This is a genomic window from Natrinema sp. CRL1, assembly GCF_059162405.1.
The window spans coordinates 489,960-545,768 of record NZ_JBLVOY010000001.1 but is presented as its reverse complement, the minus strand read 5'-3'; the positions used below and the strand labels follow the sequence as shown (position 1 = coordinate 545,768).

The 55,809-nt window shown below is 67.1% G+C and carries 54 protein-coding genes (1 of these 54 cut by a window edge); 35 read left to right on the top strand and 19 right to left on the bottom strand.

Annotated elements, in window-relative coordinates:
- The 3 genes from ACJYUO_RS02950 to ACJYUO_RS02940 all read left to right on the top strand — a co-directional run.
- On the top strand, positions 1–588 hold the 3' portion of the coding sequence (locus tag ACJYUO_RS02950) for a DUF420 domain-containing protein (protein WP_494343916.1). It extends 18 nt beyond the left edge of the window; the window shows 588 of its 606 coding nt (coding positions 19–606); its start codon lies beyond the left edge, outside the window; its stop codon occupies positions 586–588.
- Between the two features lie 101 nt (positions 589–689).
- Positions 690–1,589, top strand: coding sequence for a thiamine-phosphate synthase family protein (locus tag ACJYUO_RS02945; protein WP_494343915.1), 900 nt, complete (start codon positions 690–692; stop codon positions 1,587–1,589).
- 26 nt (positions 1,590–1,615) lie between these two features.
- Complete coding sequence (locus ACJYUO_RS02940) at positions 1,616–2,329, top strand: class I SAM-dependent methyltransferase (protein ID WP_494343914.1); 714 nt, start codon at positions 1,616–1,618, stop codon at positions 2,327–2,329.
- Between the two features lie 45 nt (positions 2,330–2,374).
- On the opposite strand, the gene ACJYUO_RS02935 is transcribed toward ACJYUO_RS02940, so the two are convergent.
- Positions 2,375–2,785 (bottom strand): acyl-CoA thioesterase, encoded by a 411-nt coding sequence (locus tag ACJYUO_RS02935; protein ID WP_494343913.1) that lies wholly within the window; start codon positions 2,783–2,785, stop codon positions 2,375–2,377.
- Between the two features lie 161 nt (positions 2,786–2,946).
- On the opposite strand from ACJYUO_RS02935, the gene ACJYUO_RS02930 reads away from it, so the two are divergent.
- A complete protein-coding gene (locus ACJYUO_RS02930; protein WP_494343912.1) occupies positions 2,947–4,665 on the top strand; it encodes a sensor histidine kinase in 1,719 nt (572 codons plus the stop codon).
- A gap of 85 nt (positions 4,666–4,750) precedes the next feature.
- Here ACJYUO_RS02930 and ACJYUO_RS02925 read toward each other — a convergent pair whose 3' ends face one another.
- The gene (locus ACJYUO_RS02925) at positions 4,751–5,680 is read right to left on the bottom strand and encodes a sulfide-dependent adenosine diphosphate thiazole synthase (protein WP_494343911.1); all 930 of its coding nucleotides are present in this window, start codon (positions 5,678–5,680) and stop codon (positions 4,751–4,753) included.
- A 382-nt stretch (positions 5,681–6,062) separates the two neighbouring features.
- On the opposite strand from ACJYUO_RS02925, the gene ACJYUO_RS02920 reads away from it, so the two are divergent.
- Positions 6,063–8,543, top strand: coding sequence for a DNA topoisomerase I (locus tag ACJYUO_RS02920; protein WP_494343910.1), 2,481 nt, complete (start codon positions 6,063–6,065; stop codon positions 8,541–8,543).
- A gap of 147 nt (positions 8,544–8,690) precedes the next feature.
- Positions 8,691–12,890, top strand: coding sequence for a sister chromatid cohesion protein PDS5 (locus ACJYUO_RS02915; RefSeq protein ID WP_494343909.1), 4,200 nt, complete (start codon positions 8,691–8,693; stop codon positions 12,888–12,890).
- Positions 12,891–12,924: 34 nt separating this feature from the next.
- Here ACJYUO_RS02915 and ACJYUO_RS02910 read toward each other — a convergent pair whose 3' ends face one another.
- Positions 12,925–13,548 carry a TlpA disulfide reductase family protein gene (locus ACJYUO_RS02910; RefSeq protein WP_494343908.1) on the bottom strand — a complete coding sequence of 208 codons (624 nt, stop codon included), beginning with the start codon at positions 13,546–13,548 and terminating at the stop codon, positions 12,925–12,927.
- A gap of 172 nt (positions 13,549–13,720) precedes the next feature.
- On the opposite strand from ACJYUO_RS02910, the gene ACJYUO_RS02905 reads away from it, so the two are divergent.
- Positions 13,721–14,380, top strand: coding sequence for a class I SAM-dependent methyltransferase (locus tag ACJYUO_RS02905; RefSeq protein WP_494343907.1), 660 nt, complete (start codon positions 13,721–13,723; stop codon positions 14,378–14,380).
- A gap of 32 nt (positions 14,381–14,412) precedes the next feature.
- On the opposite strand, the gene ACJYUO_RS02900 is transcribed toward ACJYUO_RS02905, so the two are convergent.
- Positions 14,413–15,042: a peroxiredoxin family protein gene (locus ACJYUO_RS02900; protein WP_494343906.1), complete on the bottom strand. Its 630-nt coding sequence runs from the start codon at positions 15,040–15,042 to the stop codon at positions 14,413–14,415.
- A gap of 367 nt (positions 15,043–15,409) precedes the next feature.
- Between ACJYUO_RS02900 and ACJYUO_RS02895 the strand changes: the two genes are divergently transcribed.
- Complete coding sequence (locus tag ACJYUO_RS02895; protein ID WP_494343905.1) at positions 15,410–16,090, top strand: LysE family translocator; 681 nt, start codon at positions 15,410–15,412, stop codon at positions 16,088–16,090.
- Positions 16,091–16,152: 62 nt separating this feature from the next.
- Here the strand turns inward: ACJYUO_RS02895 and ACJYUO_RS02890 are convergent, their stop codons facing one another.
- Together ACJYUO_RS02890 and ACJYUO_RS02885 are read right to left on the bottom strand one after the other, a co-directional pair.
- Positions 16,153–16,695, bottom strand: a complete 543-nt coding sequence (locus ACJYUO_RS02890) for a DUF7332 family protein (RefSeq protein WP_494343904.1) — start codon at positions 16,693–16,695, stop codon at positions 16,153–16,155.
- Positions 16,696–16,843: 148 nt separating this feature from the next.
- Complete coding sequence (locus ACJYUO_RS02885) at positions 16,844–17,518, bottom strand: HD domain-containing protein (RefSeq protein WP_083902750.1); 675 nt, start codon at positions 17,516–17,518, stop codon at positions 16,844–16,846.
- Between the two features lie 234 nt (positions 17,519–17,752).
- Between ACJYUO_RS02885 and ACJYUO_RS02880 the strand changes: the two genes are divergently transcribed.
- The 3 genes from ACJYUO_RS02880 (at position 17,753) to ACJYUO_RS02870 (ending at position 20,303) form a co-directional block, all read left to right on the top strand.
- Complete coding sequence (locus tag ACJYUO_RS02880) at positions 17,753–18,169, top strand: cobalamin B12-binding domain-containing protein (RefSeq protein ID WP_006429595.1); 417 nt, start codon at positions 17,753–17,755, stop codon at positions 18,167–18,169.
- Positions 18,166–19,269: a methylmalonyl Co-A mutase-associated GTPase MeaB gene (gene meaB / locus ACJYUO_RS02875; protein ID WP_494343903.1), complete on the top strand. Its 1,104-nt coding sequence runs from the start codon at positions 18,166–18,168 to the stop codon at positions 19,267–19,269. Before ACJYUO_RS02880 ends, meaB begins: the two co-directional genes overlap by 4 nt.
- Positions 19,270–19,358: 89 nt before the next feature.
- Complete coding sequence (locus ACJYUO_RS02870; RefSeq protein WP_494343902.1) at positions 19,359–20,303, top strand: alpha/beta fold hydrolase; 945 nt, start codon at positions 19,359–19,361, stop codon at positions 20,301–20,303.
- Positions 20,304–20,380: 77 nt separating this feature from the next.
- Here the strand turns inward: ACJYUO_RS02870 and ACJYUO_RS02865 are convergent, their stop codons facing one another.
- Entirely contained in the window at positions 20,381–20,770 is a 390-nt protein-coding gene (locus ACJYUO_RS02865; RefSeq protein ID WP_494343901.1) for a Zn-ribbon domain-containing OB-fold protein, read from the bottom strand.
- Positions 20,770–21,936: a thiolase C-terminal domain-containing protein gene (locus tag ACJYUO_RS02860; RefSeq protein WP_494343900.1), complete on the bottom strand. Its 1,167-nt coding sequence runs from the start codon at positions 21,934–21,936 to the stop codon at positions 20,770–20,772. The genes ACJYUO_RS02865 and ACJYUO_RS02860 overlap by 1 nt, the downstream gene beginning before the upstream one ends.
- 156 nt (positions 21,937–22,092) lie before the next feature.
- On the opposite strand from ACJYUO_RS02860, the gene ACJYUO_RS02855 reads away from it, so the two are divergent.
- From ACJYUO_RS02855 to ACJYUO_RS02845, 3 genes are all read left to right on the top strand, one after another.
- Positions 22,093–23,160 carry a M42 family metallopeptidase gene (locus ACJYUO_RS02855; protein ID WP_494343899.1) on the top strand — a complete coding sequence of 356 codons (1,068 nt, stop codon included), beginning with the start codon at positions 22,093–22,095 and terminating at the stop codon, positions 23,158–23,160.
- Between the two features lie 95 nt (positions 23,161–23,255).
- Positions 23,256–23,501, top strand: a complete 246-nt coding sequence (locus ACJYUO_RS02850; protein ID WP_494343898.1) for a DUF8599 family protein — start codon at positions 23,256–23,258, stop codon at positions 23,499–23,501.
- 149 nt (positions 23,502–23,650) lie between these two features.
- Positions 23,651–25,273, top strand: coding sequence for an SLC13 family permease (locus ACJYUO_RS02845; RefSeq protein WP_494343897.1), 1,623 nt, complete (start codon positions 23,651–23,653; stop codon positions 25,271–25,273).
- A gap of 367 nt (positions 25,274–25,640) precedes the next feature.
- Here ACJYUO_RS02845 and ACJYUO_RS02840 read toward each other — a convergent pair whose 3' ends face one another.
- Entirely contained in the window at positions 25,641–27,071 is a 1,431-nt protein-coding gene (locus ACJYUO_RS02840) for a heme o synthase (protein ID WP_494343896.1), read from the bottom strand.
- Positions 27,072–27,223: 152 nt separating this feature from the next.
- On the opposite strand from ACJYUO_RS02840, the gene ACJYUO_RS02835 reads away from it, so the two are divergent.
- Positions 27,224–27,550 carry a DUF7410 domain-containing protein gene (locus tag ACJYUO_RS02835; RefSeq protein ID WP_494343895.1) on the top strand — a complete coding sequence of 109 codons (327 nt, stop codon included), beginning with the start codon at positions 27,224–27,226 and terminating at the stop codon, positions 27,548–27,550.
- Position 27,551: 1 nt separating this feature from the next.
- Here ACJYUO_RS02835 and ACJYUO_RS02830 read toward each other — a convergent pair whose 3' ends face one another.
- Positions 27,552–27,833: a DUF7111 family protein gene (locus tag ACJYUO_RS02830; protein ID WP_494343894.1), complete on the bottom strand. Its 282-nt coding sequence runs from the start codon at positions 27,831–27,833 to the stop codon at positions 27,552–27,554.
- Between the two features lie 101 nt (positions 27,834–27,934).
- Between ACJYUO_RS02830 and ACJYUO_RS02825 the strand changes: the two genes are divergently transcribed.
- Together ACJYUO_RS02825 and ACJYUO_RS02820 are read left to right on the top strand one after the other, a co-directional pair.
- On the top strand, positions 27,935–28,840 hold the full coding sequence (locus ACJYUO_RS02825; RefSeq protein WP_494343893.1) for a DUF3267 domain-containing protein: 906 nt from the start codon (positions 27,935–27,937) through the stop codon (positions 28,838–28,840).
- A gap of 69 nt (positions 28,841–28,909) precedes the next feature.
- The gene (locus ACJYUO_RS02820; protein ID WP_494343892.1) at positions 28,910–29,200 is read left to right on the top strand and encodes a helix-turn-helix transcriptional regulator; all 291 of its coding nucleotides are present in this window, start codon (positions 28,910–28,912) and stop codon (positions 29,198–29,200) included.
- A 38-nt stretch (positions 29,201–29,238) separates the two neighbouring features.
- On the opposite strand, the gene ACJYUO_RS02815 is transcribed toward ACJYUO_RS02820, so the two are convergent.
- From ACJYUO_RS02815 to ACJYUO_RS02805, 3 genes are all read right to left on the bottom strand, one after another.
- Positions 29,239–29,400 (bottom strand): hypothetical protein, encoded by a 162-nt coding sequence (locus ACJYUO_RS02815; protein WP_494343891.1) that lies wholly within the window; start codon positions 29,398–29,400, stop codon positions 29,239–29,241.
- A 124-nt stretch (positions 29,401–29,524) separates the two neighbouring features.
- A complete protein-coding gene (locus tag ACJYUO_RS02810; RefSeq protein ID WP_494343890.1) occupies positions 29,525–30,718 on the bottom strand; it encodes an acyl-CoA dehydrogenase family protein in 1,194 nt (397 codons plus the stop codon).
- Between the two features lie 181 nt (positions 30,719–30,899).
- Complete coding sequence (locus tag ACJYUO_RS02805; RefSeq protein WP_494343889.1) at positions 30,900–31,541, bottom strand: SDR family oxidoreductase; 642 nt, start codon at positions 31,539–31,541, stop codon at positions 30,900–30,902.
- A gap of 159 nt (positions 31,542–31,700) precedes the next feature.
- On the opposite strand from ACJYUO_RS02805, the gene ACJYUO_RS02800 reads away from it, so the two are divergent.
- Positions 31,701–32,747: a phytoene/squalene synthase family protein gene (locus ACJYUO_RS02800; protein WP_494343888.1), complete on the top strand. Its 1,047-nt coding sequence runs from the start codon at positions 31,701–31,703 to the stop codon at positions 32,745–32,747.
- A gap of 55 nt (positions 32,748–32,802) precedes the next feature.
- Positions 32,803–33,222, top strand: a complete 420-nt coding sequence (locus ACJYUO_RS02795) for a thiol-disulfide oxidoreductase DCC family protein (protein WP_494343887.1) — start codon at positions 32,803–32,805, stop codon at positions 33,220–33,222.
- A gap of 50 nt (positions 33,223–33,272) precedes the next feature.
- Here ACJYUO_RS02795 and ACJYUO_RS02790 read toward each other — a convergent pair whose 3' ends face one another.
- Complete coding sequence (locus ACJYUO_RS02790; protein WP_494343886.1) at positions 33,273–34,562, bottom strand: hypothetical protein; 1,290 nt, start codon at positions 34,560–34,562, stop codon at positions 33,273–33,275.
- Positions 34,563–34,714: 152 nt separating this feature from the next.
- Positions 34,715–35,569: a 3-hydroxyacyl-CoA dehydrogenase family protein gene (locus ACJYUO_RS02785; protein WP_494343885.1), complete on the bottom strand. Its 855-nt coding sequence runs from the start codon at positions 35,567–35,569 to the stop codon at positions 34,715–34,717.
- A 137-nt stretch (positions 35,570–35,706) separates the two neighbouring features.
- On the opposite strand from ACJYUO_RS02785, the gene ACJYUO_RS02780 reads away from it, so the two are divergent.
- The gene (locus tag ACJYUO_RS02780; protein ID WP_494343884.1) at positions 35,707–36,000 is read left to right on the top strand and encodes a hypothetical protein; all 294 of its coding nucleotides are present in this window, start codon (positions 35,707–35,709) and stop codon (positions 35,998–36,000) included.
- 58 nt (positions 36,001–36,058) lie between these two features.
- Entirely contained in the window at positions 36,059–36,211 is a 153-nt protein-coding gene (locus tag ACJYUO_RS02775; RefSeq protein WP_494343883.1) for an AbrB/MazE/SpoVT family DNA-binding domain-containing protein, read from the top strand.
- A gap of 11 nt (positions 36,212–36,222) precedes the next feature.
- Here ACJYUO_RS02775 and ACJYUO_RS02770 read toward each other — a convergent pair whose 3' ends face one another.
- Both ACJYUO_RS02770 and ACJYUO_RS02765 read right to left on the bottom strand, forming a co-directional pair.
- Positions 36,223–36,987: a nucleotidyltransferase family protein gene (locus tag ACJYUO_RS02770; protein WP_494343882.1), complete on the bottom strand. Its 765-nt coding sequence runs from the start codon at positions 36,985–36,987 to the stop codon at positions 36,223–36,225.
- Positions 36,984–38,213 carry a molybdopterin molybdotransferase MoeA gene (locus tag ACJYUO_RS02765; protein ID WP_494344425.1) on the bottom strand — a complete coding sequence of 410 codons (1,230 nt, stop codon included), beginning with the start codon at positions 38,211–38,213 and terminating at the stop codon, positions 36,984–36,986. The genes ACJYUO_RS02770 and ACJYUO_RS02765 overlap by 4 nt, the downstream gene beginning before the upstream one ends.
- 164 nt (positions 38,214–38,377) lie before the next feature.
- Here ACJYUO_RS02765 and ACJYUO_RS02760 point away from each other — a divergent pair, with 164 nt between their 5' ends.
- From ACJYUO_RS02760 to ACJYUO_RS02700, 13 genes are all read left to right on the top strand, one after another.
- Positions 38,378–38,971, top strand: a complete 594-nt coding sequence (locus ACJYUO_RS02760; RefSeq protein ID WP_494343881.1) for an SRPBCC family protein — start codon at positions 38,378–38,380, stop codon at positions 38,969–38,971.
- Positions 38,968–39,855, top strand: coding sequence for an FAD binding domain-containing protein (locus ACJYUO_RS02755; protein WP_494343880.1), 888 nt, complete (start codon positions 38,968–38,970; stop codon positions 39,853–39,855). The genes ACJYUO_RS02760 and ACJYUO_RS02755 overlap by 4 nt, the downstream gene beginning before the upstream one ends.
- A complete protein-coding gene (locus ACJYUO_RS02750) occupies positions 39,852–40,511 on the top strand; it encodes a (2Fe-2S)-binding protein (RefSeq protein WP_494343879.1) in 660 nt (219 codons plus the stop codon). The genes ACJYUO_RS02755 and ACJYUO_RS02750 overlap by 4 nt, the downstream gene beginning before the upstream one ends.
- Positions 40,508–42,991: an aerobic carbon-monoxide dehydrogenase large subunit gene (locus ACJYUO_RS02745; RefSeq protein ID WP_494343878.1), complete on the top strand. Its 2,484-nt coding sequence runs from the start codon at positions 40,508–40,510 to the stop codon at positions 42,989–42,991. The genes ACJYUO_RS02750 and ACJYUO_RS02745 overlap by 4 nt, the downstream gene beginning before the upstream one ends.
- A gap of 129 nt (positions 42,992–43,120) precedes the next feature.
- The gene (locus tag ACJYUO_RS02740) at positions 43,121–44,290 is read left to right on the top strand and encodes an XdhC family protein (RefSeq protein ID WP_494343877.1); all 1,170 of its coding nucleotides are present in this window, start codon (positions 43,121–43,123) and stop codon (positions 44,288–44,290) included.
- Entirely contained in the window at positions 44,287–45,246 is a 960-nt protein-coding gene (locus tag ACJYUO_RS02735; protein ID WP_494343876.1) for an AAA family ATPase, read from the top strand. The genes ACJYUO_RS02740 and ACJYUO_RS02735 overlap by 4 nt, the downstream gene beginning before the upstream one ends.
- Positions 45,246–46,664 (top strand): VWA domain-containing protein, encoded by a 1,419-nt coding sequence (locus ACJYUO_RS02730; protein WP_494343875.1) that lies wholly within the window; start codon positions 45,246–45,248, stop codon positions 46,662–46,664. Before ACJYUO_RS02735 ends, ACJYUO_RS02730 begins: the two co-directional genes overlap by 1 nt.
- Positions 46,661–47,569: a Rossmann-like domain-containing protein gene (locus ACJYUO_RS02725; RefSeq protein WP_494343874.1), complete on the top strand. Its 909-nt coding sequence runs from the start codon at positions 46,661–46,663 to the stop codon at positions 47,567–47,569. The genes ACJYUO_RS02730 and ACJYUO_RS02725 overlap by 4 nt, the downstream gene beginning before the upstream one ends.
- Positions 47,566–48,732: an XdhC family protein gene (locus tag ACJYUO_RS02720; RefSeq protein ID WP_494343873.1), complete on the top strand. Its 1,167-nt coding sequence runs from the start codon at positions 47,566–47,568 to the stop codon at positions 48,730–48,732. The genes ACJYUO_RS02725 and ACJYUO_RS02720 overlap by 4 nt, the downstream gene beginning before the upstream one ends.
- A 77-nt stretch (positions 48,733–48,809) precedes the next feature.
- Positions 48,810–49,145 (top strand): hypothetical protein, encoded by a 336-nt coding sequence (locus tag ACJYUO_RS02715; protein WP_494343872.1) that lies wholly within the window; start codon positions 48,810–48,812, stop codon positions 49,143–49,145.
- A gap of 98 nt (positions 49,146–49,243) precedes the next feature.
- The gene (locus ACJYUO_RS02710) at positions 49,244–49,981 is read left to right on the top strand and encodes a DUF7409 domain-containing protein (protein WP_494343871.1); all 738 of its coding nucleotides are present in this window, start codon (positions 49,244–49,246) and stop codon (positions 49,979–49,981) included.
- A gap of 177 nt (positions 49,982–50,158) precedes the next feature.
- Positions 50,159–50,953, top strand: coding sequence for a class I fructose-bisphosphate aldolase (locus tag ACJYUO_RS02705; protein ID WP_494343870.1), 795 nt, complete (start codon positions 50,159–50,161; stop codon positions 50,951–50,953).
- 1 nt (position 50,954) lies between these two features.
- Entirely contained in the window at positions 50,955–51,824 is an 870-nt protein-coding gene (locus tag ACJYUO_RS02700; protein ID WP_494343869.1) for a class 1 fructose-bisphosphatase, read from the top strand.
- Between the two features lie 4 nt (positions 51,825–51,828).
- On the opposite strand, the gene ACJYUO_RS02695 is transcribed toward ACJYUO_RS02700, so the two are convergent.
- Both ACJYUO_RS02695 and ACJYUO_RS02690 read right to left on the bottom strand, forming a co-directional pair.
- Positions 51,829–52,086 (bottom strand): DUF8119 family protein, encoded by a 258-nt coding sequence (locus ACJYUO_RS02695; protein WP_494343868.1) that lies wholly within the window; start codon positions 52,084–52,086, stop codon positions 51,829–51,831.
- A gap of 80 nt (positions 52,087–52,166) precedes the next feature.
- Complete coding sequence (locus ACJYUO_RS02690) at positions 52,167–53,270, bottom strand: hypothetical protein (protein ID WP_494343867.1); 1,104 nt, start codon at positions 53,268–53,270, stop codon at positions 52,167–52,169.
- A 597-nt stretch (positions 53,271–53,867) separates the two neighbouring features.
- Here ACJYUO_RS02690 and ACJYUO_RS02685 point away from each other — a divergent pair.
- On the top strand, positions 53,868–55,670 hold the full coding sequence (locus ACJYUO_RS02685) for an acyl-CoA carboxylase subunit beta (protein WP_494343866.1): 1,803 nt from the start codon (positions 53,868–53,870) through the stop codon (positions 55,668–55,670).
- The last annotated feature ends 139 nt before the right edge of the window (positions 55,671–55,809 follow it).

Sequence of the window (55,809 nt, the reverse complement as noted above, 5' to 3'; positions counted from 1 at the left end):
AGACGGCGGCTCCGTGAGCAGCCGATGGGCGTAACGATCCTCCTAACGATCGTCGGGTACGCGCTGGTACTCGGGACGTTCCTCCTCGATATCCCGATCTATCCAGACCTGACGAATGCGCAGGTCGACCTGCTGTCCCACGTGATCGCGGTCATCAACACGACCGCGACGGTGGTGCTGACACTCGGCTGGTACTGGATCCGCGCCGGCGAGGTCGAGAAACACCGGCTCGCGATGATCAGCGGGTTCGTGTTGATCCTCGGCTTTCTGGTCGTCTACCTGCTCAAGGTCGGCGGCGGCGGGACGAAAGAGTTCGTCGGGCCCCAGGGGGTCTACTACGCGTACCTCGTGATGCTGGCGATCCACATCATCCTCTCGATCGTCTCGGTCCCGGTCGTCCTCTACGCCTTAGTTCTCGGCCTGAGCCACACGCCCGCCGAACTCCGACAGACGCCACACGCCCGCGTCGGCCGGGTCGCCGCCGGCGCGTGGATCCTGAGCCTCGTTCTCGGGGTCGTCACGTATGCCCTGCTCAACCACGTCTTCACCTACGAGTTCGCGTCGCTCGTCGCGCCGGTCGTCTTCTAGGCTCGACGCATCAGGTTCGCGTTCCGCCACTCCGCTCGAGTCGGCCCCGCCGGTCGGACCGATAGGTTATCCTGTCGGCCGCCCGTAGCCTCCGGCAACGAATGCAATTCGCCGAAGAAATCGTCGTGGACGAGTTTCTCCCGACTATCCGGTCGCTGCTCGCCGGCGATCTGCGGGATCGGGGGCTCACACAGAGCGAGGTCGCCGACGTGCTCGGGATCAGCCAGAGTGCCGTTTCGAAATACGCCCACGGCGACGTGACCGTCAACGATCGCATCGCCGAGGACGACCGAGTTCGAGACCTCGTCGATGAACTCGGAAGCGGGCTGGCGACCGGCGATATATCGCCCGTCCAGGCGCTGATCGAGATCGAGGTCCTGATCCGCGAACTCGAGTCCGGCGGGGACTTACTCGCCCAACTCCACGAGGAGGCCGTGCCGGAACTCGCCGATCACGGCTCGGGATTCCGTGTGCACGACCCCGAAAGCGACCTCCGGACCAGCGAGCGGGTCCTCTCCTCGCTCCGGCGCGGACTCGGCATGCTCGAGACCGCGAGCGGCTTTACCGGCCTGATTCCCGCGGTCGGCTCGAACCTGGTGGCCTGTACGCCGGATGCGGAGACCGTCGACGACGTTGCGGGCGTCCCCGGCCGAATCTTTGACGTGAAAGGGCAGGCGACGGTTCCCGCAGACCCCGAGTTCGGCGTCTCCGAACACGTCGCGCGGGTGCTGCTGGCCGCGCGCCGCCACGGCGCGGACGCCTCGGCGGCGATCAACATCACGTACGACCCCGAACTGGTCGACGAACTGACCGAGCGGGGCCACCTCGCCGCCGAGTTCGACGAATCCGGCGACGTGGCCTCGAGCGTCGGCGCGGCGATCGAAGAGGCCCCCGACGCGACGGTACTCTACCAGACCGGCGGCATGGGAATCGAGCCGCTGATCTACGTCCTCGACACCGACGCCGAGTCGATCGCGGACACGGTCCGGTCGCTCATCTGACCGTCCGAACCCCGAATTACTCGTTCATGACGACCGAATCAGCACAGGAGTTCTACGGCCGCTGGGCGCGTCTCTACGACCTCATCGCGCGCCGAACGCCGGGAATCGCTACACTCCGAAAGCGCGCGGCCGCCGCCTGCTGCCTCGAGCCCGGCGACACCGTCGTCGAGATGGGCTGTGGCACCGGCGCGAACCTGCCGTTCCTCCGCGAGCGGGTCGGTCCCGAGGGGACCGTCATCGGGATCGATTTTACGCGGCCCGTCCTCGAGCGGGCCCGCGCGGCCACCGCGGCGTACGACAACGTCCACGTTCTGCAGGGGGACGCGACGCAGCCGCCGATCGGGAGCACCGAGGGCGGCGAGAGCGGGGTGCTGAACGGGGTCGCGGAGGGCGACGCGATCGACGCCGTCCTCGCAACGTTCGTTGTCGGCATGCTCGCGGACCCGGCCGGCGCGGTCGACGACTGGTGCGATCTCGTCGGTCCCGACGGCACGGTCGTCCTCGCCAACGCGGCCCGGAGCCGGAAGTGGTACGCGCCGCCGGTCAACGCCGTCTTCCGGGCGATCGTCGTCCTCTCGACGCCGCCAACGACGCGGCTCCGGTACGAGAACGACCCTCACCGCCGACTCGATGAGAAGATTGAGACCGCACACGCCCGGCTCCACGACCGGTCGGTCGCCGTCGCGGACGAAACGCACGTTTTCGGCGTCGTTCGACTCACTGCCGGTCGACTCGAGTGAGTCGAGCGAAGCGAACGGCCGCGGCCGCTGACCGCCGTCGGGCGATCAGGCCGCCGCATCGAGTTCCTCGCGGTTCCGGATGCGCTGGGCCATCGGGTCCGGGATCGAACTCGGTCGCTTCGTCTCGGAATCGATGTGGACCATCGTGGTCTCGGCGGTCGCCGCGACATCGCCGTCAACGCGGATCTCGTAGGTCATGGTGCAACTCGAGTCGCCGAGCCGCGAGATAGAGAGCGCAACCGTGGGGTCGTCGCCCATTGTAATCGGCCGCTCGTAGGAGATCTCGAGGTTCGCGAGGACGAAGGAGATGTCCTCGGAGGCGACATCGACGACCTCGTCGAGGTAGGCGGTTCGGGCAACCTCGAGGTAGCTCGCATAGACGGCGTGGTTGACGTGATTCAGCGGATCGAGATCGCGATAGCGCACTGGAACGTCGACGGTAAACTCAGCACTCATTGTAGGTTGGCGAAGTGGACTGAGACAAAAGTACGAACCGGTTCCGCACAGGGGTTCGGCTCGAGGAGTGCAAGGGTACTCGACGGAGGCCGATCGACGATACGCTACTCGAGAGACAGGAAGCCACAAACCGTTTTGTAGTCGGATCCAAAGCCACCGATATGTTCTACGCGGTTCACCTGTTTTTGCTTCTGGTAACGGCCCTCGTCTCGGCGGTTACCCTCCGGTGGGTGTCCCGTCAGACCCGGGACCGAGCCGGGCAAGTCATGATCGCGATTCTCGCAACTCACGTCGTCATGCCAGTGCTGGTCGTCGCGCAACTGCTGAGTACGACCCTCCAGTGGGCAGTCGTCTGGCAGTCGCTCTGGTACCTGATCGTCCTCGTCAATCCGGTGCTCTGGCTGTTGCTCGCGATCTACTATACGGGACGTGAATCGTGGCTGACGAAGCCCGTTCGGGCGGGGTTAGTCGCCTGCGCGCTCGTCCCGGCAGTACTCGTCGTCACGAACCCGGTCACCGGCCTCCTGGCCGTCGACTATCGGTTCGAACCCGAACCGTTCGTCCACCTGTTCGCTACCATGACTCCGCTGAACGAGTTGCTTCTGGTGAGCGTTAACCTCAACGTGCTTCTCGCGGTCGGACTGTTTCTCCGAATGTTTCTGTTTTCCCGTCGAACGGCGCGGACACAGATCGCCACGATCCTCCTCGGTATGCTCGCGGTCTTCGTCCCGGCAGCGGCGACGGCCGCCGGGCGAGTCCCGGTACGAGCCTTCCCGTACGGCGTCCTCGGCGCAGGCGTTTTCGGCGTCCTCGTCGCCATCGGACTCTTCCGAACGCGGTTGTTCGCCGTTGCGCCGTTGGCCCGCGATACGCTTTTCGAGTCGATCGATGACGCTATCATCGTCGTCGACGCCAATCGAGCGATCGTCGACTACAACGAACGCGCGGTCGACCTGTTACCCGCGCTCGACGGCCACCTCAGTGAGCGACGCGACGACGCGTACCCGGCGTTCGTCACCGTCGACGAACCGTCGGCCGACGGCGGCGGCATCGAAGCCATGGTCGAACAGCTCGATGGAACCAGCGATTCACCGTTCGCCGGGAAAGTCCGACTCTCGACCGGTCACGAGCCTCGGACACTTCGACTCAGCGTCTCCGAGATCTCGAGCGGCGGTCAATCTCACGGATACGCACTGGTGGTGCGAGACGTTACGGAATTGGAAAGCTACGCGATCGAACTCGAGCACAAGACGACGCAGTTAGAACGGTTCGCCAGCACGCTCTCGCACGATCTCCGAAATCCGGTCGCGGTCGCGATGGGATACGTCGAGCTCGAACGGGAAACGAACGATTCGGAGGGGCTTCGACACGCATACACCGCCCTCGAACGTATCGATCAGACGATCGACGATCTGCTGACACTCTCTCGAGACGGCAATCGGATACACGAGCGCGAGCCGGTCTCGCTGTCGTCGATCGCCACCGAGGCGTGGAAGACGAGCGATACGGCAGATGCCTCGCTCGTACCCGATACCGACGACGTTCGCCTCCACGCGGATCCCTCCCGCTTCCAAACACTGCTCGAAAACCTGTTTCGAAACGCGGTCGACCACGGCGGAACCACCGTTCGGATCGGCCCGCTCGCGGACGAGGCGCGAACGGGATTCTACGTGGCGGACGACGGTCCCGGAATTCCCGAGGGTGACCGCGACCGGATCTTCGAGTACGGATACAGTTCGGCGTCCGAGGGAACGGGACTCGGGTTGGCGATCGTCGCGTCCATCGTCGACGGTCACGGCTGGGAGATCGCCGTGGCAGAAGGCGAGGACGGTGGGGCCCGGTTCGATGTGACGACCATCGAACGCCGTCAAGCCAAGTAATGGGTACGTAGCGCGTTCCGGAGAACCGTCGAACGGCACGCGAAAACGAGGGTCGCCGAGGGCCGCGGTGTGTCGCCAATCCGTCTCAGTCGTCGGCCGAGGCGACGCGCGAATCGAGTTCGACAGGGTCGGCGTCGACCTCGAGTTCGTCGAGCGCTTCCTGGGCGGCCCGTTTCCCGGAGACGAGCATGGCTCCGAAAGTCGGCCCCATCCGCGGGAGGCCGTAGGTCGTCGCGGTTGCCATCCCGGTCGCGATGAGCCCGTCGTGGACGAGGCCGGTGTGCTCGACGACGGCGTCCTCGCTCTCGCCGACCCACATCGAGTCGTGGCCGGGTGAGTCGTGGCCGGGCGCGCCGTAGGTGTCGTCGTCGGTGCTGTCCATGCCGGTCGCGTTCGCCTCGGCGTCGGCGATGCCGGGCGCGTCGAGGACGCCGCGCTCGTCGAGTTTCTTGACCGCCATCGCGTCGTGGCCGGTCGCGTCGATGACCAGATCGGCCTCGACCGCGATCGGGTCGACGCAGGTGATCTCGCGGGGCAAGGCGTGGACCGGCGTCCAGTTCATGACGATACCGCCGACGCGGTGGTCCTCGCGGATGACGATGTCCGTGAACTCGGTCATGTTCTGCATCTTCGCGCCCGCGTCGCAGGCAGCCTTGATCAGCCCGGAGCAGGCCTCGGGACCGTTCGCGACGTAGAGCCCCTCGCTGTCCTGGGATCGTTTATACGAGACCTCGAGTTCGTCGAGGACCTGCTGGGCCGGGTCCCGGACGGTGACCTTGTTCATCAGGAAGCCGCCGAGCCAGAAGCCCCCGCCGAGGTAGTTGTTCTTCTCGACGACCATCACCTTGACACCGCGCTCTGCGAGTTCCTTCGCCGCGGTCAGCCCCGAGGGGCCGCCACCGACGATGATGACGTCCGAGTCCGAGAAGTCCATGAACTCCTCGGTCCACTCCTGTCCGATCGCGCGGGTGACATCGGCTTCGCCTACCTGACTGAACTGCTCGAATTGGCTCATACAACCTAGTGGTAACACTAGGTGGTGTTAAGTCTGTCGTCGCTGTGATCAGCCGTCGACACCCTCTGTAAAAGGCTCTCGAGACGAGAGAGTCGTCGCGAGACTGCGTCGTCATGGCTGTTTACCAGCAGCGATCGGCTCGCGACCAGTGCAAGCAGACGAGTCGTGACCAGTCTGATCAGCCGGCGATTGATCAGCCAGCGGTCGTACACTGGTCCACGCGCACGCGACGCGGCACGCACGCAACGCGACCGCACGCACACCCGCGCTGTCGGTCGGTTTCGGCGAAAACGTTATCAGATGCTCACTCGTACCGAGCCACAATGACCGACACTCGCCCGCGAGGACGGCGACCCGCTCGAGGATCGGGAGGTGATCCCCGGTGGAGCTGATAATCACCGAGAAGGACAACGCTGCCCGCCGGATCGCCGACATTCTGAGCGGCGGAACCTACGACTCGAGTCGCGAGAACGGCGTCAACGTCTACGAGTGGGGCGGCAAGCGCTGCGTGGGGCTGTCGGGCCACGTCGTCGGCGTGGACTTCCCCTCGGAATACTCCGACTGGCGGGACGTCGAGCCGGTCGAACTGATCGACGCAAGCGTCGAGAAGACGGCGACGAAGGAGAACATCGTTGCGACGCTGCGACTGCTCTCACGTCGTGCCAACCGCGTGACGATCGCGACTGACTACGACCGCGAGGGCGAACTGATCGGCAAGGAGGCCTACGACATCGTCCGGAACGTCGACGAGGACGTACCGATTCGCCGGGTGCGGTTCTCCTCGATCACGGAAAACGAGGTCCAGAGCGCGTTCGACGAACCCGACGAACTCGACTTCGATCTCGCGGCAGCCGGCGAGGCCCGCCAGATCATCGACCTCGTCTGGGGGGCCGCGCTCACCCGCTATCTCTCGCTGTCCGCGGGCCAACTGGGCAACGACTTTATCTCCGTCGGACGGGTGCAGTCGCCGACGCTGAAGCTGATCGTCGACCGCGAGCGCGAGATCGAAGCCTTCGATCCCGAGGACTACTGGGAACTCTTTGCGGACCTCCAAAAGGACGAGACGTCCTTCGAAGCGCAGTACTTCTACCGCGACGAGGACGGCAACGAGGCCGAACGTATCTGGGAAGAGGCTACGGCGGACGAGGTTTACGAGACGCTCGCTGACCGCGACGCAGCGACCGTCGTCGACGTCAACCGGCGGACCCGTACCGATACGCCGCCGGAGCCGTTCAACACCACCCAGTTCATCCGCGCGGCGGGTGCCATCGGCTACTCGGCCAAGCGGGCGATGTCGATCGCCGAGGACCTCTACACCGCCGGCTACATCACCTATCCGCGGACCGACAACACCGTCTATCCCGACGACTTAGAGCCCGAAGACCTCTTGGACGAGTTCGTCGGCCACCCCACGCTCGGCGATTCCGCCGAGTCGCTGCTCGAGGCCGACGAGATCCTGCCGACGGAAGGCGACGAGGAGACGACCGACCACCCGCCGATCCATCCCACGGGCGAGATTCCGACCCGCGGCGACGTAAGCGACGACGAGTGGGAGGTCTTCGAACTCGTCGTGCGCCGCTTCTACGCGACCGTCGCCGACGCCGCGGAGTGGGAACACCTCAAGGTCGTCGCGGAGGTCGAGGACCACCGGCTCAAGTCGAACGGCAAGCGACTGGTCGAACCCGGCTACCACGACGTCTACCCGTACTTCTCCACCACGGAGAACTTCGTCCCCGACGTCGACGAGGGCGAGGAATTGGGGCTCTCCGACGTCGAACTCGAGGACAAACAGACCCAACCGCCGCGTCGATACGGCCAGTCGCGGCTCATCGAGACCATGGAAGATATGGGGATTGGTACCAAATCGACTCGGCATAACACCTTAGAGAAGCTCTACGACCGGGGCTACATCGAGAGCGATCCGCCACGGCCGACGAAGCTCGCGATGGCCGTGGTGGACGCGGCCGAGAACTACGCCGATCGGATCGTCAGCGAGGAGATGACGGCCCAGCTCGAGGCCGATATGGATGCCATCGCCAACGGCGAGGCGACCTTGGACGACGTGACCGACGAGTCCCGCGAGATGTTAGCGGAGATCTTCGAGAACCTCGCGGAGTCCAGAGACGAGGTCGGCGAACACCTCCGCAAGTCGCTCAAAGACGACAAGCGCCTCGGCCCGTGTCCCGAGTGCGGCGAAGACCTGCTCGTCCGGCGGAGCCGCCACGGCTCCTATTTCATCGGCTGTGACGGTTATCCCGACTGCGAGAACACGCTCCCGCTGCCTTCGACCGGCAAGCCGCTCATTCTCGAAGACGAGTGCGAGGAACACGGCTTGAACGAGGTCAAGATGCTCGCGGGCCGCCAGACGTTCGTCCACGGCTGCCCGCTCTGTAAGGCCGAAGACGCCGGCGAGGGACCGGTGCTGGGCGACTGTCCCGACTGCGGCGAGGAACACGGCGGCGAATTGGCCGTCAAAACCCTCGAGAGCGGTTCCCGACTGGTCGGCTGTACGCGCTACCCCGACTGCGAGTACTCGCTGCCGCTGCCCCGCCGGGGCGATATCGAAGTCACCGACGAGCGTTGCGAGGACCACGATCTGCCGGAACTGGTCGTCCACAGCGGCGACGAGCCGTGGGAACTGGGCTGTCCGATCTGTAACTATCAGGAGTTCCAGGCCCGCGAGAGCGACTCCGGCTCGGACCTCGAGGCGATCGACGGCGTCGGTGCAAAGACCGTCGAGAAGCTCGCCGACGCGGGAATCGAGGACCTCGAGGATCTGACCGATGCCGATCCCGACGCGATCGCGGACGACGTCGAGGGCGTCAGCGCCGATCGGCTCCGAAGCTGGCAGGCGAAGGCGTAGATCGGCGGTCGGCTCTCGTCCGTTCATACGGATCGCGACGTTGAATCTCGTTTTGCCGGAGGTAGAATTAACTGAGTGTACCTGCATGTACAATTATCAACGCAGTTGCGTGTGCGCGGGCCACACGCGGCGGGACGATGTGCTACTATGTCAGATCTCAATGGATTACCGAGCGGGCCGAGAGACGGACAGGGAGACGGAGTCGAAGTGACCGTCGGCATCGAGCAACTCGAGGAGTTCCTCACGGCCGACGATCCCGAAGTCAGGGAGTACGCGGCCAAGACGCTGGCCAACGAGGCGGCGGACCGACCGGCGGACGTTCGCTCCGCAGTTGCGTCGCTCACGGACTGCCTCGAGGACGATCCGTCGATCAGATCGCACGCGGCGGCGGCGCTGTCGGCCGTCGCGGCCGCCTACCCGAGGGACACCCGGGACGCCGTCCCGGCGCTGACCGACCGTCTCGAGGGATCGACCGCGGTACGAGGAGATGCGGCCGACGCCCTCGCGTCGATCGCCGCCGACTCCGCGACGGCTGTCACTGACTCCGCGACGGAACTCGCGGCCTACGTCACCGACGATCAGGAGCGGGTCCGGGTTCGGACGACGGACGCGCTCGCGGCGATTGCCGACGCCGACCCCGAACGGGTCGTGTCGATCGCCGACGCGGTCGCGGCCGCGACCGACGACGAGACCGTGACGGTCCGGGAGAACGCGACGGCGATCCTCGCGGTCGTCGCGGGGCAGGATCCCGATGCCGTCCTCGACGCGATCGATCGACTCGTCGACCGCCTCGAGGACGAGCCCGCCATCAGGGAACACGCCGCTCGAGCGATCCGCTCGATCGCGGCTGAGCAGCCCTCGGAGGTGACGACGGGGGTCGAACCCCTCGCGACAGGGTTAACCGACGACCGCGACGCCGTCCGCGCCGACGCCGCGGCAGCGCTCGCGGCCGTCGCGGCGGAACGGCCGGACCCCGTCAGCGAGGTCGTCGACTCGCTGGCCGCCAGCCTCGACGGCGAGGCCGCCGTCCGTCGGGAGACGGTCAGCGCGCTCCGAGCCGTTAGCGGGAACGCCCCCGACGCAGTCGAACTGGCCGTCGACCCGCTGGTTGACCGGCTCACGGACGACCTCGAGTCGGTCCGCGTCGATGCGGCCGCTGCACTGGCGACGCTGGCGGCGGAGCGGCCCGATGCGGTCGAGTCTGCCGTCGAATCGCTCGCGGGGCGACTCGAGAGCGACGTGCCCACGGTCCGAAGCCACGGCGTCGCGGCAATCGCCGCCGTCGGGGACGCGACGCCCGAAGCAGTCGCTCCCGTCGTCGCCGAACTCGCCGGCGTGCTCGCGGACGAGGACGACGACGTGCGGTTCGAAGCTGCCCGCGCCATCGCGGCGGTCGCAGCAGTTCGGCCCGACGCGATCCGCCCGGTCGTCTCCCGACTTGCCGACCGACTGGACGATCCGCACGAACCGGTCCGCGATCGGGCGGCCGACGCGCTGGGCGAACTCGCGCTCGCGGATGCCGACGACGAGGACGCCGTCTCGGCGCTGGTCGACCGACTTGAGGACGGCGACGAGTGGGTCCGCGGCCACGCCGCCCGCCGGCTGGCCGAAATCGCCGAGTCACGGGTCGCCGACGCGCATCCAGCAGTCCGATCGCTGTGTCGCCGGCTCGAGCACGACGACGCGGCGGTCCGGCGGTCGGCCGCCAGGGACCTCGTGCCGATCGACGCCGAACGGCCGCGGGAAGCCCGCGAGGCCGTCGAACCCCTCGGCGACCGGCTCGCGGACGACGACGCGAGCGTTCGGAACAACGCCGCGCTCGCACTGTCCCGACTCGCCGGAACCGACCCGGATGCAGTCCGGCCGGCGCTGGTCGGGCTCTTCGGCGCGGTCGACGATCCGGACCGCAGCGTCCGTGCCACGGTCCGAGAGACCCTCGCCGCACTCGCGCCCGTCTCGCGCAGCGACTGCCGGCCGCCGGTCGCGCTCGCCGTCGCGGAGACCGACGCCGACGAGGACCCGATCCACATTGCGGCCTGCGAAGCGCTTGCCGCACTCGATCTCGAGACCGGTGCCGAAACGGAGGCCGCCGTCGGGGCCGCCTGCGACCTGCTCGTCGAGCCGACGCCAAGGGTGCACACGGCTACGCTGGAGACCCTCGAGTCGCTCCTCGCGACGGCGACTGAGACCGAGCCGACGGCGATCGAGGCCCTCACCGAGATCATCGCAGCCGACGACGAGCGCGCGACCGCGGCGGCGAGGGCACTCGCCGACATCGCGCGGACGAACGCGGACCCGATCGCGGAAGCGGCGACCCCGCTGGTCGAGCAGTTTCGAGCGGCGACGGGCGACCGGCGACGGGCACTCGGCCGCGTCCTGACGGCGGTCGTCGCGGGAACCGACCGCAGGCCGGTCACGGCGCTGTTGCTCGACGACCTCGAGTCGGCCGAGGCAGACCGGGAAACGATCGCGGGCGAAATCGCCCGCGTGGCGGCCGCATCCCCGGACGACGCCGCAGCGAGTCAGGATCGATTGGTCGACTTGCTCGACGACGAGAGCGAGGCGGTCCGCGGCTACGCGGCGCTGGCGGTCGGGACGCTCGCGCTCGCGGGGCGAGACGACGGCTCCGCGCTGGGCGACGGCCTCGATAGCGTCGACGACCGGTTGCTCGACGCCGCCTCGCTGGTCAGCGGCGGTGAAACGCCGAGTCACACCGACGGGATCAACAACCAACTCTCCGGGCTGGGCAACCGACTCGAGGACGACCCGTGGGCGGCCGGGCTCGCCGTGCTCGCGCTCGGGGTGCTCGCCGACGAGTCGGACAGCCTGCGGCCGACCGGCGTCTCGAAGGTCGCGGCCGGGCTGGCCGTCGAGAGCCAAATCGTCCGAGTCACCGCCGGACGGACGCTGGCGACGATGGCCGCTGATGATCCCCAGGGGCTCGAGGCCGCGACCGACGAGTTGCTGACGGCGCTGTCGGATCCGGACGCCGACGTTCGAGCTGCTGCCGGTTCCGTACTGGCCGATGTCGCCGAATCGACCGACGAACTCGAGGCCGAGGCGGATAGCCTCACAGCCGACCTCCACTCGTGTCTCGCCGATCCAGACGGGCGCGTTCGAGCCCGCGCGATTCGGGCGCTGACCGCGCTCGAGGCCGGCGAGTTGCCCTCCGCGATTCGGCCGCTGGTCGACGACCCGGTCCCGGCGGTCTCGAGTGCGGCGACGACCGCGACGGACAGTCTCGAGGCCGGCGACGACGGAAGCGACGAGTTCGACTGGCCGATGGCCCGCGCGGGGCCGACGGGGGTCGGCTCTGTCGGCCGCGGCGACGCACTCGGCGGGCAGCCGACCAAGCAGTGGCGCGTCGAGACCGCCGGCACCGTCGACGCCCCGCCGGCGCTGGTCGGCGACACCGTCTTCGCCACGAGCGACGCCGGCTCCGTCGTCGCGTTGGCCCTCGAGGACGGAGACGAACGCTGGCGGTTCGAGACCGACGCGCCGATCGGGACGACGCCCGCCGTGGTCGGTGACACCGTCTACGTCGGCGGCGACGCCGCGGTCTACGCGCTCGATCTCGAGACGGGCGAGCGCCAGTGGCGGTATCGGATGGACGCCACGGTTCGCACGTCGCCGGTCGTCGCCGACGGAACGGTCTACGTCGGCAGCGACACCCTCCACGCGATCGGCGCCGAGACCGGCCACCCGCGCTGGACGGCCCCGCTCGCCGACTCGCTCGTCGGCGTCGCCGTCGCTGACGGTGTCACCTACGCCGCCTGTTCGGACCGCGTCGTCGCGATCGCGGCCGACGGGAGCCGCCGCTGGGAGACGACCCTCGAACTCGACGGGACGGTGGACACGCCGCCCACAGTCGCCGACGGGAGCGTCTACGTCGGCTGTGGAGGCACGCTCCGTGCGCTGTCGAGCACCGACGGCTCGCGGGCGTTCCGGTTCGACACCGGCGGCCGGTTCGCCGCATCGCCGGCGATCGCAAACGGGACCGTCTACGCCGCCAGCACCGACGGCAGCGTGTACGCGGTCGACGCGGGGACGGGCGCGGAACGCTGGCGGGTCGACGCCGGCGAGGCGACGACCGATCCGGTCGTCATCGACGACACCGTCTGTCTGGGTACCGGCGACGGCCACGTCACCGCGCTTGGTACCGGCGACGGCTCCCGGCAGTGGGAACTCGCGGTCGACGGCCTAACGGCGGTAACGGAAATCGCCGTCGCGAGCGAGCGACTCTGTCTCGTCGGCCCGGACGGCATTACTGCGATCGGGGACGCACAGTCGTCGTGGAAGGAGTCGATTTCGGGACTGTTCACTCGGTTCGGCAACGGATCGTCGTAGTCGGTCCCCGTGTCGAACAGGGCCGCTCAGTCGATCAGTCGGCCGTCGACGTCTCGCTCGTCTCGTTTTCGGCGGCCGGCTCCGCCTCTCCGTCGTTCGACTCGAGGACGGACTCGACGCCCCCGACGATGTCCTCGACGGACGTCACACCGAGTTCTTCCCATCGTTTCTCGCCCCGGGCGTCGATGACGGCGGTGACGGGGTAGCCGACGATACCGTAGCTCGCCGCGAGCGTCGCGTTCGAGTCGTAGCCGACGGCCCAGTCACCGCTGTGGGCGCGCCACCACTCGCGGAGTTCGTCGTCGGGCATACTATCGAACGACTGGTAGGCCACCGACAGGAAAGTGAGGTCGTCCCCGTGACCCTCGAGGAGTCGAGACCGCGCCTCGGCGAGTCTAGGCAGGTGTGCCTGACACTTGCCACAGCCAGTGACGAAGAACATGGCGACCGTAACACCGTCGGTGGGAACGGCCATCGTCCCGGCCTCGCTCCCTCGAGCGTCGATGGTCTCCACCTCGATCGGGCCGTCCGTCTCCCCGCCAGCCTCGGATGCGGCGCGGTCGGTCCCGAACGAAGGGACCCCGCCGAGGACGATCCCGGTCGCGCCGGCGAGGACGCCGACGCTACCGACCCCGGCGATCAGATCGCGCCGTCTCATGGTCGTGTCACCGCCATCGGGCAGGTAGACGGCATGTCGTGTAGTCTGTACGGGACGCGGAACAAAAGGCCTCACTGGTTCGTCCGTCGAACCGACCTTCTACGGTCGGCGGCAGTCGAACAATCGCGTTCGGTGCCCGACAGTTAAGCGTCGCCCGGCCGACGATAGCCCCGTGAGCGACGACCGCGACCGATGGAACGACCGGTACGAACAGGCCGATGACGACCCCAACGGCGACCCCGTTCCCGCCCTCGAGCGGCGCATCTCGACGCTCCCGGACGGGCGCGCACTCGACGTCGCGACCGGGGCCGGGCGAAACGCGCTCTTTCTCGCCGAGTACGGCTACGACGTGGACGCGGTGGACGTCTCCGACGCCGCCCTCGAGCGCGCTCGCGACCGCGCCGCCGAACGGGGGGTCGACGCGAACTGGATCCGCGCCGATCTGGCCGATTTCGATCCCGGCCGCGAGCGCTACGACGTGATCGTCGTGAGCTTCTTCGCCGCCCTCGAGCACCTGCCGGCGCTCAAAGACGCGCTCGCCCCCGGTGGCGTGCTGATCTACGAACACCACCTCCGCTCGAGCGACCCGGTCGCCGGTCCCTCGACCGATCGGTACCGATACCGGTCGAACGACCTGCTCCGGGCCTGTCTGGACCTGACGATTCTCTCCTACGAGGAGCGGCGGAGACCGATCGGCGACGGTAACGGTGACGAGGATGGGAACGAGGACGGCGACGACGACACGATCGCAGTCGCGACGCTCGTCGCGCGGCGCTCGAGCGGCGGAACCCAGTCATATCCGGTGCTTTCGACGGACGACGACAGCAGGTAGGACGGTGCACAGACGGGCACCGCAACTGAGTATTAGCGCTCGCCGGGCGCGACCGTGTCGCTCGTATTGCTACCCGTTTGATTGTCGCCGTTCTGCGCCGTTCCACCCTCGAGTGCGTCTCTGGCAGCGCCGAAGATGGCCCCACTCGTCGAGGATCGGTTTCGCCACTGGACCGCGCCGGTTCCGTCGACGGTCAGCATCGTCGGGAACCCATCGATCTCGTAGTAGTCGTTACAGGCACCGGTCTCATCCCGGCCAATCGGCCAGTTGCCGCCGTTCTCGTCGAACCACGTCGCGAGTTCCTCGTCGGACGGATCGGGGCCCCGGGTCCCGTTCGTGATCGAGCAAAAGCGAATCTCGGGAGCGTCGCCGTCGACGGTGTAACCCTCGTCCGCGAGGGCGACCTTCGCGTCGGCGATCCGCGAGAGCTGTGCGCGACTGGTCGGGCACTGGGTCCGGGTGAAGTTGAGCACCATCACCCGACCGGACTGGGGAACGCGAACGGTACCGGCCTCGCTCCCCGAGGCGTCGATCGTGGCGATCTCGAACGGCGGCTCCGTTGATTCGTCGGGTGCGGTCTCGCCGTCGTCGGTGCCACCGTCGAGGCAGCCGACCAGCGACGGCATGGCGACGGTCGACGCGAGCAGTGTTCGACGGTTCATCGCGTTCCCGTCCCGGCCGGCGACCGGTCGCTCGAGTCGTGACCGGGCGGGCGACCGCCACCCGTCACGCCAGCCGCTCGAGGCTCGTTCATACGCGCCATTGTGTGGCATACGGCAAAGAATCAGCGGTACCAGCAGTTCGCGCGCCGCGTTCGACGCCGCGACACGGACCGGTGCCACGACACGGACCGACGTGGGGTCGCGGGCGCAATCGCGCTCCTGCGAGAGACGCGGTCCGGGCTCTCAAGTGCGCGATATGCGGGTCGAATCCCATCGGACGGGGCAGCCGACCGGCTCCGTCGTCTCTCCATTCGGCCGAATTCGCGATTCTTTTCACGGCAGCACACCCACTTGCAACCGAGAACACGTGGCTTCTATCGTCGTGACAGCACTGGCAGGCGTGATCTTTGGGCTCGCGCTCGCGGCACCGCCGGGACCGATGAACGCGGTCATCGCCGAGGAGAGCGTCGTCCGCGGCTGGCCGGCCGGCTTCCGAGCCGGACTCGGTGCGATGCTCGCGGACGCCATCTTCTTCGCGCTTACGCTTGCCGGCATCGTCGCCGTGATCGACCGCATTCCCGCGGTGAGACCCGCGCTCTATCTGGCCGGCGGCTGTCTCATGTTGTACTTCGCGATCGGTGCGATCGACGAGGCCAGAGCCGCCACGTCGTTTACCGACGCCGGCCGCGCCGCCGCGAAGGGATTCCGGAAAACGTTCGTCCTCTCGCTGACCAACCCCTACCAGATCGGCTTCTGGCTCACCGTCGGCGTCGGCCTCCTCGAGCCGGGGACCCTCGACGTGCTCGCACACGCCCCGGCGGTAGGGCAAGTTCTCGCTGGAACACTGGTCGTCCAGACCGGGTCGCCGGCGCTGTTGGTCGGCTTCTTCGGCGGAATCGGCCTGTGGATTATCGCCTATCCGGCGGCGCTGGCCGCAGCCGGCAAGCGCGTCGACGCGTTCGCTCCCGCGGTCGCCGCGCTGAGTGCCGTCGTCCTCGTCGGCTTCGGGCTGCTCTTCCTCGCGATGGGCACGCTCCGGTTCGTCTGACCGGGGCTCGCACTGGGCGACGCTCGAGCACGTCTCGAGCGTTCAGACTCGAGATAGGCGGATTAGCACCTGAGCATCTCGAAGCGGCCGTCAGATTTCGTCGTCTCACCGCCGCTACTTGTGCCGGCCCCCTCGCCATCCGACTGGTCCCCCTCAGACTGCGCGGGATCCGCGCCGAGCCCCGTCGTCGCGTTCTCGAGCATCGGGAGTTGGAAATCGAACCCGCTGACGAGATCGATCGAGTCGGCAGGACTCGTGAGAAGGTCGCGGAGTCCGTCGCCGACGTACTGGAATCCGGCGATAACCTCGATGATCGACGAACCGCCGGTCGAACCGACGAGTTCGGCACCGACCGAACCGCCGGAGTCGGTCAGCATCGCCGCGTGCAATCGAACCCAGATGTGCGTGCCGTTCTCGGAACCGATCGTAAATTCGGTTCCCGACCCGGTGAAACACGTCGAAACCGGTTGGCCGCTCGAGTCGGCGGCGGTTCCGATCTGCGGTGGCGACTGTTGGGCGACCGTCGCGACGGGAACTGTGGCGAGAACGACGAGGCAGCAGAGGGCGAGAACTGAGACGGTGCTCGGTCGACGTGGGAATTGCATTACACTCGTCTCGAGAGCAGACCAGTATGAACGCACCGGCCGATTCGGTCGGCCGACGGCCCTGCCGACCGATCGGGAGACGGCGGTCTCGAGGTCGGCACAGAAAGAGGACTCGAACGGGCGAGACCGCTACCGGTACCGGACCCGTTTAGTTGCCCATCGCGGCGATTTCGTCCTCGAGCCACTCGCTGAACCACTTGACGCGTTTCAGGCGCTGGTGGGCAATTCCCTCGGCGGTATCGCTCTGGACGCGCGAGGCGGCGTCGTAGCCGCGTTCTAAGACGCGCTCGACCATCTCGTCGCAGTCCATGTGCGTGCGGGCCTCATAGCCCATCCGGAGCAGCATGAGGGCGGTCCCGTTTGCGCCGACCTTATCGAGCAGATCGGCTTCGATGAGACACTGGGTCTCCAGTGCGAGATCGGTCAGGTCGCCCTGATAGGAGTGGTGTTCGATCGCGCGACACACCTGCTGGATGAACGACTCGGGGTACTCGGCGCGGGACTCGAGGTACTCGCGGGCGACGCGAGCGCCGGCCTCGGCGTGGAGTTCCTGATCGGTCTCGAGTTTGGCGACGTCGTGAAAGAGGGCGGCGACGCGGGTGACGTCGACGTCCGCACCCTCCTCCTCGGCGATGTCGGTCGCGAGATCGACGACGTTGAGGATGTGGTTGTGCCGGTATTCGGCCGAGTGCCACGGGTACCAGCGCATGCGGCCGCCTTCCTCTTCTTTCTCGACGCTTGCCGCGAGGTACTCGAAGACGAAGCCTTTCATCTCCTCGAACTCGGCGTCGGGCACTCGCGTTTCCTTTATTTCAACGCCCACGATAGATCCCTCCGCAGCAGACGAACGATAGTCATTAGCGGAATGTTCGGTCGTTTCGTTCTTTAGCCTTTGGTTCGGGCTGATTCCGTTGAGACGTGACACTAACGGAACAATATATGCCTCGAGCACGTGTCGATCGACCGGTGGGTCACCCGCGGGCGGAGACCCCTCTTCACGTCGCAATTCCCACCATCTTCCGTTAAAGTCAAACAGTCGGCTCGGGAAGGTGTGTGTATGAGCAGCGAACAGGAAGCGGAGTCGATCCGGTGTCTCGTCGCCAAAGTCGGTCTCGACGGCCACGACCGCGGTGCTCACGTCGTCGCGCGCGCGTTCCGGGACGCCGGGTTCGAGGTCATCTATTCCGGGTTACACAAGTCCCCCGAGGAGATCGTACAGGCGGCCGTCCAGGAGGACGTCGATGTCCTCGGGATCTCCATCCTCTCGGGTGCACACGACACGCTCGTCCCGAAAATCATGGACGGCCTCGAGGAGTACGGGGCGAAAGACGACACCCTCGTCCTCGCCGGCGGCGTCATCCCTGACGAGGACCGCGAGGGGCTCAAAGACGCGGGCGTCGCCGCCATCTTCGGTCCCGGCACGTCGATCGAGGAGACCATCGAATTCGTCCGCGAGAACGCGCCTCAGCGATGACCATGGACGCCGACGACGAATCGCTGCTCGAGGACCTGCTGGCAGGGAAACACCGCGCGCTGGCCCGAATTATCTCGAAGATCGAGAACCGGTCGCCGGGCTATCGCGACCTCGTCTCGGAACTGTACGCACATACGGGCAATGCGGACGTGATCGGCATCACTGGGTCGCCGGGCGCGGGCAAGTCGACGCTGGTCGACAAACTCGCCGAGACCTACCGCGACCGGGGCGAGACGGTCGGCGTCATCGCGATCGATCCCTCCTCGCCCTTTACGGGCGGGGCCGTTCTCGGGGACCGCATCCGAATGGCGTCCACCGTGGGTGATATGGACGTCTTTGTGCGCTCGATGAGCGCCCGCGGGACCCTTGGTGGGCTCTCGACGGCGACCGCGGACGCCGTCAAGGCGATGGACGCCTTCGGCAAGGACAAGATCATCATCGAGACCGTCGGCGCGGGCCAAAACGAGATCGACATCGTCCGCACTGCCGACACCGTCGCCGTCCTCGTCCCGCCGGGGTCGGGCGACGACATCCAGACGCTGAAAGCCGGCATCCTCGAGATCGCGGACGTGTTCGTGGTCAACAAGGCCGACCGCGACGGGGCGGACCGCACGGTCCAGGAACTCCGGGAGATGGTCCACCTCGGCGAGGAGAGCGGCCTCGGCGGTGGCGGCGGCCACCACAGCCAGGAGGTGATCGACGCCCACGACGACTGGGACGGCGAGACCGACGCCGACGGAGACGAGACCGAGGACTGGACACCACCCATCGTCGAAACCGTCGCCACGAAGGGTACCGGCGTCGAGACCTTCATCGACGAACTCGCGAACCACCGCGCCTATCTCGTCGATTCCGGCACCCGCGCCGAGAAGGTCCGCCAGCGCTACGCCGAGGAGATCCGCACGCTGCTCCGCGAAGACGTCCACGCCCTGCTCGAGGACGAACTCGACGCCAGCGGCGGGATCGACGGCCTCGCCGACGCGGTGCGCCGGGGTGAGACCGACCCCTATTCGATCGCAAACGACGTGCTCGCGCCCGTCGAGGCCTGCGTCGAGAACCTCGAGACCCAGCCGGGCGAGGACGGCTCGAGCCGGGAGTAGCGACCGCGCCGTCTGAGAACGCCACACCGTTACAGCAGGTTCTGAACCGAGACCTGAAGTCTAAGGCCGTTGCCGTCCAACGACCCGGTATGAAAGCCCGAACAGTCCTCGGTGCAGCCCTCGGAACCGTCGGCGGGGCAGTCCTCGGCAACCGCCTCCTTAAGCGACGCGCGGGCGACCTCGAGAACCCGTTGCTCGGCGTCGAGCGGACCTATCGCTGGCGGGGGATCGAAACGAGCTACACCGTCGCGGGCGATCCGAACGACCCCGACATGCTCCTACTTCACGGGATCTACGCTGGCTCGAGCAGTCACGAGTTCGAGCCGATCGTCGAGCAACTGGCCGAGGACTACCACGTGTACGCAGTCGACCTCCCCGGATTCGGCCGGTCCGAGCGCCCGCCGCTGGTCTACTCCGCGACGCTGTACGCCGAGTTCGTCCGCGACTTCGCGACTGAGGTGACCGACGAGCCGATCGTCGTTGCCTCGTCGCTGTCCGGAACCTTCGCCGTCGAGGCCGCCGACGAGACCGACTTCGAGCGACTGGTGTTGATCTGCCCGACCGGCGAGACCGGCGACGAGCGGCCGTGGCTTCGGACCCTCATTCGGACGCCGATCGTCGGCACGACGCTGTACAACCTGCTCGCGAGCAAGCCCTCGATCCGGTACTTCTACGACCGGGACGGCTACTACGATTCCGACCGGATCGACGCCGACGAGGTCCAGCACGCGTGGGACAGCGCCCACCAGCCCGGCGCACGCTACGCGACCGCCTCCTTCGCCGCGGGCACCCTCGACCCCGATTTCGACCTCGCGACGGAACTGGCGGCCCTCGAGACGCCCACGACGCTGATCTGGGGCCGGGACGCCGAGCTCGTCCCGCTCCGGGAGGGCCGGGATCTCGCCGAGGCGGCCGACCTCGATCTCGTCGTCATCGACTACGCGACGCAGTTGCCCCACGCCGAACACCCCGACAAGTTCGTCGAATATCTGAGTGCGGAATTACCGCGTGCGAATCTCGGCGGCGACGAGTAGTCACGCAGTCGCGTGCGACCGTCATCGGTCCGAAATCCGACTCCTGTGAATTCTGGCGTTCGAATTCGAAAAAACAGCTACGCCGGACGGAGGCCGATCACGCGCTCGCCGGTCGTCTCCGAAACCGTGATCTCGAGTTCGACCGAGAGGCCGGTTTCGACATCGTCGGGATCGATCCCGACGACCTGTCCGGTCAGCCGAACGGAGCCGAAGTCGACGACGGCCGTCGCGTATGGGGCGTCGTCCTCGAATGCCGGCGTCGGGACGTGCGTAACGGTAAAGGTCTGGATCTCACCGGTTTCGGGCAGGTCGACTTCGGCGAGATCGGTCGAGCCGCAGTCGGGACAGACTCGACGCGGCGGCAGGGAGCCGTGGCCGTTGGCACACTCGAGGTAGTAGGCGGTCCCCTCCTCGGCGGCCGCGATCCAGTCGTCGAAGCCGGCGTCGTAACTCTCCGACTCGCTCATCAGTTCGTCACCTCCAGGACGTGGACGGTCGCACTCGCGACGGTACCACCCGCGTTGTGGGCGACTCCGGTTGTTGCATCCTCGACAGACTCGCTGTTCGGATGCTCGCCGGCCAGCAGATCGGTGACTTCGGCGATCTGGGACGCGCCGGTCGCGCCGACCGGGTGGCCCTTGGCCTTCAGCCCGCCCGAGAGGTTGATCGGCGTCTCGCCGTCCGCGGTCGTCCGCCCGTCCCGGGCCGCCGAGATCCCCTCGCCGATCGGCTCGAGGTCCAAGGCCTCAAGCGCGAGCACTTCGGCGATCGTAAAGCAGTCGTGGACTTCCGCGAGGTCCACGTCGCCGGCGTCGACGCCGGCGTCGGCGTAGGCCTCCGCACCGGCCTCGCGGGCCGCAGGCGAGCGGGCGAGGTGCTCGCGGTCGTGCAGTGCCATTTGGTCGCCGCCCTGCCCGGTGCCCGTGATCGCGACCGGGGCCTCGAGGTCGTGTTCGTCGGCGTAGGACTCGCTCGTCAGGACGAGCGCGGCCGCGCCGTCGGAGATCGGACAGGCGTCGTAGATCCCGAGCGGTTCGGAGACCGGCGGGGCCTCGAGGACGTCTGCGACCTCGATCGCGCTCTGGTACTGGGCCTTCTCGTTGGTAAGGGCGTTCTCGTGGTTTTTCACCGCGATGTGGGCCAGGTCCTCGTGTTCGCCGCCGAACTCGTCGAAGTAGGCCTGTGCCATCAGCGCGTACGCGCCGGGGAAGGTCACCCCGGCCCGTACCTCCCAGAGGTCGTCTGCGGCGATGGCGAGCGCTTCGGTCGCACCCGCGGTGCCGAGGTTGGTCATGCGTTCCGCGCCGCCGACCAGCAACACGTCGTTTTCGCCGTTTCGGATCCGTTTGACCGCCTCGCGGACCGCGACGCCGCTCGAGGCACACGCGGACTCGTAGCGGGTGGCGGGGGCCTGTACCCCCGCGGCTTCGGCCATCAGCGGGCCCTGATGGCCCTGGTGCTCGGAGAGTTCGCCCATGAAGTTACCGTAGAGGACGGCCTCGACGTCGTCTCGGGGAACGCCGCTCTCCTCGAAGGCAGCGATGCTCGCTTCGGCAAAGAGGTCTCGGCCGGTCCGTTCGGGACTGTTCCCGAACGGCGTCAGCCCTGTGCCCGCAACACGTACGTCACTCATATACACACGGGTAGTGGACGGATCCGTTAATACTCCGCGGTTACGACCGGGGACACTCATCGAAAGCGGACTGTTCGACGGCCGGAGGCGCTTGCACCCCATCGCTCAGCTGCTCCTTTCCACGACCTTATATCACATGGCGTCACAGGTACGACCATGACAACCGTTCCGTTCGATCTGTCGCTCCTGACGGAGCTGACGGAGACGAGTGGCGTCCCCGGCTACGAGGATCGCGTTCGCGAACTCGTCGTCCGGGAGTTCGAGGACTCGGTCGACCGCGTGCGTACCGACGCGATGGGCAACGTCGTCGGGACCCTCGAGGGCGAGGGCGACTATGCAGTGGCCGTCGCGGCACACATGGACGAGATCGGCTTCATGGTGCGCCACGTCCGCGGCGACGAGGACGGCTACGGCTTCGTCGAACTCGACGCGCTCGGCGGCTGGGACGCGAGGGTGTTGAAGGCCCAGCGCGTGACAATCCACGGCGAAGACGAGGACATCCCCGCGGTCATCGGCTCGCCGCCGCCCCACACGTTAGACGAAGACGAGCGAGAGAAGCCCCCCGAGGTCGAGGACGTCGTCGTCGATCCCGGCCTTCCCTACGAAAAGCTCACCGAGCGCGTCTCGCCCGGCGACCTCGTCACGATGGCCCAAACGACCGAGCGCGTCGGCGAGACGATCACCGGCAAGGCACTGGACGATCGGGTCTGTCTGTTCGCCATGCTCGAGGCGGCCCGCCGGCTGACCGATCCCGACGTGACGATTCACTTCTGTGCGACCGTCCAGGAGGAGGTCGGCCTCCGCGGCGCTCGCGCCCTCGGCGTCGATATTGACCCCGACCTCGCGCTCGCGCTGGACGTTACCGTCGCCAACGACATCCCCGGCTTCGACGCCGGCTCGCACGTCACCGAACTCGGCGACGGCACCGCGATCAAGCTCAAGGACTCGAGTGTCATCACCAACCCGAAGCTCCACGGCCGGCTCCAGTCACTCGCCGAGGACGAGGAGATCGAGTACCAACTCGAGATCCTCCCGTCGGGCGGGACCGACACCGCCGGCTTCCAGCACACCGCCGGCGCGAAACCCGTCGGCGCGATCTCGGTCCCGACCCGATATCTCCACACCGTGACCGAGACCGCCCACGTCGACGACATCGCGGCGACGATCGACCTGCTCGAGGCCTTCCTCGCGACCGAAGACGGCGACTACGACTACACGCTCTGATCGCCGATCTCTTCGGGGCAAATGGCGGCACGTAATCGCGACTCCTGACGAAGCACATTTCAACGACGGCTCTCATTTCACTCGTACTGACTCTCATGGACGCGTCCGACGTTCCCGATCTCGACGCCATTTCGCCGCGCGCGTGGCGACTCCTCCGGGTCGCCGCCGGCTACGACCAACGTGCGGTCGAACGGGAAGTCGACGAACTCATGCAGGCCCACATCTCGATGCTCGAGAGCGGCAGTCGATCCCTCTCTCGAGCGCGCCGGGAGACGCTCTTGGAACTCTACCGTGTGGAACTCACCGACGACCAGCTGTGGGCCATCGTCGATCACTTCTAATCGGAACGAGAGGAACGTCGCTGCGCTCGCTGTGGATGCCCATCGTCTGCGAGAGGGGTGGCAGACACCGCTCGAAGCGGGTGAGTGTAATACTCACCCTCGCGGATGGAAAGGCTTAATAACAATAATGAGTATCAACGCCTGTATCAATGATACACGGACTTTTGGGTGGGTCAAACAAGCGATTAGTACAATTTTCCCTTGCAGGGATCGGGATGGTTGCCATCGCAGCCGCCCCGTCCCCGGCTGGACTCTCGGTGACGGGCCAGTACGCTATCGCCACGATGTTCTTCGCTGGCTTCCTCTGGGTGACGGGCGCGTTACCGCTCGCGGTCACCGCACTGACGATCCCCGTGTTGCTGACCGGAACCGGCGTCTACGACTCGATGGACACCGCACTCGTCGGCTTTGCGGACCACATCATCTTCCTGTTCTTGGCGGGCTTTATGCTCGCGAACGCGATTCAGAAGTACGATATCGACCGGCGGATCGCGCTGTACTCCATCGCCAAGATGGGCAGTTCGCCGCGACGGTTGATCTTCGCGATCATGGTCGTGACCGCCGTGTTGTCGATGTGGGTCTCGAACACCGCGACGGCCGCGATGATGACCCCCATCGCGGTCGGAGTCCTCACGCAGGTCCTCGACCGCGACGACCTCGCGTCGTCGGAGGCCGAGTCACAGAGCGCCGATGTCTCCGACGAAACGGCCGCCGACGGCGGGACCGCCGAATCGATGGCCGCCTTTACCAACCTCCAGATTTCGATGCTCCTCGGGACCGCCTACGCCGCCAGCGTCGGCGGCGTCGGGACGATCATCGGCACGCCGCCCAACGCCATCCTCGTGGGCCAACTCAACGCCATTCTGGACTACGAGATCGGGTTCGCCGAGTGGTTCCTCGTCGGCTTCCCGGTCGTCGTCGTGACGCTCCCGCTCGTCTGGTTCATCCTTACTTACGTGCTGTATCCGCCGGAGGTTCCCGACGTCGGAGCCGCTCGAGCCAGCGCTCGAGAGCAACTCGCGGCGGAGGGCGAACTCGATCCCCGCGGTAAGCGCGTGGCTATTATCTTCGCCGTGACGGCCGGTCTCTGGATGCTCGGCGGGCTCGGCGAGTTCTTCGAGCCGTACCTCTCGAGCGTCTGGATGACGACCATCTTCGGCGGCGAAGGAATGACGGTTCTCGGCGTCCAGGGCCATCAGGGACTGCTCTATTACGTGATGGTCGGCGTCGCCGCGGTGCCGGCGCTGGTGCTGGCCGACACGATGGAGTGGGACGAACTGGTCGACATCGACTGGGGGACGCTGTTGCTGTTCGGCGGCGGCATCTCGCTCGCGAACGCGCTCGCTGATACGGGCGCGACGGAGTGGATCGCGAACACGGTGTTCAGCGGACTCGTCGGCGCACCCATCGTCCTCGTCATCGGTGCGGTCGTGTTGCTTGTCATCTTCCTGACCGAGATGACATCGAACTCTGCGACGACCAGCATCATCGTCCCTATCCTGATCAGCCTCGGGAGCGTCTTCTCGGCGACGCTCGGGCTGACCGACTTCTCGACCGCACTGTTCCTCTCGGTCGCCGGAGCGATCGCCGCGAGCTTCGCCTTCGCGCTCCCGGTCGCGACGCCGCCCAACGCCATCGTGTTCGGCAGCGGGTACATCGAGCAACGCCACATGCTCCGGGCAGGACTCGTGCTGAACGCAATTATGACCGTCGTCCTAACCGCGCTCATCTGGGTCCTGTTCACGTTCGTGTGGCCGCACCTGCTCTGGTGAGAGCACGGTTTGTGGCTCGGTCGGTGAGAGGATCTCGAGTCGCCCTCGAGATAGCCGGAGAATTGCGGTTCGCCTCGATCCAGCTATCGAAGCCGGCGCGTGCTCGTCGACGGGATGCGACAGTCGAGTTATGGACGGTCTGATCGATAGCGCACACTCTTCTGACCCACCAGTTCGTATTTCGACTCTCGGCTCGAGATGTGAGACCGCAGCAGCGAACAGGGACGCCGGAGACTACACGACTCGCGAGAGATCCAACTGCTGACGTTTCTACCGAGCACGGAGCCGTTACCGAGAGCCAGAGTCCCTGATCAGTTCGGCAGAACAGACTCACGTGACGCTTCGGTCTCGAGAGCAGTACGCCTGCTCAGAACGCGAGGGCGTCGACGAGGATCGCGACCAGCACGGCCCCGAGGAACGCGTTCGAGGCGTGGAACGCACGGAACGCGGCGGTCTCGGTCTGTTCGAAGTGGAGGCGAACGGCAGCCCAGAGGAAGATCCCGCCGAAGACGACGACCGTCACGGCGTACAGGACGCCGAGGTCGGTAAGCCACGCCAGCGCGATCGAACTCACGAGCGTCGCGGCGATGTAGTAGATGATCTGCTTTCGCGTCTCCGTCTCGCCGCGGACGACTGGCATCATGGGGAAGCCACCGCGGGCGTAGTCGTCCTTGTAGGCCAACGCGAGGTTGTAGAAGTGCGCCGGCGTCCACAGGAAGATGAGGCCCGCAAGCGCGAGGCCGGGCCAGCCGATCTCGTTCGTGACAGCGGCCCAGCCGATGAGCGCGGGCAGCGCGCCCGCAGCGCCGCCGATAACCGTGTTCTGGACCGTGTTCGGTTTGAGGAGGAGCGTGTAGACCACGCTGTAGAAGATGATCGCGGCTAGTCCGAGCGCCGCGGCCAGCCGGTTGATCGTCAGAAACGCGGCCAGCGACGCGACGGTCAGCCCGGCACCGAACAGCAAGGCGTTCCGAACCGGGATCAGATCGACCGCCAGCGGCCGGTCGGCCGTACGGGACATCTTCTGGTCGACATCGCGCTCGAGGACGTGGTTAAACGTCCCCGAGGCACCGATCGCGAGGACGCCGCCGCCGAGCGTCGCGATGATCGTGGGGATCTCGAGGCCGGGGCCGGCGGCCAGCGCCATCCCTGCGGCGGCGACGAGACAGAGTAGCCACATCAGCCGCGGTTTCATCATCTGGAAGTACGCGAAGGCGGTGAGCCAAGCGCGAGCGAGGCGACTCGATGGAAGCGTGCGCTCAGAGGCGGTCGGCACCGATTCCTCGAGGTCCGCGAGGGGTTCGGGCGAGTCGATGCCGTCCTCGTCTTCGCTGCCGGTCGCGAGTTCGAGGTCCCACGCGAGCGCGAGGACGATTCCCGAGAAAATCACGAGGCCGAGTCCGAGGTGAAGTCCGGGCAGGATCGCCGCGGGGCCGGTCGTGGCGGTGACGGCACCGACGCCGATCTGGACGACGTAGAGCGCGGCGGCGACGACGAGCGTCGTCCGGATGCGACTCGAGGTGTCGCCGAGGGCCGCAGCGGCGGCGGTCGCGGCGACGAGCAGGCCGACGACGACCGCCGTGAGCCGGTGGGCCCACGCGATCGCGAGTTCGGTCTGGCTCAGCGGATCGACGGGCGCGTGACAGGTCGGCCACGTCGAACACGACGCGGCCGCGTTCGTCAGCGACGTCGTCGCGCCGACGATCAGGAGCAGGTAGACGCCGAGCGCGGTCGCTGCGAGCAGTGCGGAGAAGCGGCGTCGCGTGCCGATCGGGCGGGGAAACGACTCTGTTGCCACGGCTATTCTCGTCTACACCCTTCGACTCCGCGTATTTAGGGCTCCCGCTTTTTCCCATCAGCAGGGGCGAGTTTCGGGGCGTCTGTCGGCCGACGACGCAGTCCTCGAGAGGCGACCGAAGACGGATGAGGAAGGTCCGTGTAGTCGCCATCGTGTCCGGAGACTCCCGTGCCAGCGCATCCGCCGTCGACGCGCCCGCCGTAGCGACCGCCACCGGCGGCGAATTCGAGGACGACGATCACAGCGACGAGTCGCCCACGCGCTGTCCGTACTGCGACCGGCCGTTCCGACGGGCGCGATACGAGCGGCTCCACCGCGGCCTCGAGCATCCCAATCGGCTCTCCGATCGCGAGCGCGCAGCCGTCGAGCGGGCGGTTCGAGAGGAGGATACGGCGTTGCGGCGCGTTCGGCTGTACGCCCTCGCCGTACTCGTGGTGCTCTACTTCGGGCTGTTGATCCTCGCGGCGTTCGTCGTCTGAGCTACATACCCATATCTTCGGCCGCCTCCGGAATCGGGAGCTCGTGGGGCGAGACGCCGAGCAGTTCCCCGACGTGATCGAGCGCCATGTCGAACCCGTAGTAGCGCTCGAGTTCGTCGCCATCAGCGGTCGGCCGCACTTTCAGCATGGCGTACCCCTCGCGATTCTGGGCAATCGCGGCCGTGCCGCCCGTCGCCCGCTCGAACGCGAGGACGCGCTCTGCCTCGGTCTCGTCATAGGTCGCCGTGATGTCGTCGGCTTCGGCGGTCCGGTCGTCGGTCATGGTCGGTCCTCGTCGATCCACCACCGGGAAACTGTCGGTTCCAGACGAATCGCGGTCCGAACATCGACACCGATTTTTTGGTGGCCTTCGAGTCTCGCGTCGTGAGCCGTTCGGATCACGTCCCGACCCGTCGATCGATCGCGACGTTTCGACTCACGCGATCGGTCGCCGTGCAGTGGCTCGTCGTCTCCGCGGTGGGGTTTTTTGGCTTCGCCTACGCGTTCGGCCACGTCCTCGCATGGGTTCGGGGCACGTCGCTCGAGCCGATCGTGATCGCGCCGTCCTCGCCGCCGACGGTGCTCGGTGGGCTGGTCGTCTCGCTCGGGCTGCTCGTCTGTGTGGTCGTCCCCCACGAACTCCTCCACGGCGTGTTCATGGCCCGCTACGGCGACTCGCCGAGCTACGGGATCGGCCTTTCCTACTTCGTATTGCCGTACGCCTACGCCGAGACAAGTGGGGCGAGCTACACGCGAAATCAGTTGCTCGTCGCTCTGCTCGCACCGTTTGCGGTGATCACCGCCGTCGGGCTCGCCGCGATGGTCGTCTTCCCCACGCCGCTGTTAATCGTCCCGCTAGCGGCGAACGCGGCCGGCTCGATCGGCGACCTCTGGATGGCCGGGGTCCTCTGTCAGTACCCCGCAGACGTTCGCGTAGGCGATCCACCCGGCGGCGTTCGCGGGTTCGGTATCTACGGCGCTGAGGAGGGGTCCCCGAGCCGACTCCCGGGGGCACCGCTGCTCTCGCGGTTCCTCGCCGGCAGCGTCGGCACTCTCGCCGCAGTCGCGGCGTACGCTCTCCTCGCGGTGTTCCTCTCGCTTGCCTTCGGCTCCGGCGACGTCGTCCTCGGCGATCCCGACGGCGGCTGGCTGCTCTTTCGCCACGACCGCCGGCCCGGCGGCACCGCATTCCTCGAGCTCGGCGATCGCGCCCTGCTCGGAGTCGCCACCCTCGGCGGCCTCGTCTGGACGCTCATCGCGACCGTCCGGCAGCGACTCAAGCGTGAGTGAGTGTTCGGGGTCGCTCCCGCGGGCACGGAAACCGTAACGCTCGAGCGGTCACCGCCCGACTACCGCGCCATGAGCAAATGGCTTCGGAGCGGTCGCCGCCGAGACATCTGTTTCCTGCTCGCGGCGGCCGAGGAGGGCGAACTGCGCGGCCAGCAAGTAAAATCCCGCCTCGAGTCCCACTACGACGACCGGCTCGAGCCGAAATCGTTCTACGGCTCGCTGTCGGCGCTGGTCAACGCGGGCTTCGTCGAGAAACGAACGGAGGGGCTCCACGACGTCTATACGCTGACCGATGGCGGCACACAGCGGGTGCAAGATCACTACGCGTGGGTTCGTGATTGTCTCGAGGGCGTGGACTGACGACGCCGAGTGGCGGCTCCGGCCGGCGCGTCGTGTCGTCACTCGAGCGAGGGGTTTCTGTACAGATGGACGACGACGTAGATCGGGAGCGCGAACAGCAAGACGAACAGTAGAACCATCGCACCCTCGGCTTCCTCGCCGAACGTTTGCACGATCAGCGTATACGCGATGATCGCGAGGAACAGTTCCGTTCGGTCCATAGGTTCACTGTACCCAGCACTATTATAAATATGTCGAACTGATAAGATTGGAACAAAGATGGCCGGGAAAGCAGTAGGGTGGTCGATTCGCAAGCCGCAGGCTCCTCAGGCGGGGCGTCGAGGGTTACTCCTTGAGCAGTTGGTCGCCGATCGTGTTCCGCAGCACCTCGCTGGTGCCCTCGTAGATCTCGTTAAGTTTGGCGTCGCGGTAGAACCGCTGGGCGGCGAAGTCCTTGGTGTAGCCGTAGCCGCCGTGGATCTGGATGCCCTCATTCGCGACCTCACGGCTGACTTCGGACGCGTAGAGCTTGGCTTGGGAGGCGTCCTTGATGTAGTCTTCGCCGCGAATCTTCTTGTCGGCGGCCTTGTGCATGAGCATCTTCGCGGCCTGGATCTTCGTGTCCATGTCCGCGAGCTTGTGCTTGATCGACTGGAACTCGCCGATCGGCTGGCCGAACTGCTCGCGTTCGTTGGCGTAGTCCCGGGCCTCTTCGAAGGCCGCGCGGGCGATGCCGACGCCGCGAGCGGCGATCGTGATTCGGCCGCCGTTTAACGTCTTCAGCGCGTGGACGAAGCCCTCGCCTTCCTCGCCGAGCCGGCGCGATTCCGGAATTCGGAGGTCGTCAAAGCGAAGTTCGGCCGTCGGACAGCCCTTGTCGCCGAGTTTCTCCTCCGTGCCCTCGACGATGAAGCCGTCGTCCTCCTCGGGGCGGACGATAAAGGAGGAAATGCCCTTGTTGCCGGCCTCGGGGTCCGTCTTTGCGAAGAGCGTGACCGTGTCGGCCACGGAGCCGTTGGAGATCCAGAGCTTGCCGCCGTTGATCACGTACTCGTCGCCCTCCTTCTCCGCGGCTGCGCCGCTCCGTTCCGAGGCGCTTTGCGCCTCGCTCTTCTCCGCAGTGGTATCCATCGCCGGCACGTCGCTTCCGGCCCCCGCCTCCGAGAGCGCGAACGCGCCGATGTCTCGCCCCTCGGCGAGCGGCGTCAGATACTCCTGCTTCTGGGATTCGTCGCCGAACTCGTAGAGCATGTTCCCGGCAAGCGAGGTGTGGGCCGCGACGATCGTGCCGAGGCCCCCCGAACCGCGAGCGATCTCCTCGAGCCCGATCGCATACGAGTGATAGTCGAGTCCGGCACCGCCGTACTCCTCGGGGAAGGGCATTCCCATCAGCCCCAGATCGGCCATCTCACCGACGAGGTCGGCGGGGAACTCATCCTCGTGGTCGATCTCGTCGGCGACAGGAACGACCTCCTCGTCGACGAACTCCGAGACCATGTCCCGAATCTGTTGCTGTTCGGCCGAGAGTGCGAAGTCCATACGCCGGAATGCGTGTCCTCGCGTCTTTATAGTTCGCTCTTCGGCAGCGCCGTCGAAACAGCGGTGACACCCGACATCGGCCAGCACATACGCTCGGAAGCGTGGTGGCTCCGACTCGACTGACGAGCGGCGGGTCCCGACAGCCGAGCGCGGCGGACTCGAGTACCCCGTGGAAGACCCACTACTGTGAACAGAACCACTCGAGGGCCTCGCCGATCGGCTCGTCGCCCGAGAGAATTTCGAAGGTCTCACCGACGAGCGCATCGTAGTCGAGTGTAGCCACGAGCGTCCGAGCAACGTCTTCGCGGGGGATGTCCCCGGCGTCCAGCCCGATGTCTTTCCCGATTTCGATCGTCCCGACCCCGGAGTCGTTGGTCAGTTCCCCTGGACGGACGATCGTGTAGTCGAGGTCGCTCTGCCGGAGGTACTCGTCGGCCTCCGCTTTTGCGGTCAGATAGTCCTCGAGCGCGTCGGGGCCGGCCGCGGGGTCGTCGGCACCCATCGAACTGAGCATGACGAAGCGGTCGACGCCGGCCTCGCTCGCCGCGTCGATCAGAGTGATCGCCCCGTCTCGGTCGACGCCGTAGACGTCCTCGCCGCCGGAGCCGGCCGCGAAGATAACCGCGTCACAACCCTCGACGGCGTGATCGACGTTCCCGGTTAGGTCCGCGACGACCGGCTCGCCGCCCAGGTCCGCCACCTCGTCGGTCTGGGAGTCGTCCCGAACCATCGCTCGAGCGGTGTGCTCGCTCTCGCCGAGTTGGTCCGTAACGTGCTGTCCGACCTGTCCGTGAGCGCCGGCGATGAGTACGGTCCGAGTCACGGGTACGTTTCGTCCGCCGACAGTATACGGATTTCGTCGGAACACGCCGGGCAGCGAGGAGCGGATCGACCCGACCTCGAGTCCCGATTGCCACCGATCGGAAGAGTACGCCGCGACCGCGGCGTTTTTCCCCGATGGTCACGAAACTAACTCGAGTAGATGACCACGGGCCAGCCCGAATCCCCCACCGACGCCGACCTCGAGTGGTGTTATGACGCGGTTCACGGCGTTTCGCGGACCTTTTCGATCACCATCGATCGGCTCGAGGAGCCGATGGCGAGACACATCTGTCTCGGCTACCTCCTCTGTCGAATCGCTGATACGATCGAGGATGCGGGACACATCCCGCCGGAGACCCAGACCGAACTGCTCGCGACGTTCGATCGGCTGCTCGATCCTGAGGAGTCCGAATCGGTCGCAGCGTTCATGGACGACGTCGAGCCGTGGATTCCGGAGGAGCGCACCGACGACTGGGAGGTCGTCGCCGAGACGCCGCGGGTGTTGCGAACGTTCGAATCGCTCGAGGAGGAGCCCCGAGAAATCATGCGAGAACCCGTCCGCGAACTCGTCGACGGCATGGCGATGTTCACCGATCGGTACGCCACCGAGGGCGGACTGCGCCTCCAGACCATCGAGGAACTCGAGGAGTACTGCTGGTATGCCGCCGGCACCGTCGGCACCCTGATCACGGGGTTGGTCGCTCGCGGCACCTCCAAAGAGCGGGCCGCGGAGATGCGGGAGAACGCCCGTTCCTTCGCGCTGCTCTTGCAACTGGTCAACATCGCGAAAGACGTCGAGGACGACTACCACGAGGAGAACAACGTCTATCTCCCCGCCGAGTGGCTCGCGGCGGAGGACGTCGACGTCGAGGCGGTCACCGACGAGGCCCACCACGGTGGCGTCACGAACGTCATCCAGCGGGTGACAGGCCGCGCCGAAGGCTACCTCGACGACGCCCAGCGCTATCTCGAGGTCGTCCCCGAACACCACGGCAACCGGCTCTCGGCGTGGGCGATCCCCTACCTGCTCGCGGTGGGGACCCTCCGGGAACTGCGCGAACGCCCGGAAGACGTCGTCCGCGAGGGTGACGTAAAGGTCTCTCGAGCGGAGGTCTTCGCGCTGCTCCAGCAGTTCGAAGACGGCGTCTCCCGCTCGCGGCTGGACGAACTCCGCCGCAAGATGGCCGAACAGCCGCTGCATCAGTAGCCGACCTGCACCGACCGGAACCCTGAATTGGGACCGGTCTCTACGTACAGTACTGATGAGTTCGGATACGCCGGACGGCCCGATCATCCTCTTCGACGGCGTCTGTAACCTCTGTAACGGGTTCGTCCAGTTCATTCTCCCCCGAGATACGGAGGGGAAATTCCGCTTTGCCTCCCTCCAGTCCGATGTCGGCACCGAACTGCTCGCCGAGCACGACCTCCCGACCGACGAACTCGAGTCGATCGTCCTGATCGACGGCAAGGACAGTTACGTCAAATCGGACGCGGTCATCCGCATCGCGCGACTCCTCGGCGGTCCCTACGCCCTGCTGGGTCCGTTCCGATTCCTCCCGCGGCGGCTCCGCGACTGGGCCTACGACTTCGTCGCTGCGCGCCGCTATCGCTGGTTCGGCAAAAAGGACCAGTGTGCCATGCCCCCGGCGGACGTCGATGTCGGTGCGCGATTCCTCGAATAGCTCGGTGTCTGTCTGTTCGTTCTCGAGTGCGATTTACCGACAACGGGCGTTCACTCGACCCCGAGAGCCAACCGTCGGCCGAGCAGTGCGAGCGGGTAGCCGAAGGCGGCGACGCTCCCGACCCACGGCAGGAGTAAGAGGCCGTAGACGGCCGGCCCGTACCCAAACAGAGAGACGGGTGCGATGCTCGCGATTGCGACGATCGGTGCGAGCACAACGACTGCGACGAGCGCGATCGGGAACCGCCCGCGTTCGGCGGCGTACCCGATCGGAAGACAGAGCGCGGTCGCCGCGCCGAAACAGAGCGGGAACGCGTACACCGGCGGGCCGGTCAACAGGAGGGTCACCCCCGCGGCGGCGACCGTCACGAGGATCGACAGCCCGACCAGCCCCCGGGTCTCGAGCCCGTCCCCGAAACGGCGCGCTGCGCTTCCCAGCAGAGCGTAGCCAGCCCCGAGCGCGGCCAGCGCGACGGCACCCGGCGCTGGGCCGGCACTGGTCGCGGCCACGCCGACGACGAGGAAGCCGACCGCCCCGACGGCACCGACGGCGACGATCAACCGCTCGAGCATCGCGGCGTCGACGGCATCGATCCCCCAGTCGATTCGACCGATCGCGACGCCGACGAGTCCGAGCAAGAGCCCGGGGAAGAGACCGCCGCTTACGCCGTGGTCGATCGCCGTCGGGCCGGTCTCGAGTCCGATCGTGGCGTAACCGGTCGCCGTGCCGGGGACGCCGCCGTTGCCGTAGGTGACGTACGTCTGCCTGTCGAACCCGGTCTCGGCCGTCCACGTCGCGTTGTTCCCGTCGACTTCGGCGGCAGGGACGCGGTTCGTGATTTCGGTGCCCTCGGGCGTGTGGATCGTCACCCGTTTGGCCGCGATTCCGTACCGGGTGTTCGACGTGCCTACGGCGAAGTAATCGACGAGCCACGCGTCGCCGACGCCGCGAGTCGCAACGTCGTCGACGGTGTAGTTCACGACCACCGTCTCGCCCTCGAGGCTCGAGTCGGCCGTGCGACCGTCGCCGTCAGCCGCGTGGGAGCGCGCCCACGCGCCGTCGACCGCGGCCTCGAGGGCGGTGTCGTTGGTCCGGTATCGCTCGGCGGCCGAGGAGTTGACCGGAACGCGAGCCTGCCACAGCGAGTCACCGGTGTCATCGATGTAGATGTCGAGCGTGCCGGGTTCGGTCGCACCGTCGATCTCGGCATCGTTCGCGATGTGCGGGCCACAGACCCCACAGATCTGCGTCGGCGGGGGTGCGCCCGCGACGGCGGCGATACCGCCGAGCGCGACGAGGCTACAGCAGAGGGCGAGGAGCGCGAGTCGGGCGGTTCGCATCGGTCCCGAGTACGCGTATCAATTGTAAATAAATTAGGCTTTGTTGAAGTGTCGTCGAACGCTCGAGAGTGATTGCGTGACAGCCGGCTATCGGACATCTGCGTCGGCACAGGAGAGCACGCATCTCGATCGGGGTGGCTGCGCGAACCCCATTACTCGTAGTCGTAGAAGCCCGTCCCCGTCTTCTTCCCGAGGTCGCCGGCCTCGACCTTCCGCTTGAGGAGGTAGGCTGGCTTGTATCGGTCGCCCAGTTCCTCGTGGAGCGTTTCGGAGGCGTGGAGACAGACGTCCAGCCCGATGTGATCGGCGAGGGTAAGCGGCCCCATCGGGACGTTGGTGCCGAGTTCCATCCCGCGGTCGATGTCCGCCTTTGAAGCGACGCCCTCGTCGTAGGCGCGGATCCCCTCATTGATCCAGGGCATCAGGATGCGGTTGGTGACGAAGCCGGGCTTGTCGTCGGCCTCCCACGTCGTCTTCTCGAGGTCCTCGGCGATGCGGTGGGCCAGCTCGGTCGCCGCCTCGGTCGTCTTCTCGCCGACGACGACCTCGACGCCCTCCATGATCGGCACCGGGTTCATGAAGTGGAGCCCAATCACGCGCTCGGGGGCCTCGAGGGTCGCGGCGATCGAGGTGATCGAGAGCGTGCTCGTGTTCGTCGCCAGCAGGATGTCCTCGTCACAGACTCGCTCGAGGTCCGCGAAGACCTCCTGCTTGACGCTCAGTTCCTCGAGGGCGGCCTCGACGACGAGGTCGCAGTCCCCGAGATCGTCGAGAACCGTCGTTCCCTCGATTCGGTCGCGGATCGTCGCGGGCTCCTCCGCGAGGTCGCCGCGGGAGTCGAGCCGTCCGAGGCTGTCGTCGATGGTGTCGAACCCGTTTTCGACGAACCCCCGTTCGATATCGCGCATCACGACATCGTAGCCGTTCGTCGCCGCGACCTGTGCGATGCCGCTGCCCATCGTCCCCGCGCCGACGACGCCGATCCGGTCGATCTGCTCGCGAACCATAGCACATAGTAGGCCGAAGACCGGCGTAAGGCTGGCGGTGGTCGCCGCTCCGCCCGATCGATACGGGCGTAGACGCCTCGTCTAGCTTGCAGATTCCCGTCAGAAACTATAACAGCCTTCCCCGTGAGGTACCCGTCATGTGTCGGGAGACGAAGCGAGAACCGGCGTGGGTGGCGGCGATCCGGCTGGCCTTTCTCGAGGGGCGGGTCGATGTCGACGGCGTGATGAAAGAGGCGAACCTGATTCCCGGTCGCGAAGGAACGGTTCGGGACGTGCTCTCGACGATGGACGACCGAAACCTCCTCGAGTCAGTCGGCGGGGCCGACGACGCCTACGTCCCGGGGCCGGTACTCATCGAGTCCGATCGGTACGATTTAGACTTCACCAAAGCCTCGGACGGCGGCGCACACCGCTGGCGCTCGAGCGGCTGATCGACTATTCTGTGCCATAGCGAAAGCTATGTACCGACTAGGGCTGTACGCCACGCCGATGGGTACGCTTACGGATACGAAGGTCTCCGAAAAGAACCTGACTACGGTGCCGAAACCAGTGCGAAACTTCCTCGATGTCGGCGAAGGCGACCGGATCGAGTGGCACGTCGAAGACGGCAAGATCGTCGTCAAGAAACTCGAGTCAGCGTAGTTCGAACTCGGTCACACGTCGTCGGGAACGTCGACATCGCGGCGCACGCCGGGATCGTCGACGGCGACGAGCACGCTTGCGTCGTGCTCGAGCAGGATCTCCCGACCGCCGATATCGCCGTCGACATCGGTCAGCGGCGCGAAAAAGCGCGCGTCGAACAGCACCGGGTTGCCGCGGTCGCCCTCGAACGCCGGCGCGACCGCGTCGCCCGCGTCCGCGGTGTAGGCGGTCACCAGCGTGTCGACTGTTTCCGGCGAGACGAACGGCATGTCCCCGAGTGCGACGATGGCGGCGTCGGGCTCAGCGTCGTGGCGACGAAGGCTCTCGATACCCGCCCGGAGCGACGACGCCTGCCCGGTGTCGTAGGCCTCGTTGACGACCGTCTCGACCGGAAGCCCCGCGAGCGTATCCCGGACTCGGTCGGCCTCATGCCCGAGGACGACGACGACCGGCTCGAGCCCGCTTTCGACGAGGGTGCGTGCCGCGTGACGGACGATGGGCTCGCCGTCGACCGTCGCCAGCAGCTTGTTTTCCACGCCGAAGCGGCTGCTCGTGCCAGCCGCGAGCAGGACGCCGGCCACCGCCGGTGACTCCCGGCTCGAGTCGCCGACGCTCTCGCGATCCGTACTCGATCCGGCGTCGCGGGCGAGGGCGGCTGCGTCGACGACCGGCAGGTCGGAGCCTTGGGATTGACCCGAGTCCCCCGTCGGTTCCGGGTCTCCCTGATCGGCACCGGATTCGACCCCCGGTCCATCATCGGGTCCGCCGCCGGTCATCGCTCGAGCGCCGTCGCCGGGACGATGTCGACGGTCTCGTCGGCCGCGAGTCCCTCTCTCGTCAGCACGAACCCATCGGCGCGGCTCGCGCGCGTACTCGAGGAGAGGACGCTTGGGTCGAACGTCTCCTCGTAGATCGGGAGCGCGGAGTCGGCGTGACCGAGCGGCATCGCGACGCCGTCCTCGAGCGTAACGGGAATCGCGTAGGTGAACCCAGGGGTAGCGATGCCGACGTCGCGGGCCACCCGAGCGGAGACGGTCGGCAGTGACTGGTCACCGGTAAAGAACGATCGGGTGACGAGGGCGGTCACCAGATACGCGCCGACCGGTTTCCCGGGGACGGCGATCGCCACCGCGTCGTGGTCGGGAAGCCGCGCGACGGCGATCGGTTTGCCCGGACGCAGGCGGACGCGATGGAACAGGACCTCGCCGAGCGAGGCGAGCGTGCGGATGACGTAGTCCTTGTCGCCGACGCTCGTCCCCCCGGTCGTGACGACGACGTCGTGTTCGCGGGCGAGTTCCGCGATTCGGGATTCGACGCGGTCGTTCTCGTCGGGGACCGATCCCTCGTACGTCACGTCGTGGCCCCACCCGCGGACGAGTCCGGCCAGCATCGGCGAGTCGAGGTCCCGGTGTCGGCCCTCGTGAATCTCCGTTCCGGTCGCCAGCAACCCGACGGACACGCGCTCGCGAACGGCGACCTCGTCGATCTCGAGGTCCCCCAACAACAGCGCGTCTTTCGCGCCGAGGCGCTCGCCCGCGTCGAACAACTGGTCGCCCTCGCCGACGTTGCTCCCGCGCTCGTAGACGTAGGTCCCCGGCTCGAGCACCGTCCCCGTGAGCCGGCCGTCCTCGACGGTCGCCTCCTCGCGTTTGAGCACTGCGTTCGCCGCCGGGGGCAGCGGCGCGCCGGTCGCGATCCGAACCGCCGTCCCGGCCTCGAGTGCCGGCGGCTCGTCCTCCGGGTAGACCGATTCGTCGACGACCTCGAGGGGGTACTCGTCGGTCGCGTCGAACGCGAAGCCGTCCATCGTCGCGTGACTCCGCGCCGGAACGTCGACCGGCGCACGGATCGGCTCCGCGAGTGTGCGGCCGGCCGACGCCTCGAGAGAGACGCGTTCGGACTCGAGTGACGCCAGCCGTTCCGCTCGCAGCCCGCGAACGCGGTCGGCGGCCGCATCGAGCTCGATCAGATCGTCGCCGTCGTGTGGTTTCTCGGCCGTCATCATCGTAATTGAGTCTGCGAACGGGTTCGTTGACTAACACTAATGTTTATTTGTGTGGTACGGGATATCATATACTGTGGTAAATAGTATGCACATAGTGCAGGGTTATAAAAGATGACGCCGACCGATAATCGACGATCGCGACGCTGGAGCGGGTGGTCATAATGGAGTTCGACGGCGAGTTCGAACTCGAGGACGTCCCGCCGGAGAAAGCCTGGGTCGTCCTCTCGGACCCGATCGCGGTACGGAATTCGCTGAAGGGCTGTCAGTACATCACCCCGATGGATGAGGACTTCAGCTACGACGACTACGAGGCCGACGAGGACGCCGAGACGCTACCCGAGGCCGATCCGGAGGACGTTGCAGCGCGCGCGTTCGTCGAAGGCCAGGAGTACGCCGCGCTGATGCAAGTCGGCGTCGGCAGCGTCAAACCCCGGTTCGAGACCACGGTGACGATCGAGGAACGAGACGAGGAGAACTTCATCATGACCGCGACCGGGAGCGGGACCGCAAGCGGCAGTAGCTTCAGCATGGAGTCGGGGATGCAGATCCATCCCCTCGAGGACGGCGAGGGCTCGCGCATCGAGTGGTGGACCGAGGCCGACATCTCGGGGCGCATCGCCCAGCTCGGCTCGCGGGTCATCAACCCCGTTGCCAATAAGATCGTGAACAACTTCTTCAGCGACATCGAGCGCCAGATGAGCGACGTCGAGGAGACGGATTCGGGCATCACGGACCGGATCCGCGGGATGCTATGAAACCGGCCCAGTTCGAGACCCACGAGCCCGCGACCGTCGAGGAGGCCGTGAGCCTGCTCGAGAGCCTCGACGATCGAGCGATCCTGGCCGGGGGCCAGAGCATGGTCCCGATGCTCCGGTTTCGCCTCGCCGTCCCGGAGACGGTCATCGATATCAACTGCATCGAGGGTCTGGATTACCTCGAAGAGGAAGACGGCTGGCTTCGGATCGGCGCGCTTGCACGCCACGCGGATGTCGAGGAATCGTCCCTGATCGAGGAAGAGTACGGCAGCTTCGCGGACACGGCCCCGCTGGTCGCGGACCCGCAGATCCGCAATCGCGGGACCGTCGCCGGCGCGATCGCGCAGGCGGATCCGAAAGGCGACTGGGGCAGCGTCCTGCTGGCCCACGAGGGCGAGGTCGTCGCACAGGGGCCGGACGGGGAACGGGTCGTCCCGGCAGAGGATTTCTTCCTCCTGCCCTACGACACGACCCTCGACGAGAACGAACTCATCACCGAGATTCGAGTCCCGACGCCGGCCCCCTGCGAGGGCAGCGCCTACCACAAGCTCAAACGGAAGGTCGGCGACTACGCGATGGCCGGCTCGGCCGCGCGGCTCGTGCTCGACGATGACGGTCGGATCGAGAACGCGAACATCGGACTCACCGCCGTCGACATCACGAACGTCCGGGCGACCGACGCCGAGGACCACCTCGAGGGCGAGCGTCCCGGCAGCGAGGTCTTCAAACGCGCCGGCGAGCTGGCGGCCGAGCAGTCGAACCCTGAATCGGACGAACACGGCGACGCCGGCTACAAGGAACGGATGGTAAACGTCCTCACCCAGCGGGCGCTGGGCGACGCCGCCGAGCGGGCCGGACTTACCAAACGGAGGGTATCACAGTGACGGACACGAGAGAGATCACGCTGACGGTAAACGGCACGGAACACGAGATCGAGGTCGAGCCGCGACAGTTGCTCGTCCACGCGATCAGAGAGGAACTGGACCTGACCGGGACCCACATCGGGTGTGACACCGGCAACTGCGGGGCCTGTACGGTCCTCAAGGACGGCGAGCCGATCAAGTCCTGTCTGATGTTCGCGACCCAGGCCGACGGGTGCGAACTCATGACCGTCGAGGGTATGGAGGACCTCCCCGAGGCCGGCGACGACCTGCACCCGCTGCAGGAGGGCTTCCGCGAGGAACACGGCCTCCAGTGCGGGTACTGTACGCCCGGAATGATCATGTCGGGCAAGGCCTTGCTCGACGAGAATCCGGACCCCAGCGAGGAGGAGATCCGCGAGTCGATCAGCGGGAACCTCTGTCGGTGTACCGGCTACCAAAACATCGTCCGCTCGATCGAGTACGCCGCCGAGGAACTCGAGGAGAGCGAGATCGCCGCCGCGGACGGCGGCGTCGTCACGGACGCCGACGGCTCGACGATCGCACCGGCCGAGCTGACCGACGAGGACGGCGGGTTCGACTGCGGCGTCGAGAACTGCTGTGGCGGCCCGTCGACGACCCAGGACCACGATCTGGATTCCGGAGGTGACAGCGAATGAGCAGCGATTCCGAACGGTTCGCGGAGGCCGAAGACGGTGGCCCACAGCCCGAGAAACACTGCGGGCACGGCCGCGGCGGCATGGGCGAAGAGGTCAAACGAAAGGAGGACCAGCGCTTCATCACCGGGCGGGGCAACTACGTCGACGACATCAAGAAGCCGGGAATGCTCCACTGCGAGATCGTTCGCAGTCCCCACGCCCACGCCCGCATCGAGGACATCGACAAGTCCCGCGCGCTGGATGTCGACGGCGTCGTCGCCGTCCTCACCGCCGAGGACTTACTCGAGCACGACCTGGCGACGATGCCGACGCTGATGGACGATACCCAGGACGTCCTGGTCAACGACAAGGTCAAGTTCCAGTCCCAGGAAGTCGCCGCCGTCATCGCGACCGACCGCTACACGGCCAAAGACGGGGCCGAGAAGGTCGTCGTCGACTACGACGTGCTCGACCCGGTCATCGGGGCGGACAACGCGCTCGAGGACGACGCCCCGGTGATCAGAGACGACATCGAGGGCAAGGAGGACAACCACTGCCTCGACTGGGAGACCGGCGACGAGGAGGCCACGGCGAAGGCGTTCGAAGAGGCCGACGTCACGGTCAAGGAGGACATGCTCTACCAGCGGCTCCACCCCGCGCCGATCGAGACCTGCGGGGCGGTCGGGGACTACGACCCCGGCAAGGACAAGCTGACGGTCCACATGACCTCGCAGGCACCCCACATCCACCGGACGCTGTTCGCGCAGGTTTCGGGGATCCCCGAGCACAAGATCCGGATCGTCAGCCCGGACGTCGGGGGCGGCTTCGGCAACAAGGTGCCGATCTACCCCGGCTACGTCGTCGCCGCGGCGGCGTCGTACGTCTTAGAGGAACCGGTCAAGTGGGTCGAGGAGCGCTCGGAGAACATCCAGTCGACCGGGTTCGCCCGCGACTACGACATGACCGGCGAACTCGCCGCGACCGAGGACGGCGAGATCCAGGCGGTCCGAACGGACGTGCTGGCCGACCACGGCGCGTTCAACGCGGTCGCCCAGCCCTCGAAGTTCCCCGCCGGGTTTTTCAACATCTTCACCGGCTCCTACGACGTCGACACGGCCTACGGGACGCTGACGGCGGCCTACACCAACACCGCACCGGGCGGGGTGGCCTATCGCTGCTCGTTCCGCGTGACCGAGGCGGTCTATCTCATCGAGCGGATGGTGAAAGTCCTCGCGGACGAACTCGAGATGGACCCCGCGGAGATCCGGCGGAAGAACTTCATCCAGCCCGAGCAGTTCCCCTACGAGAGCGCGACGGGGTGGAACTACGACTCCGGCGACTACGAAGGGGCGCTGGATTTGGCCCTCGAGATGGCCGACTACGACGACTACCGCGAGGAACAGCAGCGCCGGATCGAAGAGGACGCCGACAAACTGCTCGGCATCGGCGTCTCCTCGTTTACCGAAGTCGTCGGGGCCGGCCCCGGACAGTCCTGTGACATCGCAGGCGTCGAGATGTTCGACTCCGCCGAGATCCGGGTCCACCCGACCGGGAACGCGACGGTGCGGGTCGGCGTCCAGACGCAGGGACAGGGCCACGAGACCACCTTCGCACAGATCGTCGCCGAGGAACTCGGGATGGACGTCGACGACATCACCGTCGAACACGGCGACACCGACACCGACCCCTACGGTCTCGGGACCTACGGCTCGCGGAGCACGCCGGTCGCCGGCGCGGCCGCAGCCGTCGCCTCTCGCAAAGTGCGCGAGAAGGCCAAAGCGATCGCGGCCAACGAACTCGAGGCCGCCGAGGAGGACATCGACTGGGACCGCGAGAGCGGCCAGTTCCACGTCGCCGGCGCGCCCGACCGCTCGATCTCGATCACCGAGATCGCCGCCGGCGCGTATATGAACCATCCGAAGAGCGAAGAACCCGGCCTCGAGGCGATCAACTACTACGATCCGCCGGAGATGACCTATCCGTTCGGCTCCTACATCGTGGTCGTGGAGGTCGACCGCGAGACCGGCGAGGTCGAGTTCGAGAAGTTCGTCGCGGTCGACGATTGTGGCAACCGCATCAACCCGATGATCATCGAGGGCCAGATCCACGGGGGTCTCGCCCAGGGAATCGGGACGGCGATGCTCGAACACGTCACGTTCGACGACAACGGCAACGTCACCGGCGGGGACTTCATGAACTACCTGCTGCCGACGTCCATGGAGATCCCCGAGTTCGAGACGGGCCACACCGTCACGCCCTCTCCCCACCACCCGATCGGGGCGAAAGGCGTCGGCGAGTCGCCGACCGTCGGCTCGCCGCCGGCGATCGTCAACGCCGTCGTCGACGCGATGTCCCACGGCGGGATCAGCCACGTCGAGATGCCCATGACGCCCGACACCGTCTGGGAGAACCTCGACGAGGCTGGACTGGCGATGGACCCCGCCGACAACATCGCCCTCGAGTTCGACGACCAACGCAGTGACAGTACGGCCGACGACTGACTCGAGCCGAAAGCGACCCACGGACAGCCACCACGCCGACCGGCCACAGGAAGGGGGTGGCCGGCTCGGTCGAACCCGGCCGCCTTCCGCCCGAACCGCGGGCACCGACGCGGATATGACATCACCGAAATGACGGCAGACACACCACCGAACGCCGAGGACGAATCGACCAGCCATCGAGAGGACACGCTGACCGAGCGCGACCTCGAGGCGAGAGAGCGCACGCTACGGGAGCGCGAGGTGCCGTTCGCTCGGGCGACCGTCGTCCGGCGCGAGCCGCCAGTCTCGGCGACCGTCGGCGACCGCGCGCTCGTCACGAGCGACGGCGATCTGCGGGGCTGGATCGGCGGCGCGGCCTGCGCCCAGTCGCGGGTCGTCGAGCAGGCGCAGGCGGCCATCGCCGACGGCGAGCCGCGGCTGATCGCCCTCGCGCCCGACCCAGACGCCGTCGACCGACCCGGGGTCGACGCGTTTCCGATGCGCTGTCACAGCGAGGGGACCCTCGAGGTGTTCGTCGAACCAGTGGTCCCGGCGACCCGGCTGCTCGTCGTTGGCGGGTCGCCGATCGCGCGGTCGCTGGCGAGACTGGCACCCGAACTCGAGTTGGACGTGACCGTCGTCGACCCCGACGCGGCCGAGGAAGAGTTCCCGGACGGGACGACGGTCCTGTCGACGCTCGAGCCCGACGAGATCGCCGACGCGGTCGGCGCGGGGCCGTTCGTGGTCGCAGCTTCGATGGGCGAGTACGACGCCCGCGGCATCGCGGCCGGCGTCCTCGCGGACGCGCCGTATGTCGGCCTCGTCGCAAGCGACACCCGGGCCGAAGCGGTCGCCGAACGGGCCGCCGGACTCGTCGATCGCGATCCGGAGGCGGTTCGCGCGGCGATCACGAACCCGGCCGGCGTCGACGTCTCGGCCACCAGCGGGCCGGAGATCGCGGTGAGTCTCTTGGCCGAACTGATCGAGGCACGGGCGACCGCCGAGGCGACCCCCGCGTCCGCGGGTGACTCGAGCGCCGGCCCGGCCGAAAATGCCGCTGCCGATGCGGACGCAACCGCGGGCGTAGCCGACGAGTCGACCGCCGACGGCTCGGCTGCGGAGACCGAGGGAGCCGACGCCGAGGACGAGCCGGCGACCGATCCCGTCTGCGGAATGACGGTCGATCCGACCGACGCGCCGAACGTCGCTCACGGGGGGCGGACCTACTACTTCTGCTGTCCCGGCTGTGCCGACTCCTTCCGAAACGAGCCCGCAGAGTACCTCGAGACGACAGAGGACGGGGCGGTGGAATCGGTATGACGGGCAAGACGCCGGCGCTTCCGGTCGACTCGCCCTCCGAATCAGCCCTTCGGGAGCGGTTCGAGGCCCAGAACTACGTCGCGGACGACCGCGTGGTCACGACCGTCCAGCTCGCCTTACAGCTCGGGCGGCCGCTGCTGGTCGAGGGCCCGCCGGGCAGCGGGAAGACCAAACTCGGCAAGGTCCTCGCCGAGGGGTTCGACACGGAGCTGATCCGACTCCAGTGTTACGAGGGGCTCACCGCCGAGAACGCCCTCTACGAGTGGAACTACACGAAGCAGTTGCTCGCGGTCCAATCAGACGAAGGCACCGTCGGCGCTGGATCCGAGGGCCGGGAGGGCGGCTCCGTCTTTGGCGACGAGTACCTGCTCGAGCGGCCGCTCCTGCGCGCGCTCACCGCCAGCGACGACCGCTCTCCGGTCCTACTGATCGACGAGATCGACCGAGCCGACGAGGCGTTCGAGGCCTTCTTGCTCGAGTTGCTCTCGGACTTTCAGGTGTCGATCCCGGAACTGGGGACGGTCAGCGCCGAGAACCCACCGATCGTCGTCCTCACGTCGAACCGGACCCGCGGGTTGAGCGACGCGCTCAAGCGGCGGTGTCTGTACCTGCACGTCGAGCCGCCGTCGTTCGAGACGGAGTACGAGATCGTCTCCCGCAAGGTACCCGAACTCGACGCGGCGATCGCGGCCGAGGTCTGTGCGGTCGTCGAGCGCCTCCGCGAGGAGTCCTTTCTCAAGCAGCCGGGCGTCGCCGAGACGCTCGACTGGGCGCGGGCGGTCGCCGCGCTCCGGGCCGACGGCGAGCCGCGGTCGCTCTCGACCAACGAGATCGAGCGGACAATCGGCTGTCTCCTCAAGGAAGTCGAGGACGTCTCTCGCATCGATACCGAGCTGCTGGAACGCCTGGAAGCGGCCGCTGCCGCGGCCGACGATCGGATCGAAGCCACCGACTAATGACCCCGAATCGGAACCCCTCGGCCCCTCGCGACGACGGCCCGCGAGCCGACGGCGAGCGCGGCGAGGGAGGGGGACTCGAGCGAGCGAGCGGCGACGGTATCCCCGATTTCGAGGGCGCTCGGAAGCACGTCCTGACGGAGCTCGTTCGCTTCGTCGGACGGCTCCGCAAAGAGGGAGTTGGGGTGGCGGCCGACGGCACCCTCGAGGCGGCGCGGGCCCTTGCCGTGGTCGGGCTCGCCGATCGCGAACCCGCCGCGGACGCGCTGCGAGCGACGCTACTGACCGGGGCCGACGACGTCGCAGTCTTCGAGGAGGAGTTCCCGACGTTCTGGCACCGGTTGCGGACCGGCCTCGACCGGATCGCGACCCACGAGGGGAGCGCCGCGACCGACGGCGACGACGGGTCGGCCGCGGCTGCGGACCTCGAGTCGGAATCTCCCGACGCCGACCTGCTGACCGATACCGAAGCGTCGACGCCGGACTCGAGCGAGGGGCCCGAGCGCGTCAATGTCAGGATTTCGACCGGCCGGCGGCACGCCACCGGTGACCGGGCGACCGATGCCGGTGACGATTCTGCGCGCCGGTACAGCGCCGTCGGCCGGCGCGAGCCGGTCGCGGCCGACGGTGTGTCGCTCTCCGAAAGCGAGGAAACGGCGATCGATCGATTCGTCGCCGCGCTCGCGACGATCCCGGGACGGCGCACCCGGTCGGCCGAGAGCGGCGACCGCGTCGACGCCCGGCGGGCGCTCCGGACGAGCCTCGGCACTGGCGGGACCGCGATGGAGCTGCCGACGCGCGAACCGGTCCCAAGCGAACTCCGCTGTTGTCTGTTGATCGACGTCAGCGGTTCCGTCCTCGATACGGTCGACCGCGAGACGCTGTTGGCCGTCGCGGAGCGGTTACAGGGGACCGCGCGAACGGGCTCGGTCTTCCTCTTCGATACGAACCTCGTCGACGCGACCGACCACTTCGAACGGGCTGAGGGCGATCCGGCCGCGGCGCTCCGCGAGGCCGAGATCGAGTGGGGCGGCGGCACGCGGATCGGCGACGCCTTCGAGACGCTCCGGCGACGCCACCCCCACGCGGTGGACCGCCGGACCGTCGTCGTCGTGGTCAGTGACGGCCTCGACGTCGGCGACCCGGAGACCCTCGAGGACGGGGTCACCTGGCTGGCCCGGCGGGCCGACGCGGTCGTCTGGCTCAATCCGCTGGCGGTCTCGCCGGCCTACGAGCCCCGATCGCGGGGGATGGCGACCTGCCTGCCCTACGTCGACGGCCTGTTCGGCTTCGCGGAGCCCGCTGACCTCGCCGAGGCCGCGCGACAGCTCGAGCGCCGCGGGCTCGACGGGCCGATCGGATTCGAACACGATCCGCGCCGGCTCGAGGCCGACGCCGACGGCGGTGATGCGGAATGACCGAGCCGATCCTCCCGGCCGTCGTCGACCGCCTCCGCTCGATGGGGGCGCTCGAGGGGGCGGCCGTCGAGCGCGTCACGGTCGGCGAGGCGGCGGTCATGGTCGAAACGAGCGTCGGTCCCGCGATCGATTCGGTCGACGACGAGTCGACCGCGACGGACCGACGGAGCGCCGGGCTCGCTCACCGCCCATCCGGCGACGGCGGGGAGCCGGTCGACTTCGACGGATCGACCGACGAGTTCGCCCTCGAAACGCTGCTCGAGTGGGCGACGCGGCCGGCGGGCGACTCGGCGGCCGGGGCGGACGGTGCGGCCGGTGCCAGCGATGCGGAACAGCGGCCGCTGCTCGAGACCGCGATCGGCGTCGCGGCGGTCAACGCGCTATCGGCCCCGCTCGTCGATTGGGAGGCGGGCGATCCGATGGCCCTGCTGGACCCCGCCGTCGACGTGATCGCGACGGTCGGGCTCTTCCGGCCGGCGTTTCGAAAGTTCGCGGACGTCGACGTTCGCGTCATCGAACGGCGGGACGTGGGACCGGTGGCCGCGCCCGACGGCGTCCGCGTGTCGACGTTCCGGCCGGCCGACGCGACGGCGGCGATGGCCGACGCCGACGTGGTCTTCGTCACCGGTTCCGCGTTCGTCTACGGTGGGCTCGAGGCGTCTCTCGAGGCTGCCCCGGAATCGTCGACCGTGGTCCTGATTGGGGCGACGGCGTCGATGCTACCTGGACCGGCGTTCGACGCGGGGGTCGACGTGGTGGCCGGAGCGTCGGTGACCGACCACGACGGAGTCCGCGAGGCGGTTCGGGCCGGCGCGTGCGGGACGGACCTGCACGACGCCGGCGTTCGGAAGGGGTACGCGGTAAACGGGGCGACAGCGGGTTTACAGCAGCTACGGAACCAATGACACGAAGCAACTGGAGCGTACCGGAGACCGAGGTGGTACAGCGAATTCACGAGCGACTCGCGGCCGACGGGACGGACGTCCTCGCGACGATCGTCGACGTCGAGGGGAACGCCTACCGGCGGCCGGGGGCGAAGATGCTCCTCGACGAGGCCGGCGAGGGCGTCGGCTCCATCACGGCCGGCTGTCTCGAGGACGAACTGCTCGCGGCGGCCGGCTCGGTCCGCGAGAGCGGCCGGCCGGAACTGGTGACCTACGACTTGATGGAGGACGACGAGGACGTCTGGGGGCTCGGCGTCGGCTGCAACGGGATCATCGACGTCCTGCTGGAGCCGTTGACTGACGCCTACCGCCCGGCCGTCGAGGCGTTCGCGGACGGGCGGAACGTCGCGGTTCTCACCGTACTCGAGGGGAACGGGGCGCTGGAACGGGGGGACCGCGCGTACTATCGCCCCGACGAGGGCGTCCTCACGACCCCGGACGGTGAGCCGGCGACGGCGTGGCCCGAAGACCTCTCGGATCCGGCAGCCGAACTCGCCGGGCGCGGCCGCGCGGACATCCTCGAGATCGAGTCGGGCGAGGGCCGACTCGAGGTGTTCGTCGACGGCCTCGCGGCCCCGTCGGACCTGATCGTGTTCGGCTCGGGCCACGACGTAGGCCCGGTCACGGAACTGGCCGCGAAGAACGACTTCCGGGTCACCGTCGTCGGCTTCCGCGGGGGCGTCGACCTCGCGGCGCGGTTTCCCGATGCCGACGAAACGCTGACGACCTCACCGGGGAGTATCAACGAGGACCTCACTCTCGACAGCAGCACCTACGCGGTCGTCATGACCCACAATTTCGTCGACGACCGGCTGACGATCGAGACCCTGCTCGACTCGTCCGTTCCCTACGTCGGCCTGATGGGGCCCCACGAGCGGTTCGAGGAGATGCTCGAGGCCTTTGCAGACGAGGGCCGGACGTTCGACGAGGAGGCGCTGTCGTCGCTGTACACTCCGATCGGACTCGACCTCGGCGGCGGCTCTCCCTACCAGATCGCACACAGCATCGTCGCGGAGGTGCTCGCGGTCTCTAACGATCGGACGCCGCGGCACCTGCGGAGCCGCGAGGGACACATCCACGACCGCGTGACCGTCGCGTCCGAGGGCGATGTCCCGTCGCAGTAGCGCGGTCCTCCCCGGCCGCTGCAGGGCCGGATCGCGTTGGGCGTCGCCTCGGCGGCCCGACTGGCCGACTGATCGCTATGGACTGTGACGATCACGCCGCCGACGCCGAGGGCGACCCCGACTCGAGGGCGACGTGTTCGCTGTGTTCGCTTCCCGTCTCCGCACGGCCAGTCGCCGAGCCGACCGTCGCGGGCTCGTTTTGCTGTCAGGGCTGTCTGGAGGTCGCGCGAACGCTCGAGACCGTTTCCCCGTCCCCGTCAGCGTCGCCTGTGGACGGAAAACCGGCGAGTACTGAGCGCCGCAGGCTCGAGTTCGAGCCCGGCACCGACGGACAGTGCCGGTCGAACCGCCGGATCGCGGCCGTCGCGTTCGCGCTCGTGGTCCTCGCAGTTCTCGTGATCGCGGTCATCTGACGGCTCCCGACTGAGACGGGAGAGGGACAACGACAGGCGTATCACGAGGAAACCTTCAAGGTCGGTGAATGTGAGTTGCAGACAGACCCGGTGATCGCGTGAGCGAAAAACACATCGCGGCCGATGAGAGGGCGGAGACAGCCGGCGAGAGCGACAAAGCCGGCGTCGTCGATATCGGGATCAGGGTCGACGTAACCGAAATCAGTGACTCGACCCGCGACGCTGACCGGGTCGAACTCGAGTTCGACGAGCGGGACCGGCTCGAGCCGGCCGACGCGGACGAAGACCCCGACGGAACGCCGGAGCCGGAGACGGATGCGGCGATCGAACTCGACGAGCGCGAGGCCCTCGAGGCGGTCGATATCGACCCGGAGACGATCGCGGACAAGGAGTATTCCTACCGGATGTTGCTGGATCGAGGCGTCGAGGAACCGATCGCTGACACCCTCCGTCGACGGTATTCGCTGCCGTGGTCGTTCGAAAGTAACGGCGACCTCGACCGGCGCTCGGACGAGGTGCGCGGCCTCGGCGACGCCGAACGCGAGTGGATCGCCGTCAGCGGGGACGAGGACTGGCAGGCCTTCGAGTACGAGCACTCGGGACCGATCTCAGTCGGCCGAGAGCGGCCCTCGGAGCGGCCGTATCCGAAGCCGACGCCGGCCACGGCGGTCACGGGTGTCGGACCCGACGACGCCGACACGCTGGCCGAGGCCGGCGTCCGCTCGGCGGAGCGGCTGGCGACGATCGACGCGATGGCCGTCGCCGGCGTCCTCGATCTGAACGTCTTACACGTGCGGACGTGGCGACACAACGCGCGCGAACTGCTCCGCGACTGAGTTCCCGCCGACTCGAGGCGCTTTCTCTGACCGCGACGAGCGCGGTTTTCGAACCGAGAGGGTTCAGTTCGGTACACCGATCGACCGGCGAAAATCGGCCGACTTACTACTTGTATACTCAATTTCGATAATACGGACCATCAGAGATTTATAGCGGCCTGTTGGACCGTCTAACAGATGATTCCGATCGACGACTCTCCGATCGTTCGCGACGGCAAGTCACTGATTCTCGCGATGGACCACGGGTTAGAGCACGGGCCCGTCGACTTCGAGGAGGTACCGGAGAAACTCGATCCGTCGACCGTCTTCGAAACGGCGACCCACGACGCGGTCACCTCGATTGCCGTCCAGAAGGGGATCGCAGAGGGCTACTACCCGAGCTACGAGGACGACGTCAACCTCCTGGTGAAGCTCAACGGGACCTCGAACATGTGGATGGGCGAGCCCGACTCCGCGATCAACTGCTCGGTCGACTACGCGGCCGAGATCGGTGCCGACGCGGTCGGTTTTACCGTCTACAGCGGCTCGAACCACGAGGTCGAGATGTACGAGGAGTTCCGCCGCGTCCAGGAGAAGGCCCGCGAGTACGACCTCCCCGTCGTCATGTGGTCCTATCCGCGCGGACAGGGGCTCAAAAACGACACCAAGCCGAGTACCATCTCCTATGCGACCCGCATCGCACTCGAGGTCGGTGCCGACATTGCGAAGGTCAAGTACCCCGGCAGCACCGACGCTATGGAACACGCCTGCAAGGCCGCGGGCGACATGAAAGTCGTCATGAGCGGCGGCTCGAAGACCTCCGACTACGACTTCTGCTCGACCGTCGAGGCCGCGGTCACCGCCGGCGCGAGCGGCCTCGCCGTCGGCCGCAACGTCTGGCAGCGCGAGAACCCGACCACGATCCTCGACGCGCTCGAGGAGGTCATCTACGAGGAGGCCACCGCCGACGCCGCACTCGAGGCCGCCGAATAGGATGACGGTGTCCGATCCAGTCGTCGAGACCGTCGTGGCGACGATCAGTCGCTCGGCGACCGAGATTCGGCAGGGACTGATCGGCCGCCGCGGAACCGTCGACGAGGAAAATCCCAGCGGCGAAACCCAGGCCGAAGCCGACGTCTGGGCCGACGACTTGCTCGGCGACCGACTCGCCGAGATCGACGGCGTCGGCCAGTACGCAAGCGAGGAGCGTGCCGAGGTCGTCGACTGCGGGGCCGATCCCTCGTCGTCGGACAGCTATGCGGTCGCGGTGGACCCGCTCGACGGCTCCTCGAATCTCAAGTCCAACAACACGATGGGGACGATCTTCGGCGTCTACGACGCCGCCCTCCCGGCTCGCGGTGAGACCCTCGTCGCCGCCGGCTTCGTCCTCTACGGGCCGATCACGACGATGGTGATCGCCACCGAGGAGACCGTCACCGAGTACGAACTCTCCGGCGGCGAGCGAACGGTCGTCGACCGCGACGTAACCCTCCCCGCGGAGCCGGTCGTCTACGGCTTCGGCGGCCGCGTGCCCGACTGGCCCGCCGACTTCCGCGAGTACGCCCGCGAGATCGAGTCCGAACTCAAGCTCCGCTACGGCGGCGCGCTGATCGGCGACGTCAATCAGGTGCTCACCTACGGCGGTACCTTCGGCTATCCGGCCCTCGAGTCCCGGCCCGAAGGCAAGCTCCGGCTGCAGTTCGAGGGGAACCCGATCGGCTACGTCGTCGAGCAAGCCGGCGGTCGCTCCTCGGACGGTACGCAGTCGTTACTCGCCGTCGAACCCGACGAGCTACACGATCGGACGCCGGTCCACGTCGGCAACCATGACCTGATCGAGCGACTCGAGGCGACGCTCGCGTAGCGGCTCAGTTCTCGTTCTTTCCGTTTCCATCGCTCCGAACCCACGCCGCTGTCACGGTGACGTAGGTCCCGACGCCGAGGACGAGCAGCGCGTAGAACGCCCAGGGGGGCCACGCGGTCTCGAGGAACAGCAGCGTCAGAAAGAGAACCCACAGCGAGACCGCGAGCAGGTCGCCGAGCAGTCTGAGCAGCCCGCGTGCGGCGACGCTGACGGTGCTTCGATCACGACTGGCGTCCGTCGAGCGGGCGGTGTCACTACTCATCTGGGATCGGATCGATCGGGGTACTCGAGTCGCGCGGGCTCGTCGGCCCGGTGTGGTTCCTGCCGTCGATTTCGCGGCGGTTAGAAGTGATAGCCATGTTTCTCGGTCAATCGGTAGGCACCGACGCCCCAGACGTAGCTCTGTCCGGGCCACCAGGTGCGGGCGTTGTTGAACCCCGCGACGAGCACGTCGCCGTCCTCGCTCTCGGGGTCGCGGTGGTAACTCACGGAGCCGCTGTCGCCGTCGGTCAGGTCCATCTCGCCGCCCCAGCGGATCTGCCCGCGGCGACAGAACTCGTCGGTAAAGCAGGTGACGGCGTCGACGCCCTGGATTTTGCCCGTCGTGTGACCGCTCAAAGCGCCGACCTTCTCGAGTTCCTCGTCGCGGGCGACGAGGTCGGCGAGGCCGAACTTAGTGTACTGGCCTCGAACGCGAGGCTGGGAGGGCGCGTCGATCCTGCTCGCGGGCTCGATCCGGCCGATGGGGGCAATGGCGGCGATGTCATCGACAGGGTGGTAGTCGGCGACAGTCCCGATCTCGAGCGTCTCGTCGCCCTCGCGGGGCAACAACAGGGAATCGCCGGCCGTGTCGCGGTCGTCGCTGAACGCGTGATCCGCCGTCACGAAGAACCGTCGCTGGTCGTCAGGGTGGTACAGCGCCGGCCCGAGCGTTGCCATGCTCGAGGCCGTCTCGCAGGCGACGCCGCTGGGGACGCGGCCGTCCGCGGTCAGATCGGCGATTCGCGGCTCTCTGGGCTCGGCGTCGTCTTGGATGTCGCCGATATCGATGATCGTCTCGGAGTTGATGTCGATCCCCGCCGCGAGCTCGTTGAGTAACTGTCGCAGGGAGTGGCCGTCGCTCGAGAGACCGACGGAGACCGTGGCGGTCCCGCTCTCGTAGCTACCGGGGATGACCGCACTCCCGAGGTAGCCGGTGAAGGCGCGGCGGGCCAGCAGATCGTTGACCTCGAAGGCCGTCTCGACGGCGGCGTACCACTCTGCGGGGACGTGGCGCGTTCGCTCCCGGATCGACCACGGATCGTCCGGGTCGTCCCTGACGAGGGCGGTGACGACGGGGACCTCGCCGTCGTCGGCCGCGAGGAAGTCGTTGACGCCGAGCCACTGGGCCATGCCGACTGCGAACCCGCCGCTGACGACAGTTCGCAGGAACTCTCGCCGGTCCATTCCCGACTCGAGTCGGTCGCGAAGTGTCGCAAGTCGCTGGACGAGACGCCCGGAGTCGGCTGTCGACGGACCCAAATCCTGATCGCCGGTCGCTATGCGCCCCGTTCCGCCAAATCGTCTGTTCACGGACACGGGATCGGTAACCGTCGAAACCAACGGCAAAATTGACGAAAGGGGTTCTGCCTGCAGCTGCCGCCGAAGGTAGCATTCCCGGTAGACGGTCGTTTCCACGGCCTTCTACCGGCTCTCGGAATCGGCGATCCGTCCACAGGAGCCGGCCATTTCCGCTGGCAATACCACTATATAATAGCTGCACGACTGAACGCGAGCGCTCGTATCACGCGGCCGTTCAGTACGCGTTGTCTCCGTGCTGGTGACCGCGGAGGCAGAACGCACCTCTCGCTCGGTTCGTGCCGGCCGCGAGGGCACACCCTCCTCATGCCCTCGCGGCGAGCGCCGCGATCAGCCGCGCTCTCCGGTGCGGACCGCTCTCTCCGTTTTATCTCCGTGGCTGTGCCCGCGAGCCAACGGGTCGGCCCGCTCGAGCGATCGCGAATCGGGGAAAACGGTATCAGGTCGCCCGACACAGGCAGAAGCATGCGAGTTCGTATCGCGGCCGGTGCCGACGACGAGGAGGCTGCGGCGATCGCGGCCGCGCTGGCCGATCACGTCGGCGAGACGGTCGAGGTCTACTGCGGCGACGATGCCGAACCGACGGCGGTCCACGAGATCGACGGCGAGCCCGGCGACCCAACCGACGAGAAAGCGGCGGCCACGGCCGGTGTGGCGGGTCACGAGTCCGACGGCGGTGATCTCGGTCCGACCGAGCGCGAGCAGCGACTGCGGGACGAAATCGCGGACATCCTCGAGGGCGGCCCCGAGAAGTACAGAGCACAGCTTTCCGAGGAGGGGAAACTGTTCGTCCGCGATCGGCTCGAGCTGTGGTTTTCCGGCGAAGACAGCGAACTGCGATTCGAGGACGGCAAGTTCGCGGCGTTCGACGACTGGCACTCGAGCGGGGCGAACACTGACGAGGACACCGACGACCGGCTGCCGGCGGATGGGCTGATCACGGCCGCGGCGACCTTCGAGGGGCGGGATGTCCACGTCATGGCGAACGACTACACGGTCAAGCGCGGCAGTATGGCCGCCAAAGGCGTCGAGAAGTTCCTCAGGATGCAACAGCGGGCGCTCAAGACCGGGAATCCGGTGTTCTACCTGATGGATTCCTCGGGCGGCCGGATCGACCAGCAGACCGGCTTCTTCGCCAATCGCGAGGGGATCGGGAAGTACTACTACAACCACTCGATGCTCTCCGGGCGGGTGCCACAGATCTGTGTGCTCTACGGACCTTCGATCGCCGGCGCGGCCTACACGCCAGTATTCGCGGACTTCACGATCATGGTCGAGGGAATGTCTGCGATGGCGATTGCGTCTCCGCGGATGGTCCAGATGGTCACCGGCGAGGATATCGATCTGCAGGAACTCGGCGGCCCGCAGGTCCACATGCGCGAATCGGGCTCTGCGGACCTGATCGCCGACGACGAGGAACATGCCCGCGAGCTCGTGGCTCAGTTGATCACCTACTTACCCGACAACGCCGACGAGAAACCGCCGAAACGGGAGCCGACCGCGCCCGCGAAGTCGCCGGCGGGCATCGACGCCATCGTCCCCCAGCAACCGAACAAGGGGTACGACATGACAGACGTTATCGACCGCATCGTCGATGCGGGTTCGTACTTCGAGTTACGCCCCGATTACGGCCCCGAAATCGTCACGGCCTACGCCCGGATCGACGGCCGGCCGGTCGGTATCGTCGCCAACCAGCCCGCCCACCGCGCCGGGGCGATTTTCCCCGACGCGGCCGAGAAGGCCGCGGAGTTCATCTGGAAGTCGGACGCGTTCAACATTCCCTTACTCTACCTCTGTGACACGCCCGGCTTCATGGCCGGCTCGCAGGTCGAGAAAGACGGCATCTTAGAGCAGGGCAAGCGGATGATCTACGCGACCTCCTCGGCCACGGTCCCGAAACAGACCGTCGTCGTCCGCAAGGCCTACGGCGCGGGTATCTACGCGATGGGCGGGCCCGCCTACGACCCCGAGAGCGTGATCGGGCTCCCCTCCGGCGAGATCGCGATTATGGGGCCCGAGGCCGCGATCAACGCCGTCTACGCCCGCAAGCTCGCCGAGATCGACGACCTCGACGAGCGCGAACGGATGGAACGAGAACTCCGCGAGGAGTACCGCGAAGACATCGATATCCACCGGATGGCCAGCGAGGTCGTCATCGACGAGATCGTCCCGCCGAGCGCGCTGCGCGAAGAACTGGCCGCTCGCTTCGATTTCTATGCCGACATCGAGAAGTCGCTGCCCGACAAGAAACACGGCACGATTCTCTAACTGCGCGGCCGGCGGCAACGTGATCCGTCCTTACGGTTCTGGTCTGTGAGTTTCCAGACCTGGGCACTGCTCCGCCCTGCTCGAGCGGCGCGAAGCGGCGGTTATGACGGCTTACCGACGACGGAGCGGCCCCTACGCT

What these genes read in the sequence shown, in the direction of transcription:
- ACJYUO_RS02915 (WP_494343909.1), top strand. Translation starts at nt 8,691, where the DNA reads ATGTCAGATCTCAATGGATTACCGAGCGGGCCGAGAGACGGACAGGGA.
- ACJYUO_RS02870 (WP_494343902.1), top strand. Translation starts at nt 19,359, where the DNA reads ATGAAAGCCCGAACAGTCCTCGGTGCAGCCCTCGGAACCGTCGGCGGG.
- ACJYUO_RS02860 (WP_494343900.1), bottom strand. Translation starts at nt 21,936, where the DNA reads ATGAGTGACGTACGTGTTGCGGGCACAGGGCTGACGCCGTTCGGGAAC.
- ACJYUO_RS02930 (WP_494343912.1), top strand. Translation starts at nt 2,947, where the DNA reads ATGTTCTACGCGGTTCACCTGTTTTTGCTTCTGGTAACGGCCCTCGTC.
- meaB (WP_494343903.1), top strand. Translation starts at nt 18,166, where the DNA reads ATGACCATGGACGCCGACGACGAATCGCTGCTCGAGGACCTGCTGGCA.
- ACJYUO_RS02850 (WP_494343898.1), top strand. Translation starts at nt 23,256, where the DNA reads ATGGACGCGTCCGACGTTCCCGATCTCGACGCCATTTCGCCGCGCGCG.
- ACJYUO_RS02820 (WP_494343892.1), top strand. Translation starts at nt 28,910, where the DNA reads ATGAGCAAATGGCTTCGGAGCGGTCGCCGCCGAGACATCTGTTTCCTG.
- ACJYUO_RS02685 (WP_494343866.1), top strand. Translation starts at nt 53,868, where the DNA reads ATGCGAGTTCGTATCGCGGCCGGTGCCGACGACGAGGAGGCTGCGGCG.
- ACJYUO_RS02945 (WP_494343915.1), top strand. Translation starts at nt 690, where the DNA reads ATGCAATTCGCCGAAGAAATCGTCGTGGACGAGTTTCTCCCGACTATC.
- ACJYUO_RS02765 (WP_494344425.1), bottom strand. Translation starts at nt 38,213, where the DNA reads ATGACGGCCGAGAAACCACACGACGGCGACGATCTGATCGAGCTCGAT.
- ACJYUO_RS02810 (WP_494343890.1), bottom strand. Translation starts at nt 30,718, where the DNA reads ATGGACTTCGCACTCTCGGCCGAACAGCAACAGATTCGGGACATGGTC.
- ACJYUO_RS02715 (WP_494343872.1), top strand. Translation starts at nt 48,810, where the DNA reads ATGGACTGTGACGATCACGCCGCCGACGCCGAGGGCGACCCCGACTCG.
- ACJYUO_RS02815 (WP_494343891.1), bottom strand. Translation starts at nt 29,400, where the DNA reads ATGGACCGAACGGAACTGTTCCTCGCGATCATCGCGTATACGCTGATC.
- ACJYUO_RS02720 (WP_494343873.1), top strand. Translation starts at nt 47,566, where the DNA reads ATGACACGAAGCAACTGGAGCGTACCGGAGACCGAGGTGGTACAGCGA.
- ACJYUO_RS02725 (WP_494343874.1), top strand. Translation starts at nt 46,661, where the DNA reads ATGACCGAGCCGATCCTCCCGGCCGTCGTCGACCGCCTCCGCTCGATG.
- ACJYUO_RS02935 (WP_494343913.1), bottom strand. Translation starts at nt 2,785, where the DNA reads ATGAGTGCTGAGTTTACCGTCGACGTTCCAGTGCGCTATCGCGATCTC.
- ACJYUO_RS02900 (WP_494343906.1), bottom strand. Translation starts at nt 15,042, where the DNA reads ATGAACCGTCGAACACTGCTCGCGTCGACCGTCGCCATGCCGTCGCTG.
- ACJYUO_RS02705 (WP_494343870.1), top strand. Translation starts at nt 50,159, where the DNA reads ATGATTCCGATCGACGACTCTCCGATCGTTCGCGACGGCAAGTCACTG.
- ACJYUO_RS02855 (WP_494343899.1), top strand. Translation starts at nt 22,093, where the DNA reads ATGACAACCGTTCCGTTCGATCTGTCGCTCCTGACGGAGCTGACGGAG.
- ACJYUO_RS02690 (WP_494343867.1), bottom strand. Translation starts at nt 53,270, where the DNA reads ATGGACCGGCGAGAGTTCCTGCGAACTGTCGTCAGCGGCGGGTTCGCA.
- ACJYUO_RS02770 (WP_494343882.1), bottom strand. Translation starts at nt 36,987, where the DNA reads ATGACCGGCGGCGGACCCGATGATGGACCGGGGGTCGAATCCGGTGCC.
- ACJYUO_RS02800 (WP_494343888.1), top strand. Translation starts at nt 31,701, where the DNA reads ATGACCACGGGCCAGCCCGAATCCCCCACCGACGCCGACCTCGAGTGG.
- ACJYUO_RS02760 (WP_494343881.1), top strand. Translation starts at nt 38,378, where the DNA reads ATGGAGTTCGACGGCGAGTTCGAACTCGAGGACGTCCCGCCGGAGAAA.
- ACJYUO_RS02775 (WP_494343883.1), top strand. Translation starts at nt 36,059, where the DNA reads ATGGGTACGCTTACGGATACGAAGGTCTCCGAAAAGAACCTGACTACG.
- ACJYUO_RS02790 (WP_494343886.1), bottom strand. Translation starts at nt 34,562, where the DNA reads ATGCGAACCGCCCGACTCGCGCTCCTCGCCCTCTGCTGTAGCCTCGTC.
- ACJYUO_RS02890 (WP_494343904.1), bottom strand. Translation starts at nt 16,695, where the DNA reads ATGCAATTCCCACGTCGACCGAGCACCGTCTCAGTTCTCGCCCTCTGC.
- ACJYUO_RS02795 (WP_494343887.1), top strand. Translation starts at nt 32,803, where the DNA reads ATGAGTTCGGATACGCCGGACGGCCCGATCATCCTCTTCGACGGCGTC.
- ACJYUO_RS02780 (WP_494343884.1), top strand. Translation starts at nt 35,707, where the DNA reads ATGTGTCGGGAGACGAAGCGAGAACCGGCGTGGGTGGCGGCGATCCGG.
- ACJYUO_RS02735 (WP_494343876.1), top strand. Translation starts at nt 44,287, where the DNA reads ATGACGGGCAAGACGCCGGCGCTTCCGGTCGACTCGCCCTCCGAATCA.
- ACJYUO_RS02845 (WP_494343897.1), top strand. Translation starts at nt 23,651, where the DNA reads ATGATACACGGACTTTTGGGTGGGTCAAACAAGCGATTAGTACAATTT.
- ACJYUO_RS02740 (WP_494343877.1), top strand. Translation starts at nt 43,121, where the DNA reads ATGACGGCAGACACACCACCGAACGCCGAGGACGAATCGACCAGCCAT.
- ACJYUO_RS02745 (WP_494343878.1), top strand. Translation starts at nt 40,508, where the DNA reads ATGAGCAGCGATTCCGAACGGTTCGCGGAGGCCGAAGACGGTGGCCCA.
- ACJYUO_RS02700 (WP_494343869.1), top strand. Translation starts at nt 50,955, where the DNA reads ATGACGGTGTCCGATCCAGTCGTCGAGACCGTCGTGGCGACGATCAGT.
- ACJYUO_RS02830 (WP_494343894.1), bottom strand. Translation starts at nt 27,833, where the DNA reads ATGACCGACGACCGGACCGCCGAAGCCGACGACATCACGGCGACCTAT.
- ACJYUO_RS02925 (WP_494343911.1), bottom strand. Translation starts at nt 5,680, where the DNA reads ATGAGCCAATTCGAGCAGTTCAGTCAGGTAGGCGAAGCCGATGTCACC.
- ACJYUO_RS02730 (WP_494343875.1), top strand. Translation starts at nt 45,246, where the DNA reads ATGACCCCGAATCGGAACCCCTCGGCCCCTCGCGACGACGGCCCGCGA.
- ACJYUO_RS02865 (WP_494343901.1), bottom strand. Translation starts at nt 20,770, where the DNA reads ATGAGCGAGTCGGAGAGTTACGACGCCGGCTTCGACGACTGGATCGCG.
- ACJYUO_RS02940 (WP_494343914.1), top strand. Translation starts at nt 1,616, where the DNA reads ATGACGACCGAATCAGCACAGGAGTTCTACGGCCGCTGGGCGCGTCTC.
- ACJYUO_RS02880 (WP_006429595.1), top strand. Translation starts at nt 17,753, where the DNA reads ATGAGCAGCGAACAGGAAGCGGAGTCGATCCGGTGTCTCGTCGCCAAA.
- ACJYUO_RS02910 (WP_494343908.1), bottom strand. Translation starts at nt 13,548, where the DNA reads ATGAGACGGCGCGATCTGATCGCCGGGGTCGGTAGCGTCGGCGTCCTC.
- ACJYUO_RS02785 (WP_494343885.1), bottom strand. Translation starts at nt 35,569, where the DNA reads ATGGTTCGCGAGCAGATCGACCGGATCGGCGTCGTCGGCGCGGGGACG.
- ACJYUO_RS02695 (WP_494343868.1), bottom strand. Translation starts at nt 52,086, where the DNA reads ATGAGTAGTGACACCGCCCGCTCGACGGACGCCAGTCGTGATCGAAGC.
- ACJYUO_RS02755 (WP_494343880.1), top strand. Translation starts at nt 38,968, where the DNA reads ATGAAACCGGCCCAGTTCGAGACCCACGAGCCCGCGACCGTCGAGGAG.